At 45.9% G+C, this 56,544-nt stretch carries 61 protein-coding genes and 1 riboswitch (1 of these 62 only partly in view); of the genes, 40 read left to right on the top strand and 21 right to left on the bottom strand.

Going from position 1 to position 56,544, the window contains the following annotated elements; translation table 11 throughout:
• Positions 1–14, bottom strand: partial view of a winged helix-turn-helix transcriptional regulator gene (locus AS034_RS19635; protein WP_058299853.1) — the 5' portion only. It extends 301 nt beyond the left edge of the window; the window shows 14 of its 315 coding nt (coding positions 1–14); its start codon is at positions 12–14; the stop codon falls past the left edge of the window.
• 158 nt (positions 15–172) lie between these two features.
• On the opposite strand from AS034_RS19635, the gene AS034_RS19630 reads away from it, so the two are divergent.
• Entirely contained in the window at positions 173–583 is a 411-nt protein-coding gene (locus tag AS034_RS19630) for a DoxX family protein (protein ID WP_058299852.1), read from the top strand.
• 14 nt (positions 584–597) lie between these two features.
• Positions 598–1,449, top strand: a complete 852-nt coding sequence (locus AS034_RS19625) for a VOC family protein (protein ID WP_058299851.1) — start codon at positions 598–600, stop codon at positions 1,447–1,449.
• 107 nt (positions 1,450–1,556) lie between these two features.
• Here AS034_RS19625 and AS034_RS23035 read toward each other — a convergent pair whose 3' ends face one another.
• Positions 1,557–1,721: a hypothetical protein gene (locus AS034_RS23035; RefSeq protein ID WP_169792821.1), complete on the bottom strand. Its 165-nt coding sequence runs from the start codon at positions 1,719–1,721 to the stop codon at positions 1,557–1,559.
• A 136-nt stretch (positions 1,722–1,857) separates the two neighbouring features.
• Between AS034_RS23035 and AS034_RS19620 the strand changes: the two genes are divergently transcribed.
• Positions 1,858–2,835 (top strand): LLM class flavin-dependent oxidoreductase, encoded by a 978-nt coding sequence (locus AS034_RS19620; RefSeq protein ID WP_058299870.1) that lies wholly within the window; start codon positions 1,858–1,860, stop codon positions 2,833–2,835.
• On the opposite strand, the gene AS034_RS19615 is transcribed toward AS034_RS19620, so the two are convergent.
• The 6 genes from AS034_RS19615 to AS034_RS19590 all read right to left on the bottom strand — a co-directional run bounded on the left by AS034_RS19615 (position 2,799) and on the right by AS034_RS19590 (position 6,838).
• The gene (locus AS034_RS19615; RefSeq protein WP_052011409.1) at positions 2,799–3,368 is read right to left on the bottom strand and encodes a DUF6944 family repetitive protein; all 570 of its coding nucleotides are present in this window, start codon (positions 3,366–3,368) and stop codon (positions 2,799–2,801) included. The genes AS034_RS19620 and AS034_RS19615 overlap by 37 nt on opposite strands.
• 108 nt (positions 3,369–3,476) lie before the next feature.
• Positions 3,477–4,664, bottom strand: a complete 1,188-nt coding sequence (locus AS034_RS19610) for an NAD(P)/FAD-dependent oxidoreductase (RefSeq protein WP_058299850.1) — start codon at positions 4,662–4,664, stop codon at positions 3,477–3,479.
• A 122-nt stretch (positions 4,665–4,786) separates the two neighbouring features.
• Positions 4,787–5,209 (bottom strand): organic hydroperoxide resistance protein, encoded by a 423-nt coding sequence (locus AS034_RS19605; protein ID WP_058299849.1) that lies wholly within the window; start codon positions 5,207–5,209, stop codon positions 4,787–4,789.
• Positions 5,210–5,286: 77 nt separating this feature from the next.
• Positions 5,287–5,574 carry a hypothetical protein gene (locus AS034_RS19600; protein ID WP_032086547.1) on the bottom strand — a complete coding sequence of 96 codons (288 nt, stop codon included), beginning with the start codon at positions 5,572–5,574 and terminating at the stop codon, positions 5,287–5,289.
• A gap of 138 nt (positions 5,575–5,712) precedes the next feature.
• Positions 5,713–6,249, bottom strand: a complete 537-nt coding sequence (locus AS034_RS19595) for a flavodoxin family protein (RefSeq protein ID WP_058299848.1) — start codon at positions 6,247–6,249, stop codon at positions 5,713–5,715.
• Between the two features lie 133 nt (positions 6,250–6,382).
• The gene (locus tag AS034_RS19590; protein ID WP_032086545.1) at positions 6,383–6,838 is read right to left on the bottom strand and encodes a hypothetical protein; all 456 of its coding nucleotides are present in this window, start codon (positions 6,836–6,838) and stop codon (positions 6,383–6,385) included.
• A gap of 91 nt (positions 6,839–6,929) precedes the next feature.
• Between AS034_RS19590 and AS034_RS19585 the strand changes: the two genes are divergently transcribed.
• The 4 genes from AS034_RS19585 (at position 6,930) to AS034_RS19570 (ending at position 11,712) form a co-directional block, all read left to right on the top strand.
• A complete protein-coding gene (locus AS034_RS19585) occupies positions 6,930–8,603 on the top strand; it encodes a DEAD/DEAH box helicase (protein WP_244888206.1) in 1,674 nt (557 codons plus the stop codon).
• Positions 8,604–9,101: 498 nt separating this feature from the next.
• Complete coding sequence (locus AS034_RS19580) at positions 9,102–10,682, top strand: long-chain-fatty-acid--CoA ligase (protein WP_058299846.1); 1,581 nt, start codon at positions 9,102–9,104, stop codon at positions 10,680–10,682.
• A 377-nt stretch (positions 10,683–11,059) separates the two neighbouring features.
• Positions 11,060–11,359, top strand: coding sequence for a KGG domain-containing protein (locus AS034_RS19575; protein ID WP_058299845.1), 300 nt, complete (start codon positions 11,060–11,062; stop codon positions 11,357–11,359).
• 86 nt (positions 11,360–11,445) lie between these two features.
• Positions 11,446–11,712, top strand: coding sequence for a KGG domain-containing protein (locus AS034_RS19570; RefSeq protein ID WP_058299844.1), 267 nt, complete (start codon positions 11,446–11,448; stop codon positions 11,710–11,712).
• 67 nt (positions 11,713–11,779) lie between these two features.
• On the opposite strand, the gene AS034_RS19565 is transcribed toward AS034_RS19570, so the two are convergent.
• Complete coding sequence (locus AS034_RS19565) at positions 11,780–12,544, bottom strand: hypothetical protein (protein ID WP_074440091.1); 765 nt, start codon at positions 12,542–12,544, stop codon at positions 11,780–11,782.
• A gap of 532 nt (positions 12,545–13,076) precedes the next feature.
• Between AS034_RS19565 and AS034_RS19560 the strand changes: the two genes are divergently transcribed.
• A complete protein-coding gene (locus AS034_RS19560) occupies positions 13,077–13,937 on the top strand; it encodes a dimethylarginine dimethylaminohydrolase family protein (protein ID WP_058299843.1) in 861 nt (286 codons plus the stop codon).
• A gap of 151 nt (positions 13,938–14,088) precedes the next feature.
• Complete coding sequence (locus tag AS034_RS19555; RefSeq protein ID WP_058299842.1) at positions 14,089–15,468, top strand: alkaline phosphatase; 1,380 nt, start codon at positions 14,089–14,091, stop codon at positions 15,466–15,468.
• 49 nt (positions 15,469–15,517) lie between these two features.
• Here the strand turns inward: AS034_RS19555 and AS034_RS19550 are convergent, their stop codons facing one another.
• Positions 15,518–15,697, bottom strand: a complete 180-nt coding sequence (locus AS034_RS19550) for an H-type small acid-soluble spore protein (RefSeq protein WP_032086532.1) — start codon at positions 15,695–15,697, stop codon at positions 15,518–15,520.
• 37 nt (positions 15,698–15,734) lie between these two features.
• Positions 15,735–15,875, bottom strand: coding sequence for a hypothetical protein (locus AS034_RS23030; RefSeq protein ID WP_169792820.1), 141 nt, complete (start codon positions 15,873–15,875; stop codon positions 15,735–15,737).
• A 158-nt stretch (positions 15,876–16,033) separates the two neighbouring features.
• Here AS034_RS23030 and AS034_RS19545 point away from each other — a divergent pair, with 158 nt between their 5' ends.
• The gene (locus tag AS034_RS19545; RefSeq protein WP_058299841.1) at positions 16,034–17,473 is read left to right on the top strand and encodes a PGAP1-like alpha/beta domain-containing protein; all 1,440 of its coding nucleotides are present in this window, start codon (positions 16,034–16,036) and stop codon (positions 17,471–17,473) included.
• Positions 17,474–17,538: 65 nt separating this feature from the next.
• Here AS034_RS19545 and AS034_RS19540 read toward each other — a convergent pair whose 3' ends face one another.
• Complete coding sequence (locus AS034_RS19540; protein WP_058299840.1) at positions 17,539–17,853, bottom strand: thioredoxin family protein; 315 nt, start codon at positions 17,851–17,853, stop codon at positions 17,539–17,541.
• A gap of 149 nt (positions 17,854–18,002) precedes the next feature.
• On the opposite strand from AS034_RS19540, the gene AS034_RS19535 reads away from it, so the two are divergent.
• Positions 18,003–19,040 carry an oxidoreductase gene (locus AS034_RS19535; RefSeq protein ID WP_058299839.1) on the top strand — a complete coding sequence of 346 codons (1,038 nt, stop codon included), beginning with the start codon at positions 18,003–18,005 and terminating at the stop codon, positions 19,038–19,040.
• Positions 19,041–19,104: 64 nt separating this feature from the next.
• Here AS034_RS19535 and AS034_RS19530 read toward each other — a convergent pair whose 3' ends face one another.
• The 4 genes from AS034_RS19530 to AS034_RS19515 form a co-directional block, all read right to left on the bottom strand.
• Positions 19,105–20,199, bottom strand: coding sequence for a Ger(x)C family spore germination protein (locus AS034_RS19530; protein ID WP_058299838.1), 1,095 nt, complete (start codon positions 20,197–20,199; stop codon positions 19,105–19,107).
• Positions 20,196–21,284 carry a GerAB/ArcD/ProY family transporter gene (locus AS034_RS19525; protein WP_058299837.1) on the bottom strand — a complete coding sequence of 363 codons (1,089 nt, stop codon included), beginning with the start codon at positions 21,282–21,284 and terminating at the stop codon, positions 20,196–20,198. The genes AS034_RS19530 and AS034_RS19525 overlap by 4 nt, the downstream gene beginning before the upstream one ends.
• 14 nt (positions 21,285–21,298) lie before the next feature.
• A complete protein-coding gene (locus AS034_RS19520) occupies positions 21,299–22,801 on the bottom strand; it encodes a spore germination protein (protein ID WP_058299836.1) in 1,503 nt (500 codons plus the stop codon).
• An 874-nt stretch (positions 22,802–23,675) separates the two neighbouring features.
• Entirely contained in the window at positions 23,676–24,638 is a 963-nt protein-coding gene (locus AS034_RS19515) for an ABC transporter substrate-binding protein (RefSeq protein ID WP_058299835.1), read from the bottom strand.
• A gap of 207 nt (positions 24,639–24,845) precedes the next feature.
• Here AS034_RS19515 and AS034_RS19510 point away from each other — a divergent pair, with 207 nt between their 5' ends.
• Genes AS034_RS19510 through AS034_RS19490 form a run of 5 tightly spaced genes read left to right on the top strand, consistent with a single transcriptional unit; the run spans position 24,846 to position 28,779 of the window.
• A complete protein-coding gene (locus AS034_RS19510) occupies positions 24,846–25,835 on the top strand; it encodes a FecCD family ABC transporter permease (protein ID WP_058299834.1) in 990 nt (329 codons plus the stop codon).
• A gap of 1 nt (position 25,836) precedes the next feature.
• Entirely contained in the window at positions 25,837–26,892 is a 1,056-nt protein-coding gene (locus AS034_RS19505) for a FecCD family ABC transporter permease (protein ID WP_058299833.1), read from the top strand.
• Between the two features lie 15 nt (positions 26,893–26,907).
• On the top strand, positions 26,908–27,723 hold the full coding sequence (locus tag AS034_RS19500) for an ABC transporter ATP-binding protein (RefSeq protein WP_058299832.1): 816 nt from the start codon (positions 26,908–26,910) through the stop codon (positions 27,721–27,723).
• Complete coding sequence (locus AS034_RS19495; protein ID WP_058299831.1) at positions 27,720–28,496, top strand: IucA/IucC family C-terminal-domain containing protein; 777 nt, start codon at positions 27,720–27,722, stop codon at positions 28,494–28,496. The genes AS034_RS19500 and AS034_RS19495 overlap by 4 nt, the downstream gene beginning before the upstream one ends.
• Positions 28,497–28,515: 19 nt before the next feature.
• Positions 28,516–28,779: a DUF2573 family protein gene (locus AS034_RS19490; protein ID WP_032086521.1), complete on the top strand. Its 264-nt coding sequence runs from the start codon at positions 28,516–28,518 to the stop codon at positions 28,777–28,779.
• A gap of 540 nt (positions 28,780–29,319) precedes the next feature.
• Here AS034_RS19490 and AS034_RS19485 read toward each other — a convergent pair.
• Together AS034_RS19485 and AS034_RS19480 are read right to left on the bottom strand one after the other, a co-directional pair.
• Positions 29,320–29,679 carry a spore coat protein gene (locus AS034_RS19485; RefSeq protein ID WP_058299830.1) on the bottom strand — a complete coding sequence of 120 codons (360 nt, stop codon included), beginning with the start codon at positions 29,677–29,679 and terminating at the stop codon, positions 29,320–29,322.
• 18 nt (positions 29,680–29,697) lie between these two features.
• Positions 29,698–29,961, bottom strand: coding sequence for a hypothetical protein (locus tag AS034_RS19480; RefSeq protein WP_058299829.1), 264 nt, complete (start codon positions 29,959–29,961; stop codon positions 29,698–29,700).
• A 284-nt stretch (positions 29,962–30,245) separates the two neighbouring features.
• On the opposite strand from AS034_RS19480, the gene AS034_RS19475 reads away from it, so the two are divergent.
• A complete protein-coding gene (locus AS034_RS19475; protein WP_032086518.1) occupies positions 30,246–31,166 on the top strand; it encodes a proline dehydrogenase family protein in 921 nt (306 codons plus the stop codon).
• 317 nt (positions 31,167–31,483) lie between these two features.
• On the top strand, positions 31,484–33,193 hold the full coding sequence (locus AS034_RS19470; protein ID WP_074440090.1) for a potassium/proton antiporter: 1,710 nt from the start codon (positions 31,484–31,486) through the stop codon (positions 33,191–33,193).
• Positions 33,194–33,207: 14 nt separating this feature from the next.
• On the opposite strand, the gene AS034_RS19465 is transcribed toward AS034_RS19470, so the two are convergent.
• The 3 genes from AS034_RS19465 to AS034_RS22515 all read right to left on the bottom strand — a co-directional run bounded on the left by AS034_RS19465 (position 33,208) and on the right by AS034_RS22515 (position 35,526).
• Entirely contained in the window at positions 33,208–34,155 is a 948-nt protein-coding gene (locus AS034_RS19465; protein WP_032086517.1) for a bile acid:sodium symporter family protein, read from the bottom strand.
• A 131-nt stretch (positions 34,156–34,286) separates the two neighbouring features.
• On the bottom strand, positions 34,287–34,916 hold the full coding sequence (locus AS034_RS19460; RefSeq protein ID WP_232353722.1) for a YczE/YyaS/YitT family protein: 630 nt from the start codon (positions 34,914–34,916) through the stop codon (positions 34,287–34,289).
• Positions 34,917–35,391: 475 nt separating this feature from the next.
• Entirely contained in the window at positions 35,392–35,526 is a 135-nt protein-coding gene (locus AS034_RS22515; RefSeq protein WP_074440089.1) for a YuzL family protein, read from the bottom strand.
• 292 nt (positions 35,527–35,818) lie between these two features.
• On the opposite strand from AS034_RS22515, the gene AS034_RS19455 reads away from it, so the two are divergent.
• The 22 genes from AS034_RS19455 to AS034_RS19350 form a co-directional block, all read left to right on the top strand.
• On the top strand, positions 35,819–38,203 hold the full coding sequence (locus AS034_RS19455; protein WP_074440088.1) for a 3-hydroxyacyl-CoA dehydrogenase/enoyl-CoA hydratase family protein: 2,385 nt from the start codon (positions 35,819–35,821) through the stop codon (positions 38,201–38,203).
• Between the two features lie 35 nt (positions 38,204–38,238).
• Positions 38,239–39,417, top strand: a complete 1,179-nt coding sequence (locus tag AS034_RS19450) for an acetyl-CoA C-acetyltransferase (protein ID WP_032086515.1) — start codon at positions 38,239–38,241, stop codon at positions 39,415–39,417.
• A gap of 365 nt (positions 39,418–39,782) precedes the next feature.
• On the top strand, positions 39,783–41,567 hold the full coding sequence (locus AS034_RS19445; protein WP_058299828.1) for an acyl-CoA dehydrogenase family protein: 1,785 nt from the start codon (positions 39,783–39,785) through the stop codon (positions 41,565–41,567).
• Between the two features lie 186 nt (positions 41,568–41,753).
• Entirely contained in the window at positions 41,754–42,533 is a 780-nt protein-coding gene (locus tag AS034_RS19440; protein ID WP_058299827.1) for an SDR family NAD(P)-dependent oxidoreductase, read from the top strand.
• Between the two features lie 32 nt (positions 42,534–42,565).
• The gene (locus AS034_RS19435) at positions 42,566–42,868 is read left to right on the top strand and encodes an ArsR/SmtB family transcription factor (protein WP_058299826.1); all 303 of its coding nucleotides are present in this window, start codon (positions 42,566–42,568) and stop codon (positions 42,866–42,868) included.
• Positions 42,869–43,013: 145 nt separating this feature from the next.
• Positions 43,014–43,370: an arsenate reductase family protein gene (locus AS034_RS19430; RefSeq protein WP_058299825.1), complete on the top strand. Its 357-nt coding sequence runs from the start codon at positions 43,014–43,016 to the stop codon at positions 43,368–43,370.
• A 136-nt stretch (positions 43,371–43,506) separates the two neighbouring features.
• Positions 43,507–43,890 (top strand): glycine cleavage system protein GcvH, encoded by a 384-nt coding sequence (gene gcvH, locus AS034_RS19425; protein ID WP_032086510.1) that lies wholly within the window; start codon positions 43,507–43,509, stop codon positions 43,888–43,890.
• A 90-nt stretch (positions 43,891–43,980) separates the two neighbouring features.
• Positions 43,981–44,217 (top strand): YusG family protein, encoded by a 237-nt coding sequence (locus AS034_RS19420; protein ID WP_032086537.1) that lies wholly within the window; start codon positions 43,981–43,983, stop codon positions 44,215–44,217.
• Between the two features lie 527 nt (positions 44,218–44,744).
• Positions 44,745–45,107, top strand: coding sequence for a toprim domain-containing protein (locus AS034_RS19410; RefSeq protein ID WP_058299823.1), 363 nt, complete (start codon positions 44,745–44,747; stop codon positions 45,105–45,107).
• 1 nt (position 45,108) lies between these two features.
• Positions 45,109–45,432: a thioredoxin family protein gene (locus AS034_RS19405; protein ID WP_058299822.1), complete on the top strand. Its 324-nt coding sequence runs from the start codon at positions 45,109–45,111 to the stop codon at positions 45,430–45,432.
• 243 nt (positions 45,433–45,675) lie between these two features.
• The gene (locus AS034_RS19400) at positions 45,676–46,029 is read left to right on the top strand and encodes a hypothetical protein (RefSeq protein WP_058299821.1); all 354 of its coding nucleotides are present in this window, start codon (positions 45,676–45,678) and stop codon (positions 46,027–46,029) included.
• Positions 46,030–46,146: 117 nt separating this feature from the next.
• Positions 46,147–46,253: riboswitch (SAM riboswitch) on the top strand.
• 146 nt (positions 46,254–46,399) lie between these two features.
• The gene (locus AS034_RS19395; RefSeq protein ID WP_058299820.1) at positions 46,400–47,422 is read left to right on the top strand and encodes a methionine ABC transporter ATP-binding protein; all 1,023 of its coding nucleotides are present in this window, start codon (positions 46,400–46,402) and stop codon (positions 47,420–47,422) included.
• Entirely contained in the window at positions 47,419–48,087 is a 669-nt protein-coding gene (locus AS034_RS19390) for a methionine ABC transporter permease (RefSeq protein ID WP_058299819.1), read from the top strand. The genes AS034_RS19395 and AS034_RS19390 overlap by 4 nt, the downstream gene beginning before the upstream one ends.
• A 14-nt stretch (positions 48,088–48,101) precedes the next feature.
• Positions 48,102–48,926 (top strand): MetQ/NlpA family ABC transporter substrate-binding protein, encoded by an 825-nt coding sequence (locus AS034_RS19385; RefSeq protein ID WP_058299818.1) that lies wholly within the window; start codon positions 48,102–48,104, stop codon positions 48,924–48,926.
• Between the two features lie 123 nt (positions 48,927–49,049).
• Entirely contained in the window at positions 49,050–49,415 is a 366-nt protein-coding gene (locus AS034_RS19380) for a carboxymuconolactone decarboxylase family protein (protein ID WP_058299817.1), read from the top strand.
• A 589-nt stretch (positions 49,416–50,004) separates the two neighbouring features.
• Positions 50,005–50,163 carry a YuzK family famiily protein gene (locus AS034_RS23520; RefSeq protein ID WP_473243016.1) on the top strand — a complete coding sequence of 53 codons (159 nt, stop codon included), beginning with the start codon at positions 50,005–50,007 and terminating at the stop codon, positions 50,161–50,163.
• Between the two features lie 466 nt (positions 50,164–50,629).
• Positions 50,630–51,415, top strand: a complete 786-nt coding sequence (sufC, locus tag AS034_RS19375; protein WP_032086502.1) for a Fe-S cluster assembly ATPase SufC — start codon at positions 50,630–50,632, stop codon at positions 51,413–51,415.
• 17 nt (positions 51,416–51,432) lie between these two features.
• Entirely contained in the window at positions 51,433–52,743 is a 1,311-nt protein-coding gene (gene sufD, locus AS034_RS19370) for a Fe-S cluster assembly protein SufD (RefSeq protein ID WP_032086501.1), read from the top strand.
• Positions 52,743–53,972, top strand: a complete 1,230-nt coding sequence (locus tag AS034_RS19365; protein WP_058299816.1) for a cysteine desulfurase — start codon at positions 52,743–52,745, stop codon at positions 53,970–53,972. Before sufD ends, AS034_RS19365 begins: the two co-directional genes overlap by 1 nt.
• On the top strand, positions 53,962–54,402 hold the full coding sequence (gene sufU, locus AS034_RS19360) for a Fe-S cluster assembly sulfur transfer protein SufU (protein WP_032086499.1): 441 nt from the start codon (positions 53,962–53,964) through the stop codon (positions 54,400–54,402). The genes AS034_RS19365 and sufU overlap by 11 nt, the downstream gene beginning before the upstream one ends.
• A gap of 40 nt (positions 54,403–54,442) precedes the next feature.
• Positions 54,443–55,840: a Fe-S cluster assembly protein SufB gene (sufB, locus tag AS034_RS19355; protein WP_032086498.1), complete on the top strand. Its 1,398-nt coding sequence runs from the start codon at positions 54,443–54,445 to the stop codon at positions 55,838–55,840.
• Between the two features lie 478 nt (positions 55,841–56,318).
• On the top strand, positions 56,319–56,544 hold a 226-nt coding region (locus AS034_RS19350), incomplete at its 3' end, for a transposase (protein ID WP_058299815.1).

Raw genomic sequence — 56,544 nt, 5'->3', positions numbered from 1 at the left:
TCAGATGTATTCATCATTACCACTCCTTTGTTTGTACCTTTATTATACCACAATTACTAATAAACTATAAATTAGTTACTTGACAAAAACTTGTTACTAAATTAATATTAGTTACATAAAGTAACCAACTAACTTTATTACATTATATCCAAAAAGAAAGGAAGAAGCAAAGATGCATACTCATCAACTAGGGGCACTTATTTTAAGGATTGCATTAGGTTTGACGTTTTTCGTTCATGGTTTTGTGAAGTTTCAAGGAGGTATAGAAAATACAGCGGGGTTCTTTGAGAGTTTGGGACTTCCGGGATTTGCCGCATATGTGGTTGCGCTGATTGAGTTGATCGGCGGAGTCGCGATGATACTCGGTTTTGGTACAAGAGTGACGGCAGTTCTGTTTGCCTTCATTATGTTAGGAGCAATCGCTAAAGTGAAGCTTGCGGGAGGATTCCTGGGAAATGGTCAGGGGGCGGGCTATGAGCTCGACTTTGCACTTCTGGCAATGTCTGTATACTTCATCCTTGTTAAAACGGCGTCTTTTTCACTGGACTCCAAGCTGTTTCAAACAAATGCAAGTCAATCTTGAGAGGAGCTATTAAAATGAATTTTCACCAATACCCACATACACATGTTAGTGAAGTAACCATTAAAGTAGAAAACCTCCAACGTTCACTGGATTTTTATCAGGAGGTCATAGGCTTCAAAGTGATGGAGCAATCACAAAATAAAGTACAGTTGACTGCTGACGGTCAAACACCACTGCTTACGATCGTGCAACCGGAAAATGTCATCCCAAAGCAGCCAAGAACGACAGGCCTTTACCATTTTGCCATCTTATTGCCGGAAAGAGCGGATCTAGGAAGAATTTTACATCATTTCGCCCAATTGAATATTCCGTTGGGGTCATCGGATCATCTGGTGAGTGAAGCACTTTATTTGAATGATCCGGACGGAAATGGGATAGAGATTTATTGGGATAAGCCGCATTCCACTTGGACGTGGAAGGGAGGACAGGTGGAAATGGCAGTCGATCCGATTGATGCCAGGGCCATTTTAGCTGAAGGAGAAGGAGAGCAATGGACAGGGCTGCCTTCGAAAACGGTGATGGGTCATCTTCATATGCATGCTGCCGACCTCAATGAAACAGCCGATTTTTACACAAAAGGGCTTGGGTTTGAAGTCGTATCAGCCCTGGGGAATCAGGCGCTGTTCCTTTCCACCGGACACTATCACCATCATATCGGCTTGAATACATGGAACGGGACCGGTGCGCCGAAACCTGCGGAAAACAGCGTTGGTCTGCAGTCGTTCAATGTTCATTTTCCGAGTCAGGATGAGAGGGATGCAGCCGCATCCCGCTTGAAAACCCTCGGATATCAAGTGGAAACCGGCCAGGACGGCACAATCTCTACAGAAGACCCTTCAGGCAACAAGATGTATTTAACGATTTAAATTGAGAAGCTGCTGGATATACTGACGAGACAGTAACTAACGATAAAAACATCAAGTCAAATGATAAAAGCCGCTCCCATCAGCTGGGTGCGGCTTTTAACCATTCATCATCCTTCACTCGGATCTACCTCATCATATACAAGCCGGGTCACCATCGTGGCTTCCCCGTTCTTCACTTCCTCTTCCGTAGCGTCTTCGCCGAAGGATTGTTCTTCATCATAAGTGGGAGCGACATTGTTTTCTTTTGAAAGGTTCGGGGTTCTCTTTCTCATGTTCATTCCTCCTGTCTTCTGTTTATTGTTTAGTGTAAAGAGAATCATGGAAAGTATACTGCCAAGGCAGAAGTTTTTAAAAGAAGTGCAGTTGGTGGGATACTATTCATATGAATCATTTATTGGAGGGGACATCATGAAATTGAGTGTGCTGGATCAATCGGTCATTACGAAGGGACAGGATGCGGGAGCGGCATTCGAAGAGACTTTGAGGCTTGCAAAGTTCACTGAGGAACTGGGCTATACCAGGTTCTGGGTAGCGGAGCATCACAATACGAACGGCATGGCAGGTTCAGCTCCGCAAGTGCTGATTTCGCATCTTGCTTCTATGACAAACCGCATGAAAATCGGATCCGGCGGGGTGCTGCTCCCTCAGTACAGCCCCTATAAAATTGCAGAGGATTTCAAGGTGCTCCAGACCCTCTTCCCGGGAAGGATTGATCTTGGGATCGGGCGTTCACCCGGCGGTTCTTATGAGACACGCCTGGCACTGACGGATGGCTTGAAAAAAAGCATGAATGAGTTTCCCGGGCAGGTGGAAAGGCTTCAGCATTTCCTTCATGGGGAGCCGGGAGTCAAGGCTTATCCTTATGTAGACACACCGCCGGATATATGGATTCTCGGGATCACCCATCGGGGCGCAAGGGTTGCTGCCGAGAATGGTACGGCTTTTACTTATGGCCACTTTATCAATCCTTCGAACGGGAAGAAGGCGCTTGACTACTATCACGATCAATTCCGGCCTTCTGCAGGTCAAAAGAGCCCGCTCAGCAATGTATGCATTTTCGTCGTATGTGCACCGACCCAGGAGGAAGCGGAACGAATCGCCAAAAGTCAGGATATCTGGTTATTGGAAGTGGAAAGGGGAATCGATACCCGCATTCCGTCGAAGGAAGAAGCGGACAGCCGGATATTCACCTCCAGGGAAGTGGAGAGAGTAAGAGAGAACCGCAGGCGTGCGATTGTGGGGACTCCGGAAAAAGTGAAAGAGGAGCTGCTGCTGCTCAGTGAAATCTATGGGACCGATGAATTCATGATCATTACGAATGTATCTGATTTTGAGGACAAGATGAGATCTTACGAGCTGCTGGCAGGGGCATTGTTTGATAGATAATAGGATTTCGTCAGGGAGAGTGCGGCGAGGACAGCACCAGTTGCCTGGATCCAGCTGCCTGCAAGGTTCAGGTCATCGTTGTCTTCGCCATTCAATTCAAGAATGCCGGCGATGGCCTGAAGAGAATTACCGATTACCTGAAGGGCCTGGCCGTAAATGTCCATGAGTTGAATGAATGTCCTTTCGCCCTCTAAAGCTTCTGAGAGGGCTGCACTGCCGCCGAGTGCCTGAAGGAGATTTCCTTTGACGATGGCGACCAACTCATTTCTTTTATTCATATCAAAAAGTAAACCGGCCACGATCGTCAAGTTTCCTGAAGACTGAATCAGCAGCCCGGCTTTTTCAAGATTCCATTCATCAACCGAGTCTGCTTCCAGTGAGTTTCCGGTCGCCTGAAGTTCATTTCCGATGATATCGAGATCAATTTTAATACCATTCTGTACAGCTTCGGTAGGTGTATTTGAAACCGCGGATACGACGGTCCCGGTCGCTGTAGTCCAGGAACCAATAAGAGCTTTTATCTCACTTCCCATATTCATCGCCTGCTTTTGATTGCTACCTATAGTGTATACAAAAGTGGCATGGAAGGTTAATCGTTAAAAGAAAAGACAGAAGACTCAACTGGTCTCCTGCCTCATGATTTATCTGTCCAGCTTCACTAACTCTGCATCCCTGTTTGGGCGTCCGAGGATCAAATCCCTCAGAATCCTGCTGCCAAGCATGCTGTATACCGTTCCGTTACCGCCGTAGCCTAGTAAATAGTAGATTCTGTTTTTATCTGGATGTCTCCCGATGTAGGGCAGGTGATCGAGGGATTCACCGAAGCTTGCCCCCCATGCATATTCCATTTCAACGTTGAGGCCGGGGAACATCTTCTGGACCTCTTTTTCAATCCTTTTTCCCTGTTTTTCGATTTTTTCCATGTTTTGCGGAGCTTCCGCCGGGTCTTCATCGAGGCCGCCGGCTATGATCCGATTATCCACAGTGGTACGAAGATACAAATAAGGCCTGTCCGTTTCCCAGATGAGTGCGCGTTCATGCCACTGTGATAAATCATGGACAGGCTTAGTGGCGATGGCATAGGATCGATTGATTTCGGTCCCGATGTTTTCACCGAGCGGAGGGGTTTCATAACCGGTCGAGTGCACAACGTGAGAAGCGGTCAATGTCCCCTTGTTCGTTTCAATGATGGCTTTTTCGCCGTCTTCCTTTACTTCAATCGCCTCTGTTCCTTCGAAGGCTGTCGTGTTATGATTCTTCAAATATTCGAAGATCCCATTCACAAACCGGAACGGATTCACTTCCGCGTCACCATGGGTGATCAGCGCACCGGATTTGGAGAACGGAAGATGTTCCTTCATATCTTTTTTGGACCAGTATTCCACCGGGAAACCGTGCTCTTTCAAAGTTTTGTATTCTTTTTTCAGCTTTGGCAGATGCAGCGGCGAGCTCGCATAATAGATGCTCTTCCTGCGGGTGAATTCCGGTGAGACGGGCAGGGTCATCGCCACTTCTTCCAGGTGGCCGACCGCTTCCTGACATAATTTATAAAAACGGACCGCCTCCTCCTCACCGATCTCGTCGATCAATTCATGGAGCATGATGTCATTTGAAAATTGCAGAAGCCCGGTGTTTGCAGAAGAACTCCCGGAAGCAAGTTGTCTTTTTTCAATGATGGCCACTTTCAATCCTTCACGGGAAAGCACATAGGCACAGAGCGCACCGGACATACCCCCGCCGATGATTGCGACATCGTAATGAGTATTGAACTCTTTTTCTGTATCATTATAAGTGGTCGGCCAAAATAATTTTCCATTATGTAATTCCATTTTTCTTTATCCCCTAACTGTCAGCTTCTATTGTGTCTAATGATTTCCCTTTTGAAGAAGGATTGAAACGTTATGGATCAATAAAAAATAGGGAAGGCTTTGAATTGCCTTCCCGGATAGTCTTAATGTGTGGATGTATTCAGTTGGACTTCGATATTATCCCTTGTCGCTTTTGAATAAGGGCAGACATCATGCGCTTTTTCAACGAGCTGTTTCGCTTCATCCAATTCTACTCCGCCGACCGAAACCGAGAGAACGACTGAGAGTTTGAAACCGCCGTCTGTATCTTTTCCAATCGAAACTTCTGCAGTGACCTCGGAGTCGATTTTCTTTTTCTCCTGTCCTGCGACGAGGTTCAAGGCGCTGTCGAAACAGGCTGAATATCCTGCTGCAAAGAGCTGTTCAGGGTTTGTGGCCCCTTCAGCCCCGCTGCCCCCGAGGGATTTTGGCATGGCCAGGTCAAATTCCAATACCCCGTCGCTGCTTTTTACCTTTCCCTTCCGGCCGCCGTGAGCGGTTGCTTTTGCGGTATATAATGGTTCCATTCTGATCACTCCTATTGAAAATTTGAACACTCTTACTTTTTACTATTGGGGTTTGAGCTAAACCTGCCAATGTGCTCTTATTCCACGATTTCCCGCTGTCTCCGATAGGCGAGGACGGTGGTCTTTAACGAAGCATAATTTCCGATCGCTGCATATCCGTAAAAGAAGCCCATGAAGATCCCGACCACTAGATGTCCCCTATGGCTGATGAATATGGAAATGAGCAGTCCGAGAATGACCGCGATATTCGGGACCAGGAAGGCCGGGGGTTTCAGAGTCAGCTTGATGATCTGTGTGATGAGTATGATGATGGGGATGGCGATGATCGCATCCCAGATGTTTGTATGGATGATAGGTAAATTCATGATGTGCCTCCGGATGGTTGGTATAATCATAATGTTTCCAATTGAAGGCTGAATAAACAAAAAAGGATGACCCCATGGATCATCCTTCACTGCAACTGTGTTCAGCTTTATCAAATGTCAGCGCTGAACCGGGCTGTTTTATCTGAACAAAGCATTCCAGCGCTCGGCCTTTTCAAGCGCGGCAAGGTCGGTGGCCACTTCACCCGGACGTACGCCGGCCCCGATTATATAGTCTGCGAATTCCATATTCACGAATTCAAAGATGTAATTGAACTGCTGCACAAGCGGCAGCCCCTTGATGCGTGCGCTCGGTCCTCCGCTGATGACGACATAGGCTTTCTTCTTTGTCAGCTCTTCTTTCAAGTTGAACCGTTCATCACGCAAGTATTGACTCCAGCGGTCGAAGAAATTTTTCATCGGACCGCTCATGCCGTACCAGTAAAGCGGAGTGGCAAACAGAAGGATGTCATGGTCCTCGATGAGTTGAACAAGTTCTTCGTAATCATCTTCGACTGGCGAGAAGCCTTCTTCCGTATGTCTCATATCCACGATCGGCTTGATATCCAAATCCGCGAGCGTCACGATTGTGTGGTCGGTCCCCTCGACGATTTTTTTCGCAAGGTATTCGGAGTTTCCGTCTTTTCTCGTACTCCCAAGCAGCGCTAATACTTTCATCTGAAACTCTCCTTCTCTTTTAATTGGGCAGTTATCCCCAGTATATTCACACATGGGCAATCAGGGGAATGGACCCGGTTGCCCCGCAGGTTGTCCGTCATTGATGTGACGGGATATTTTTTCAAAAAATTATTTATCGGATCTTGAATCCTTCTTCCCTCAAATACAAAGCGGCTTCATCATAACCGCCGAAGCTGTCCTCAAGATTTTCACCGGCATAGATATTCCAGCGGTCGTCTTCTTCCACGAGCAGAAGGGTATGCCCCTCTGAATCTTTCCACGTTTGTTCGACAGCAGGCTCGATTTCTTCTTCCTGGGACAAATAGGTGACCGAGGCTGTGATAATGTTGCGGAGTTCTTCTTCAGTATAGTCGCGGATATTCACGAGACCCTTCGCGTTGGATTCATATTGGGGAAGGTCCCCCGTGTAAACAAATCCGTTTCCGTTCGGATGCAGGTGGTAAACCACGATCGTTTTATCATAAAGGCTGTCTTCAAAGTGATAATTCACCCGGTTGAGAGACACCTCTTTTTTGGTCAGTTCATCGAATGTTTCAATGATATCCAGTTTTTCCTGGAAGGTCAGCATGCTCATTCCTCATTTCTATTACAACGATTTTTTCATTATAGCACAGTGCCCTATTTTTATAGAAAGGATAGGGGTATAATGAGGGGAAGAGGTGACCATATTGAACGATTTCAAATCCTTGGGGATTCAGCCCAAGTACACAGAAGCTTTAAAAGAACAATCCATTTCAGAACCGACACCGATCCAGGTTGAAACAATACCTGTTTTATTAAATGGCGAAGATGTTATTGGACAGGCACAGACCGGCACGGGAAAAACAATGGCCTTCCTGCTGCCGATGCTTGCAAAGATCGATAAAGAAAAAGAAAGCATCCAATCCCTGATCGTAACTCCGACAAGGGAGCTGGCGATCCAGGTGACGGCTGAACTCAACCAGCTGCTGGCTGCATCAAAGGAAGACATCAATGTGCTGGCGGTCTACGGCGGCCAGGACGTCGAGAAACAGATCAAGCGTTTGACAAATAAGGCGGTCCACATCGTCATCGGGACCCCGGGACGGATCCTTGATCACGTCCGCCGCGGGACGGTCGATTTTTCGGAAGTATCGTTCCTTGTCTTGGATGAAGCGGATCAAATGCTCCACATCGGATTTTTCGATGAGGTCGAGGCAATCATCCGCGAGACCCCTTACACAAGGCAGACCGCCTTGTTCTCGGCGACGATGTCAAAGGACATCAGGAAAATCGGGAAGCGCTATATGAACAACCCTCATAACGTTCAGGTCCGTGAAAAGGAAAAGATCGTCGAGGAGATCCAGCAGGAAGTCATCGAAACGACCGACCGTCAGAAACTTGATGCCCTCAGTCAAACGATCCACGACGTCCAGCCGTTTCTCGGCATCATTTTCTGCCGGACGAAGAGGCGGGTAAGCAAACTGCACATGGATCTGAAGGCAAGGGGATTCCTTGTCGACGAGCTTCACGGCGACCTTTCCCAGGCGAAAAGAGAAGCCGTCATGAAAAAGTTCCGCGATGCCAAAATCCAACTATTGATCGCCACGGATGTTGCGGCCCGCGGACTTGACGTTGAAGGCGTCACGCACGTGTTCAACTACGATATCCCGGAGGATGTGGAAAGTTATATCCACCGGATTGGCCGGACGGGGCGTGCCGGAAATGACGGACTCGCCATCACGTTTGCGGCATTGAAGGATAAGCAGGCACTCGAAATGATCGAAAAGGGCATCGAGCGTTCGCTGCCGAGACGTGTGGTTGAAGTGGCACCTGCTGCTGAAGGGAACCCATCCCCGTCCCGCGGTAAAGGGAACAATGAAAGTGCCAAGGATAGAAGGGAACGTAAAATCCAGGAAAGCAGGGAACGGAGCAGGAAAGGCGGCCGAGGGTCAGGCGGCCGTGACAGTGGACGGACATCCACTGGAAGAGGCAGTGGAAGAGGTTCGAGCGGACGTTCAGCTGCCGGCTCTGACAGCAGACGCGGGCCGAGCGACCGTTCGGGTGGCAGGTCTGACGGCAGGAGTGGAACAGGTGGACGTTCGGGTGGCAGGTCTGACGGCAGAAGTGAAACAGGTGGGCGTTCGGGTGGCAGGTCTGACGGCAGAAGTGAAACAGGTGGGCGTTCAGCTTCAAGATCTGATGCCAGACACGGTTCAAGCAACCGTTCTACTGCGAAAGCTGATGGCAGGAATCCTTCTGGAAGAGGGTCGTCATCCACTGGCAGAGGCGGCGGACGAGGGATCGGTGGGAGATCCGGCGGGCGCAGCGGCAGCTCAAGCCAGGGAACAGGCGGAAGAAGAGGCCGGTCTTAATTATTGGAAAAAGGATGGTGGCGTGATAATGCGCTGCCATCCTTTTTAAGTTGGGTTTTATGGATTAATTTGGTAAGTGACGGAATTAATCGCAGAATCGAAAGAATAATGGGGAGAATTCGAAGATTAAGGGTGGAAACTAAAAGATTATTGCATGAAATTCGAAGATTTTGACACGAAATTAAAAGATTTACCATTTTTCCTCCAATTCTACCTGTTCCTAACCCCATTTACCACTCTATCAGGGTCTTATAATAAGCTCCCAACCCCTTTTCTGACTGGATTACTCCCTCTCCCCGCCTTCAAACCAGCAAAAATTGACTCTGCAATATAGCTCCAATCCCCAAATTTACCTAAAATCAGCTTCAATCCCAAACATTCTCATACTTCCCTTGAAACTTATCAGAAAATTGACACAACTAACTTGATATCTTTCACACATTCCCTTTAAAATAAAGTAAACGCTTTACTAATTTGGGAAGGGGATGGAATGACAGCATGCATGTACCTTTAGTGTTAACAGATTTTCTTGATCGGGCGGTGGAGCAATACGGGGATAAGACCGCGATCATCGATGATGAAAAAAGACTTACATATAAACAGCTGAATGCCCGTGTTAACCAGTTATCCCGGGGTCTGCAGGAACTTGGCATCAAAAAAGGGGATAAAGTCGCCTACCTCGCGCCGAACACGCCGGAGATGCTCGAAGGGTTTTACGGGGTATACGGAGTCGGCGGAGTGATGACCCCTCTGAATACACGTCTCAAGCCTGCGGACTATCAATTCATTTTGACCCACAGTGAAAGTAAGGCATTGTTTGTGGATGAAGAATTGTATCCGCTCGTTCAACCGATCCTGTCGAAAGTGTCAAACCTGAAACACGTGATCATCCACGGCGATTCTCAGGACGATTATCCTGGATATGACGAGTGGAGGAGGAAGTACAGCACCGAACCATTCGACCGGGTGCCGCTTGAAGAATCGGATATCGCTTCCCTGCTGTACACGAGCGGTACGACCGGTGATCCGAAGGGAGTCCTCCTCACGCACCGTTCAAATTATCTTCACGCACTGTCCAGCATGCACCACCTTAAGGTATCGGATCAGGACACTCTTCTTCATGTGCTGCCGATGTTCCACGTGAACGGCTGGGGCTCACCTTTTTATTACACGGCGAACGGTGCCACTCAAGTGATGCTGAGGAAGGTCGACCCCAAGCTTATTTTAGAAAAAGTGAAGAGACACGGCGTATCGGTCATGCATATGGCCCCGACTGTCCTCAATATGATCCTTGAACAATATGAATCTGAAAAGCCGGCCATCAATCAGCCGCTGAGGGTCGTCATCGCAGGTTCTGCACCTCCTCCTGCTTTTGTGAGAAAAGTTGAAGAGGACCTGAAGTGGGAATTCATCCAGGTGTACGGGATGACGGAGATTTCTCCCCTCATCACCACTTCAGCAATCCGTTCCATGGAACTGGAAAAAACCAATGAAGAGAAGTATCGGTTAAAGGCCAAAGCGGGATACAGCATGATCGGCGCCAAGGTCAAGGTCGTAGATGAGTTAGGGAACGAGGTCCCTCATGACGGGAAAGCGATTGGAGAAATCGTAACCAGGACGAACACGGTCATGGAGGGCTATTTTAAAAATCCGGAAGCGACGAATGCAGCGATCCGGGATGGGTGGCTTCATACGGGCGATATGGCGGTTGTCGACGGAGACGGTTATATCGAGATTGTCGATCGTATGAAAGACGTCATCATCAGCGGCGGGGAAAATATCTCCTCGATCGAAGTGGAGGGGGCGCTTTATGAACATCCGGGCGTCCTTGAAGCAGCGGTGGTTGCCGTTCCGGATGAAAGATGGGGGGAAGTCCCGCACGCGGTGGTCGTCCTCCGCGACGGACACAATCTTGCTGAAGAAGAGCTCATCTCTTTCTGCCGGGAGAAGCTGGCACATTTCAAAGCGCCAAAAGGCATTACTTTTGCGGAGGAACTACCGAAGACGGCCTCCGGAAAAATCCAAAAAGTCGTGATCAGGAAAGAATTTTGGAAGGACCGGGACCGGATGGTTCATTAGATAGAAATATAAAAATGACGTGTACACACACGTCATTTTTATATGGAAACGGGGGAGGGTGTATGTAAACAAATTATTCGAAAAATTTTTTCGGATGAGGAAGCCGCGTCCTATTGGGCATCGAGGAAATATACAAATATTTATTCCACATCGCCATGTTTATCTTTCCAAATAGATGGTAAACAAGCAAATGTAACATCAAAAATCAAAGGAGGATTCTTGCAATATGGCATACCGTTTTAAAAGAAAAGACAAGCCATAGTGAAGGTGACAGTTTATGAGAATTCTGCTTCGGTTTATGGAAAGTCATTGGAAACATCATTTTCTGAAGAGTCATTGGTTATCACACTAATCACACTTAAAGGAGAGGAAACGAAATGGCAAACAACAATAATCGAAACAACAATAATAACGGAAACATGAGCCGCGAGGAAAGAGGACGTAAAGGCGGAGAAGCAACTGCTCGCAATCACGATAAGGAATTCTATCAGGAAATCGGAGAAAAAGGCGGAGAGGCGACTTCCCAGAATCACGATAAAGAATTCTACCAGGAGATCGGTGAAAAAGGCGGCAGAAATTCCAGCAACTCAGGGAATTCCAATCAATCAAGAAGCAACAATTCAAACTCAGGGTCTAACAGCTCCAACTCAGGATCCAACAGCTCCAACAACAGCTAAACCATAACCATTCAAGAATTGTCATAGAAACATCATTTCCGGTAAACGTCATGGAGACTACTTACATTAAAAGGAGAGGAAACGAAATGGCAAACAACAATAATAGTAATAACAACAATAACAGTAAAAACAATAATAAAATGAGTTATGAAGAAGCGGGGCGCAAAGGCGGAGAAGCTACGTCACGCAATCACGATAAAGAGTTCTATCAGGAGATCGGAGAAAAAGGCGGAGAAGCCACCTCGAATAATCATGATAAAGAGTTCTACCAGGACATCGGTGAAAAAGGCGGCAGAAACTCAAATTCAGGCGGCTCCAACCGTTCAAACAACAATTCAAATAACAACAATTAATATAATCTTAACAAATAAAAGGGAACTTGTGCAAACTCAGTAATTGAGGGAAATAGGACCCCACAAATTAGAGAAATCTAAAATGTGTGGTCCTTTCTTTGTTTTTTCCCGGGTTAAATATCTCTTCCTGTGTCACTGGTCCATAAAAAGGATTTTTATCAATATCCGTTATAAATTCGATAGATTTCGCTTGATACAGTTTAGCAAGATATTCATAAGTGATGATAATATCCCCAATAAACATAGCTGGTGATATTTGTCCGGTTACTTTAACCATAAGATTATGGTTCATTACTTCATAATCAATAATGCTCCCAAAACTTATATCCTCAAACAAATTTTCAGGGTTGACTCCAAATAGAAGCAAATCAACTTTATACTTCCTTTTCTCTATTTGAATTTCTGCTTCTTGATTCGAAAGCTTTGTTTTAACACTCTTATTAATGATTGCTAAAGGATTATCTACAATCACTTCGCATAATCCGTTGTCAATTGTATGGAAAACATGAACATCTTCTATCAGGACCCCTGTCCCATGCCCCTTCGTCAAGGTAATGGCCAATTCTTCTTTTTCGTCAGTATTTATGTCTGAGTAGAATATTTGTGGAGGGAAGGAAGGGCTTATTTCGCTAATCCAAAAAGGCTTTGTATAAATTTCCCCTTTGAAATCAATCTTGAATCCCCTGTATAATCCATTCGTTTTCTTACCGTATAGGGTTATATTCTCATTTTTGTCCTGACTAACAATATCATATCCTCTAATCTTTTTCCCTGCTAAATCAGGATTTGAGAAAAGAAAGAGCCCTATTAAAAAATAGACAAAAATTCGCATCACCATCACCTCATTTTAGTGTTCCCATTTCCTGAATTAATTCAATTTAATATTGAAAAATGCTTTAAGTGTGCCGAATTGTTCAGCTTTAACTTGTTCCAGCGGTTGATTGGAGTGCAAGACGAAGACTCCTGCGGGAAGAGTAGCTTATGTGAGACTTGTCTAGCTGCGGGGCTTAGAGGCACATGTCATAAGTCAAACCGACCAAGAAGGCAAAGAACGCCTTCGTGGACGATTCGCCTTATGCCAACCGCCTCTGGGCAAAGCCCCTCCGCTTTTCTTCCCGCAGGCTTGCCGAGGAGGCTCACGGGCTACCCGCGGAAAGCGAAGTCTTGCACGGAAATCATTAGCGGCATTGTTAACCGATTTCTACAGGTATTGTTATCTTTGGATTTCTTGAATAGATTTAATTGCATTTGGTTTATTAGAAGGAAAAATGTGTAGGGGAATCTATATTATTTCCAAGGTTTCATCCCCTCCCAAACGGGGAATAGTCCTCCGTAATGAAAAATTTTGGGAGGTAAAAAACCCTATGAACCTGTCTAGAGAAACAGTCCAGGACAATGATCTGAATTGTCCTTCTGAATACGGTAAATTAAAAAAGGTATTGGTGGTTTCACCTCAAAACATGAGAATCACGGAAATCATCAATGAAACACAAAAACATTTTATGAAAGATAACATCGATATAGATAAAGCTGTGCACCAGCATGAGCAGTTTGTGAAAATCCTTGAAGAAAACGGTGCTGAGGTGCATCACCTCACACCTCGAAAGGAAATGAACGAGCAGGTATTCACAAGGGATATCGGATTCTGCATCGGGAATGAACTCATCGTTTCATCGATGAATACAGAGCTTAGAAAAGGAGAAGTGAAGGTTCTTCTCGGATGGCTCGAGGAACAAAAGATCCCGCATACCCATCTGGCTGCCCATTCAATCGAAGGAGGGGATGTACTGGTAGACGGTAAAAATGTCTGGGTCGGAATAAGCGGTCGCACGAACCGTCTGGCGGTCCAGGCCTTGAAGAAGCTGCTCCCCGACTATACCGTCCATGCACTTCCTTTGAGGAGTGATATCCTGCACCTTGATTGTGTGTTCACGATCATTTCGGAAGAAGCGGCACTCGTTTATCCGCCTGCTTTTTCGAAAAAAGATCTGGAAAAAATCAAAGAGCACTACAACATCATCGAAGTAAGCGAGAAGGAACAGTTCCGTATGGGACCCAATGTCCTTGCCATCGGTGACAAGACGATTGTCAGCCTCCCGCAGAATGGAGAGTTGAATGAAAGAATAAGAGAAAAGGGCTTCAAGGTCATTGAAACCGACTTCTCGGAAATCATCAAATCAGGCGGCTCCTTCAGGTGCTGCACCCTGCCTCTCGTAAGGGAATAGACAAAGGCCCGCCCCGCTCTCTGTAAAAGGGAAGCGGGGCGGGCCTTTTTGCATTTACAAACCTTTTACAAAATTGTCGTCTCTTTGAAAATAATTCTTCATAATTCTCTACTATCCTAGTAACTGTATTCATAATCTAGGAGGTCGGGAAATGAAAAAATCCATGAAGAAGATCCTTCCTTTGGCAGTTGTTTCATCATTGGCAATCGGAAGTGTGATCGGTATGAATCAGGACAACCCTGAGGCGCAAGCGAAAGAATCTAAAAACGGGAAAGCCAAAAATGTCATCTTCATGATTGGTGACGGCATGGGTGTCCCTTATACAACAGCCCTTCGTTATATGAATGACAATCCGGATACACCGGAATTCGAGAAAACGGCATTTGATCCGTATCTTGTGGGACTGCAGTCCACATATCCTGAAGATGAAAAAGAAAATGTGACGGATTCAGCAGCGGCAGCAACAGCGATGAGCGGCGGGGTGAAGACGTATAACAATGCGATTGCTGTTGATAATGATAAATCCGATGTTAAAACAGTCCTTGAGCAGGCAAAGGAAAACGGCATGTCTACAGGTCTTGTTTCAACTTCTGAAATCACGCATGCAACACCTGCTTCTTACGGTGCGCATGATGAAAGCCGTAAAAATGAAGATGAAATAGCCAATGATTATTTTGATGAAATGATCAAGGGTGAACATAAAATCGATGTTATGCTTGGCGGTGGAACGGACTTCTTCGAACGTGAAGACCGTAATCTGGCTGAAGAATTCAAGAAAGACGGATACAGCTATGTGAAGTCAACTGAAGAAATGAAGAATGATGAAAATGAACAGGTCCTTGGTCTTTTTGCCGAGTCAGGTATGGATAAGATGATCGACCGCGATGAAAAACAGCCAAGTCTTGCTGATATGACTACATCTGCACTTGACCGCCTGAAATCTGACAAAGACGGATTTTTCCTGATGGTGGAAGGAAGCCAGATCGACTGGGGCGGACATGATAATGATGTTGTCGCTTCTATGAGTGAAATGAGGGACTTTGAAAAAGCATTTGAAAAAGTACGTGATTTTGCCAAAGAAAATGGTGAGACCCTGGTCGTCGTGACGGCTGACCACTCAACTGGCGGATTCTCAATCGGTTCGGATGGTGACTATAACTGGGATCCAAACGTGATCGATGCTGCGAAACGCACGCCTGACTTCATGGCAGAAGAAATCGCGAACGGCGCATCTGTAGAAGAAACGCTTTCTCAATATGTCGACCTTGAATTAACAGACGAAGAAATTTCATCTGTAAAAGAAGCAGCGGCGACGAAGGATAAAGTGGAAATCGATAATGCAATCGAAAAAATCTTCGACACGCGTTCCGGTACTGGCTGGACGACCGATGGACATACAGGGGATGACGTACCTGTCTATGCATTCGGTCCCCAGAAAGAAAAGTTTGCAGGGATGATCGACAATACGGATCAGGCTCAGTTGATTTTCGAAATTTTAAAGAATAAAGGAAAAATCAAAGAGAATAAATAATGCTAAAAGCCACGCGGGTCCTTCCCGCGTGGCTTTTTCATTTGTACAATCAACCCTCTTGCAGATCCGCGATGCTTACCTGTGATCTCTCTTCAAGCGGACCGCGCAGATGTACGACTGCTGTCTGTCCGTCTTCCATCACTTCATCGATCCATACAGACGCATCTTGATATTTCACTTCTATGTCCGCTGACGAAGATAAAATTTGTTTCGCACGTTTAAGTTCCATGATTGGCATCCTCCTTATGTTTAACGGGATCAATTCTTCAGTCGGTCTTGTTCTTTTGGTCCTTGTTGTGTTTGTTGCCCTTGCTGTTATCCCCGCTTGTCAGTTCCGCAGCAAATTCAGTTGTCCCCCGTTTCGGGGAGTTCTGGTTGCTGCTTCCATTATTATCTTTTTTCGTCATTTGTCATTCCTCCTTCATCTAGTCACTTTAGTTTTGGAAAAAAGGGTGATGGATATGCATGGGGATGAAGTCCCTATTTTAAAAGATGGAAGCCATTTAAAGGTTTTCAGGTGTGGAATAAAGAAAAGAAACTATAAACAGAAGAAGGGGGCGGGTTTATGAAGGAGTCTCTAAATTCCAGTATGTCACCGGGCACAGCCGGTGAAACCATTCCGGGAAGCTGGTATCCGGGGGAAGAACCTGAGGATATTAAGCCCGGCAGCTATCCGATCCTTTTCATTCATGGTATAAACACGACATCTGCAACATGGAACGTTGATGGGAATGATATCCGTGAAACAGCACGTGCAAAAGGATACCGGACAGCGTTCATCAATCTTTCAGGAACGGCCGATATGTGGTCGAATGGACTGCTGCTGGCTGAAAAACTGAAGGAGATTTCTGTATCTTTTCAAAGTGAAGTGGTGATTGTGGCTCACAGCAAGGGAGGGATCGATGCCCAGACGGCAATGGTTTATCATGATGCCTCGCAGTTTGTGAAGCGGGTGATCACCTTATCCACCCCTCATCACGGATCCCAGCTTGCAGATTTGGCGTTCAGCAAATGGGCAGACTGGATCGCGGATACGCTCGGCAGCAGGAGTGAAGCGGTATTTTCCCTGCAGACGGGCTATATGAAAGCCTACCGGAAACGGACAGATGAAAACATGGAGCCGGGGCATTCATCTTTTTATACATTCGGCGGTACCGGCTGGGGCAGCATGGGATCAGAGTTGTTTTGGGGCGGTTTGTATTTGAGGCGGTTTGGTCCAAGTGACGGTGCGGTGACGGTGAAGAGCTCTCGGCTTCCTTACGGGGAGGAAGTGATGGTAGGTGACTGGACCCACAAGACGATCAAACTGGGAGATGAAATCTTTCCTTATATAGAAAAATTGGTTCTTGAGGAAGTGGAAGAACTTCCTGTTGCCATTGCCGCTGAATCGGTTGATGAGGAATTGCCCGTTTCCGTCCTCCACAAGGGAGGGGTGTATACGGGTGCCGCAGCAGAACGGTTCTATGTGGAAGAAGGGGTGGAGGAGCTGACGGTTGATTGGGTCAGTTCTTCAAGCGATGCCTCCTATGTATTGACGGACCCTGATGGCAGGCGGCATGTCCGTTTTGTCACAGCGGGTGATGAGACCGGTTTCTTTCCAAATGCACTTCACCATTCGATCATCATCCCGTCACCGGCTAAGGGCAGATGGGTGATGGAGGCAAGGAATGATTCACGGGAGTCCTATTTGTTGAATGTCATCTTTTCAGGCGGGGTGAATGTGGGGATGGATGAAATCATCAGCGTTAAAGTGGCTGAGTCCGATAGTAAGGAAGTGAAGATGACAGGGATAGTGGGTATTGAAAAACAAATTCATCTTTACCACTTCCCATCAGGGAAAAAGGATCAACCGGCGGATCTCAACCCGGAAACCCTTGCAGGATACGGTGAAGGCATCCATAACATCACGATTGACATAGAGGGAACGACAGCACAGGGGGAGCGGTTCCAACGGACGGTCATCAGAACCGTTACGGTCGATGAGCATGGAAACGTTCATGAGTAATTCATCCAATCCTGCTAAAATGCTTAAAGCCCGTCCGCCGGTAAAGCGGAGGACGGGCTTTGTCATTACAAGGATTCCAAGAAGTCTGTCACCTGATCCGGCGTTTTTGCATTCGCGCTGTGCAGGTGGGCGGTCTTTTCGCCGTTCTTCCATACGAGCAGGCTCGGGATCCCCATGACGTCATACTTTTCCGCTATCTCTGGAAGTTCGTCCTTGTTGATGTCATACCATTTATATTGATCATATTGTTCCATGATTTCATCAATGAACATGTCCATGCGGCGGCAGTCAGGACACCAGTCTGCATGGAATTTAATGATTACGGGCTGTTTTGAAGAAATGATTTCTTCGAACGTTTCTTTGTTTTTGATCGATTGCATTTGTAACCCCCCTTTCCCTCTTATTTTAACCTTACGAGCAACTTTACGTAAACTGCAAGATATCAGATCCCGGCCTGCAAAGAATTTCCCTGATCTGTACTGGACATGATACTATAATGGATACATTCTATAGAAATTCAGGTGATAAAATGAAACCGATCAACGTTGGACTTGCAGGCTACGGATTTTCAGGACAAAGCTTTCACCGTCCTCTTCTGCAGCATTCCAAGGACTATCATATACATACAGTCATGTCTTCAAATAAGGAGAAAGTCCAGAAAGACATAGAAGATGCCAGGGTGGTTCAAACATTGGATGAACTGCTTCAGGAAGACATCGATCTTGTCGTCATTACGACACCGAACCATCTGCATTACAGCATGATCAAGCATTCCCTGCATGCCGGGAAACATGTGGTGGTGGAAAAACCGTTCGTCACCTCAAGTTCCGAGGGAGAAGAGCTGATCTCACTGGCCGAAGAAAAAGGCCTCCTCTTGTCTGTTTTCCATAACCGGCGCTGGGATGCTGACTTCCTCACAATCAAAAAGCTTTTAGAAGAAAAGCGGCTGGGGAATATCGCGACATACGAAGCCCATTTCGACCGCTACCGCCCTCAGGTGAAGGACCGCTGGAAAGAGAATAAAATCGATGGCGGGGGAGTGTTGTATGACCTCGGTTCACACTTGATCGACCAGGCACTATATCTGTTCGGTACGCCTCAATGGGTATTTGCGGATGTGTTTTCACAGCGCGATCAGGATAAAGCGGAGGATTACTTCCATATCGTAATGGGATATGAAGGGATGAGGGTTTCCCTCAATTCCCGCTCAATGGTGCTTGACCCCGGACCCCGCTATCAGGTGCACGGCCGCAGCGGGAGCTATATGAAATACGGTATGGACCGACAGGAAGCAGACCTGAAAGAGGGTCTCGACCCATATTCGGAATCATGGGGACAAGAGAATGAAAGTGCTTGGGGGACGTTATCCGTTACGGACGGCGAAAAGGTGGACACCGTAAAACTTCCGTCTGAAAATGGAGATTACACTCTTTATTATCAAGGAATCCATGACGCCATCAGGAATAATGATGCCTCACCGGTAAAAGCAGCAGAAGCCCTTGAAGTGATCAGGATCATCGAAGCCTGCAAGGAAAGTTCATCTCATGGAAAGGCCGTCCATTTATAAAAAAGCAAAAAGAGGAGAGGTGCAATCATTTCGCACCCCTCCTCTTTTTACAGTCTCTACAATCCTATTCCACAGTCCCTGACTCAAGTATTTTCACATCAGGTTTAATATCGAACTGGACATTCGGATATAAGGACTTTTCCCATTCTTTTATATCAAACCCTCGCACACCGTGTTTTTGCAGCTGCCCGATACCAATGGGGTCGATGCCCAGCTCCTGGAACCTGGCGAGCAGTTTCTTTGAATGGTCCACAATATCAGATGACATCTTATCTTCTATTTCTTTAATTTTCTTCGTTGATAAGCTTTTTCCTGTGTATTCTTTTATAATTCCATTAATGGTGATTTTGATGGTCACTTTTACTGGATCCGAATTATTCACTACCTTGATATTATGTTTCGATTTAATGCTCGTTACCGCTGCTTCGACTCTTTGCTCCGTGCTTCCGTCTTTACCCCCAAGCTTTACAACATGACTCCCCTCTGAAAGCTTATCCACCAGAAGCTTAAAAAAGAACATGTCATCTGAAGCAACCCGGTCGATCATCTTGTCTGCATCCATCAGGGCTATCCCCGTGACCTCAAGGGTATCGTCGGAAACTTGTTTGATGATGGGAAGGTAGGGAGTCTGGCCGTCCTGATAATAATCAAAGAGGAACATATGTAAATTGGTTTCAGGCAGCTCCCTCCGCTTGATGTTCTGATTGAGGAGATTCGAGATGAACATCCCGTTCCCTCTTATCCCGTAATTCCCTTGCAGGATATCCCCTGCATTTCCCTCGGTAATGGTCAGCATCACACGAGCCCCGATACTAGCATCCCTCTGGAGGGAATCGGCGACATCCAGGATCCCTTTCTTCGCCAGTTCATCTCCAATAAGCACCACATCCAAGCTTCCCCTCACAAGCGGCTGCTGGGATTTCCGTGATAAGGTTTCCAATACCTCGCGGGTTGAAGGTGCCTCAGCGGACAATGTCCTGTTTTCAATGGTCCCGTCTTTTATATAAACAGGAAATAAGGCTGTCCCCTTGATGGTGTTCTTATCTACAAGGTCGTAACCTTTGGCTGTTTCAATATTCAGGTCATCAAGGATTTCCCTTTCGACGCAGCCTGTCAGCAGTAATAATAGTGTAATACAAAGTGTCAGTTGCTTTCTCATGCTTTCTTTTTCACCTTCTTCATAATAATCACCAATAAGAGGAGAAGGGGGATATACCCGTAATTGATATAGAAACCGACTTCCCCGGAAAAGGTATTCAAAAAGTTGACCTGCTGGCGTTTTCTCAAGAATGTCAGGGTGCCGATGACGATTGCCGATAGAATCCAGACCGAATGACGCTGTTTGAGGAAGGTGGTCCTCTTCATGATCCTGCTCCCGCACCACAAAGCGATACAGACGTTCGGCAGGATGATCAGGCACCAGTTGGCTATCCCGATATACTCAAATCGTTCAACAAAGGGCATCTCGACGATCTTCCACATCGATAAAGTGGCCCACACCGTCTTTGCCAGCTGCTTTTCACTGAAGAAGGCAAAGGAAATAAGGGCAATGAAAACGTAAACCATTGTAGTGGTGAACAGTCCCCAATGAGCATATTTCTGTGATTTCTTTGCGTTTTTAATGAATGGGTAGAGCATCAGGATCGACTCATATCCGAGAAACGTCAGCGACATATTTTTTGTGGCCAACATGATATCTTTAATCGAATGATCAAAGACGGGGAGGAGATTACGGAAATCACTGAACGGGAATGTGAATGCGAACGTCAACAACAGATAGCTTGGAAGGACGATCCCGAAAAATGCCACTCCTGCAATACTCCTTACTCCTCCAGAGACGATATAATATGCCAGGATCATAAAGGCAAGGGCAAAATAAAAGGTACTGAGCCTCGGATACATCCACACTTGGACAACCTCGATATAGGTTCTCAGAATGGTTATTACGAGTAATGTAAAGTAAAGGACGAAGATAAGATCCAATAACTTACCAAACCATTTTCCAAAAACAAGGGCGTGTGCTTCAACAAGGTCGCCTCCGCCTTTATCCAGTAAAAGATACATGATGAACATGATAATATGGGTAGTGATTCCGGCGAGAATCACTGAAATCCACCCATCATATCCTGCAACCTGCGAGATGATCCGCTGAAAGCCCAATACCCCGGCTCCGACCTGGATTGAATGTATAAGAAAGAATACGAGAAAAGGGGAGACCTTTCTGCTTTCAGGAATCGGCTGCATTACAGCACCTCCAATCATTCGTCGATATCAAGCTTTTTCTTCCCTTCAGAAGGATTGAATCGTGTGGATTTATTTGTCCTCAGAAATGAAGGGCGGTCTGGCTGCTTGAAAAATGGAAACCGTATGAGAGCGTCCTTCAGATCCGTTAAACGCGGCGGGTATAAAGGCTCCAGGAATGGCCGTCCGAGTGAGGTCAGATTCATCAGATGCCCCAGCAGGAAACAGAAACAGAAAACAATCCCAAGCAGCCCCCAAATCTGGGCAAATAGCAAAAACGGAAAGCGCAGAATCCGGATCGTATTACCCATCCGGTAAACAGGTGTCGTAAATGAAGCCAGTGCGGCAAGGGCAACAAGGATCAGCAGGACATTACTCGTAAGGCCTGCTTCAACCGATGCCGTCCCGATGACGATACCGCCAACGATACCGATTGTCTGGCCGACCTTCGTCGGAAGTCGGGCCCCTGCCTCCCGCAGCAGCTCTATGGTTAGTTCAAGGAACAGTGCCTCGAGTATCGGAGGCAGCGGGATTTCCTGCCTCGATGTGACGAGGGTCGCCATCAAGTCCTTCGGTATCAGCTCATAATGATATGTAAGGGCTGCTACATAGATCGGCGTGATCAGGATCGAGAAGGCAACCGAAAATACCCGTACAAGACGGAAGAAGGATGCGACTATAAAATTAAGAAAATAATCTTCATATGCGTTGAAAAATTCAACAAGCGTGGTCGGCCCGATCAGTGCATGAGGCGACCCATCCACCAGTATGGCAATTTTCCCTTCAATTAAAACGGATGCGACACGGTCCGGCCGCTCCGAATCAAGAAGCAGTGGAAATGGTGATAAGGTATTATCCGAGATCAGCTGTTCAATGAACGAACTGTCCATAATCTGATCGAAATCGATGGCATCCAACCGCTGCCGGACCGTGTTTACATTCGCTTCATCTGCGAGACCATCCAGGTAAAGGAGGGCGATTCTTGTATGAGTGATGGTGCCGACACTCATTTCTTCCACCGTTAACTCCTTTACAGGAACTCGTTTACGAAGGAGGTTCAGGTTGTCGCTGAGTGATTCGACGAAAGCCTCTTTGGGTCCTACGACACTGAATTCGACTTCCGGCTGTGACACTTTGCGGCCCATTTCATTTTTGGTCGCAATGAAGGCGAATTTTCGATGGGAATGATCCATGGTCACCATGGTATATCCATTCAGCAGTTTCTGTTCGATGACGGCTTCATCTTCTGAAATTTGGATATCAACTATCGGGACGATCTTTTTCAGATCGTCAAGGTCATTGAACCCCTTTGACAGTACATAAGGAAGAACATCTTCCTGCAGAATTTTCCCATCAATCAGTGTCGTGAAAAAATGGAGGCAGAACTTCACCCCTGTAAAGGGATTCAGATAAAAGGTATGTTGGTAATCAGCCGATTTTTCCAGAGATAAGTTGATGTTTTTAAAAGATGGCTTCTTTTTGCTTCCAGCATTATTGTTATTTTTAAAGAAAGAAAACATAGGGATCCCTCATGTTCGTCTTGGTGTATTCACTAGTGTTTCCGAAAAAGGGAGAATTATGAAAAGATGAAGGGTCGGAGGGAGGGATTTTTAAGAAGATACGTTTTTCTGTACCGCTATTGATTTCCGCGCAAGATTTCGCTTTCCGCGGGTGACCCGTGAGTGTCCTGATATGAATGAAACCGTTAAGAAATTGACCCACGCAGAATTGGGTTATGTTTTTAGGCAACCTTAATTAGAGAAGCTCTTTTTGACTTCTCAACTTATTTGATTCCATTCATCACCGCAATTGATTTCCGTGCAAAACTTCGCTTTCCGCAGGCGGTTGGTGAGCCTCCTCTTAATTTCCAGTGGGGAACTGTCCAGCTGCAGGGCTTATAGAGGCACTTGACATAAGTCAAACCTCCCAAGAAGGCAAAGAACGCCTTCGTGGCCGATTCGCCTTATGCAGCAAAGCCCTTCCGCATTTCTGTTAGGAGTCTACGTTTTGCTCTCCAATCAATAGCTGGAACCGGTTTTGAATTTGGATAAGTCTAGACATTTCCATCCTGAATAAATGGATTGAAACTTATTATAGTTCTTCTTGATCCTCCTTTTTCTTTGATGGAACAGAAGGTAAGAACACGGCACGAAGGCAGACTCTGATATTCGTGAGTTTTCACATTTTATCTTTCCGTATAAAGGTCCGATCCACTAACTCGGAACGCGAGTAAATTTATTTAGATATATCACACAGGAGGGACTTGGATTTTCCTTTCCGGTTTTACTCTTTGCCTTCGTACCTATTCTCAGGCTCCTAGGATACATAAGAAAATCACTTTCTTAAACACAAAAAAGACCAGGGAATGATCCCTGATCTCTTCATTACTCTTACTTATTGCTCCAGGAAGAACTTTTCGATGTCGTCGAGCATTTCATTTGCTGCGATTACGCCGCCTGCAGTGTTCCAGATTGCGTCGCTTACTTCGTATACTTTACCAGCTTTGGCTGCTTCAAGGTTTTTGAACAGTGGATCATTGATCCATTCTTCTGCCAGTTTGTTCGCTTCGCCGTCTCCTGTTTCATATGTGAAGTAGAAGAGGACATCCCCGTCCATTGCAGGGATCCGTTCTTTTGTTACGCCTTTTTCGGCAAAGTCATCTTTATCCTGTTCAGCAGGGCGGGCGAATCCTAATTGATCCAGGATGACACCTGAGAATGAATCTTTGTGGTAGATGCGGACGTCGCCTGCCAGGAATCGTACCATTGACACTTCCTGGTTCAGCTTATCGCCGAGTTTGCCTTTCAGGTCCTCGATGCGCTGATCGTATTCAGCCAAAACCTCTTTCCCTTTTTCTTCTTTGTTCAATGCTTTTGCATAAAGTTCGAAGTTTTCCTTCCAGTTGCCTTTAAGTGTTTCAGACATGACAGTCGGAGCGATTTCTTTCAATTGATTGTACTGCTCTTCCTGACGGAGTTTCGTACCGATGATCAGATCCGGCTGAAGCTTTGCGATTGCTTCGATGTTCAATTCACTTTCGGTCCCTACAACTTCAACGTCTTTCATATCGTCAGCGATGTGATCATACCAAGGGTCGCCAGTCCATGATTGGACGGCGCCGACAGGAGTGACACCCATTGCAAGAAGTGCTTCTGTACCTTCATTTGTCAGGATGACCACCTTTTCAGGAGTCCCTTTAATTTCAGTCTTACCCATAGCGTGTTCTACTGTGTATGTTTCTTCTTTTTTGTCATCTTTACTTGCTGATGACTCTTTTTCTTCCTCTTTGTTCCCGCAGGCTGCCAGGAAAAGAAGGGAAGCGATCAGCAGTAAAGTGAGTAAACTTCTTACTTTCATATGTATGAATCCTCCTAAAAATAGTTTGATTGATAACGATTATCATTTACAAACCTTATCATAATTGAGAAGGTTTTCATTGTCAACAACTAATTGATAATGATTTTCAAAGTCATTGACTGCGCTCCCAATCTTCTCTAAAATAGGAAGTGAATAAGAAGGAATCATTTTAACCATTACGTAAACTGTGACCTGAAAGGTAAACATATGATTAAAACGCAAAAACAGTTCATTATATTTCTAGGGACGCTTTTCATCCTTATTTTATGTATCGGGATGAGTATCGTCTATGGCTATACGGAAACATCCTGGAAGACGGCACTTGAGTCATTTGTGAATCCGGACCAATCCACGGAACATCTGGTCCTGCAGACAATCCGTCTTCCAAGGGCGCTCATCGCTGCCGTTGTAGGGGCTTCACTCGCCATTTCCGGGGTGCTCATGCAGACCTTGACGAAGAATCCACTTGCATCACCGGGCATTTTCGGAATCAACGCCGGTGGAGGTTTCATGGTGGTGGTCGCCGTGACCATGTTCGGTGTCACAGACCTCCAGACGTTCACTTGGCTTTCGTTCTTCGGGGCGGGGATTGCCGCTTTTGGCGTATATGCGATCAGTGCTGCGGGAAACAACGGCCTTACACCGATGAAGCTTACCCTTGCAGGGGCTGCGATTACAGCGATGTTCTCGTCCTTTACGCAAGGCCTGCTCGTACTTGATGAATCGGCTCTTGAACAGGTTCTGTTCTGGCTTGCCGGTTCGGTACAGGGCAGGAAGCTGGAAATCTTGACAGGGGTTTTCCCTTACATCCTGACAGGGTGGATCGGGGCGCTCATACTCGCAGGCAAAATGAATATATTAGCAATGGGTGAGGACGTAGCAAAGGGACTGGGGTTGAAAACCAACCTCATCAAGTTCCTGGCGCTATTGATCGTCGTCCTCTTAGCAGGCGGTTCCGTCGCGATTGCCGGACCGATCGGATTCATCGGCATTGTCATTCCTCATCTGGCCAGGAAGTTGATAGGAGTCGATCACAAATGGCTCATCCCTTACGCAGGTTTACTGGGCGCGGTCCTTCTTCTGACTGCAGATATAGCTGCACGCTACATCATCATGCCCCAGGAAGTTCCTGTCGGGGTGATGACCGCTGTCATCGGTGCCCCATTCTTTGTGTATGTGGCCAGGAAGGGGTTCTAAAATGAATAGATTCATAGGAAAACGCTGGTTTAAAGATAGAATATCTTTTTTGATCGATATGTCCGCATTAAAAAAAGTGACGGTACTTGGTGTGTTGACTGTCCTTGTATTGATAGTCAGTACCGGGATAGGGGATATGAAGATCGCCCCGTGGGATGTGGTCAGTGTGTTTTTTGGAGGCGGAACGGGCCTTGAGCAGCTCGTCGTGAAATCGTTCCGTCTGCCGCGGATCATCATCGCGCTCCTTGCGGGGATGGCGCTTGCAGTTGCCGGCGGCATTTTGCAGGGAATGATCAGAAATCCGCTTGCTTCTCCGGATATCATCGGGATCACCGGCGGAGCGGGAGCGGCGGTCGTCGCATTTTTGACGATTTTCAGTAATGAGGACGGCACACTGCCGGTCAGCATCCAGTGGATGCCGGTCGCTGCTTTCATAGGGGCAGCCGTTGTCGCTTTCCTCGTTTATTTTCTTGCCTGGAGAAAAGGAGTCTCGCCAGTCAGGCTCGTTTTGATCGGTATCGGGATTTCAGCCTTGACCCAGGCAATCACAACACTGTTGATGATCATGGGTCCCATCTACAGGGCCAGCCAGGCAAATATCTGGATCACCGGTACTGTAAACGGGTCGGACTGGCAGGATGTGTCGATCCTCCTTCCATGGAGCATCGTGTTCATCCTGATCAGCTTTTTTATCACACGTCAATTGAATATCCAGGAACTTGGTGAAGAACTGGCCAAGGGAGTAGGAGGTAATGTACAGAGACAGCGGTTCTTCCTGCTTCTGATGGCGACAGTTTTGGTAGGCGGAGCGGTTTCCTTTGCAGGGGGGATCGGCTTTGTCGGTTTGATGGCCCCTCATATGGCGAGGAGGATGGTAGGCTCGTCATACGGCGCATTGCTTCCGGCTTCTGCTCTCATTGGCGGGATCCTGGTGATGCTCGCTGACCTGATCGGCCGGACGCTTTTCCTGCCCCTCGAGGTTCCTGCCGGAGTGTTCACCGCCGCAATCGGTGCACCGTATTTTATCTATCTTCTATTTAAAACAAGAAATTCTTAAGGAGTTGGCTGCGTAATGAGCATGCTTGAAACGAAAGACTTAACCCTGGCTTATGGTGAAAGGATAATCATCGATGAACTGAATATTGACATTCCCAAAGGGGAAATCACCGTATTCATCGGAGGGAACGGATGCGGGAAGTCGACATTGCTCCGCTCCATCGCGCGTTTATTGAAGCCGAAGCAGGGGTCTGTCCTCTTAGAAGGCGATGCCATTGCCAAGCTGTCCACCAAAGAAGTTGCGCGTAAGATGGCGATCCTTCCGCAATCGCCGACGGCTCCTGAGGGACTCACGGTGCTCCAGCTGGTGAAACAGGGGAGATACCCGCATCAGACCTGGCTCAAACAATGGTCCCATAAAGATGAGGAAATCGTCCAGAATGCACTGAAGGCAACAAAAATGGAAGAACTGCAGCACCGCAAAGTCGATGAATTGTCGGGCGGCCAGCGCCAGCGAGCCTGGATCGCGCTCACACTTGCCCAGGATACAGACATCATCCTGCTGGATGAGCCGACCACGTATTTGGATATGACCCATCAGATTGAAATTCTCGATCTGCTGTTTGAATTAAATGAAACGGAAGAGCGCACGATCGTCATGGTCCTTCACGATTTGAATCTTGCCTGCCGCTACGCGCACAATATCGTGGCCATCCGGGACCAAAAGATTTATGCACAGGGGAAACCTGAATCAATCATCAGCTGCCAGTTGGTGAAGAATGTCTTTGATATGGACTGCCAGGTGACAAGCGATCCATTATTCGGAACGCCGCTCTGCATTCCGTTCGGAAAAGGCAGATGCATCCTCAATTCTATTGGTGAGCCGGTATGAGGCCTGCTTCACTGACTGAAGAACAGTGGGCATTGCTTGAGCAGTACCGCTTTTTGAAGGGGATCCCGTCTGGTTCGGGCGGCACTGAAGCATCGGGGCTTCTTTTTGATGAAGGGAAGATGGTCCGCTATCTTGAAGACAGGTTCGCCCTGATGGGATCCAGCGAGTTGAAGACAGCCGGATCCCTTTTCATGAAGCGGTATGCGTTTGTCGCAGCGCTCGGGATGCTCGCTGCAACCTGCTGGAACAGGAAATTGAATCTGTCACCAGGCAATCTTGTGCTTGTCGATTACGTAAATGACAATGGGTTGTGGCTCCCTCGAATTCATCTGAAAGATCCAAGTGTCTGGGAATTTACTTCCCCTGCTGAAAAAGATGAATTTATCCATTCCCTGTTCTCGGGGCATCTTGATAAAATGGTCGGCGTGTTGAAACGCTCGGTTAAGCTGCCGGATCTGATCCTGTGGGAAAATGTTGCGGTCTATCTTTTCTGGATTTATGAAAATGAAGCATTTACCTCAGAAAGGGATCAGAAGCAGCATGATTTTGCCCAATTACTAAGCGACGAGAACAGCAGGTGGTTCGGTGAATATAAGAAGAATCCTTTGAAGGAATATTATACTGAAAAAGTAAAAGTTGAAGGTGTGGACGATGAAATCCGGGTCCGGAAGACATGCTGTTATTCCTACCGACTGGAGAACGGCGAACAATTCCGCTGTAAGACCTGTCCGCAGACGTGCAAGGTGAAGCGGACGGTTTGCGAATCAAACTAAACTGGAGGTGCTGAATAGCATGAGCGAATTTCAGAAACAATTTGATGCACTCCTTGATAAATACACAGAGCTTCTCATCGGCGACACGTCCCCTGAGAAAAAAGAAATGGTGACCCAATATGCACTCTACTCTTTCGTCGCCAAACAAATGCCGGCACTCGTGAAGCACTGGAACTCACTGTATCCCGACGGCAAAGAAGAAATGAAGAAAATCATCGGTGAGATCAAAGAGCTGAACGAGGCTCATCGTGAGGAAATGAACCGGAAGAAGAAGGATGAATAGATGATTTTTAGCTGATAGGTGTTGAAAGTGCCCTGGGAGGGGTGCTTTTTTTGTGGGTTGGTATGTGGATGCGGCGGGGGAGGGTGTGTTGTTTTGGGTAAGCGGGTGCGGGAATGCGGATGCGTTGCCCATAAAGAAAATTCGACAAATTGCTTGAAAAACGGGGAAAGTGGCTCGTATTTCAGAAAAGTGGCTCGTAAATTTGAAAAGTGGACTGTATTTTTAAAAAGTGGCTTGTAAATCCGAAAAGTGGCACGTATTTTACACACCAGCCGAATACTTCGGGGAAAGACAGGGTGGTTTTTATAAAAATGAGTCAATTTCTCTTCAATTCAACGGGAATCCTGCCAAAATCTATAGTAAACCGGGCACGACGAGGTCCATTTCCCCCCTCCATGCAACAAGCTCTACCCTAAAATAAGCCCGGCTCCTATTCTTCCTTCAATGCTGCAAGAGTCCACCCAATCAGCCCGTCCCATTCATCCGGGCGCACCAACAAAAAAGCGGTCCCATAAAAGAGACCGCCGTATCTAAAAAAAACTATTGAAGCTGTCCGCCTGCACCTGTACCGTATGGGAACTGGGAAGAGTACTGCTGGTGCTGCTGATAGGACTGCTGGATTTTCTGGCTGTCGGCTGCTTCGAGCTTGTACCAGCCTTTGCGGAACATTTCATTGTACAGTTCGCGCTGGGCGTTCTGTGTTTCGTTGAAGATTGTAAGCAGATCCTGATACAATGCCTGGTGGCTTGCTTCATTAAGTGCCGTGCAGTATGAAGCGGTCATGTATTTTTCGTGAGACAGCACGTCTGTGATGAAATCACGGTCATTCATTTGCGGAGTGGATGGGACCTGCGTCTGCGGGTTTTGGATCTTCTGCTGATTTTGGTTTTGCTGATTCATGCGAGTTTAGTCTCCTTTCTACATCATGCCCTGATTAGTAGTTGTTGTGTTCAAGTGTGCCAGCAATTGCTCATAATGGCGCTGATGCATCTGTCCGCACTTATCCAGTTCTGCTCTGATTTCCTGGTCCTGGCACTGGGTAGCTGCAAAATGGCATTTCTTCATAGCCGTCAAATTCCATGCAAGCATATCATTCAAATAAAGTGAATCCTTCGTCGTTAACATCTGAGGGGGCTGCGCATATGCCTGCTGCTGGCTGCCCTGTTGAGGTTGCTGCTGCATAAATAATTCCTCCTTAAAAATAAGTATTTTGACCTAATATATGTTTTGGAAATAAAACCATGCTGAGCTCCAACAACCGTTATTGTGCCTTTTTTCATGCAGGTTATGCACCTTCAACAAATTTCGATAATATTCTACTAAGAAAGTAACAAAAGTATATTCAAAACGTTTAATAGGTGATAAAATGTTGGTAAACAGAATACTACAAGAAATCTTTTCTTTTTATCAAAAAAGAAAACGTTTTCATAGTATGACATATATGTTCTTTTCAGGGAGGTAGCAACATGGAGCAAGCAATGCGTAATTTCTTTTTATTCCTTTCTAAAAATAAACCGATCACTAAAATGGCCAAAAAGTACGGCCTGCGTTTCGGAGCGGCCAGATTTGTCGCAGGTTCTTCAATAGATCAAGCGGTAGAGGTCATTCGTGAATTGAATAAACAGAATCTTGTGGTAACAATTGACTATTTGGGTGAGTTTGTCGATAACGTCGAGGAAGCCAACCAAATGGCACTTGAATGTGTAGAAGCGGTCCGTGCGATCGGGAGGGAGAAGCTGCGTTCCCAGTTATCACTCAAACTGACATCAATGGGACTTGATCTCCAGGAGGATGTTGTAACGAAGAACATGAGGATGATCCTTGAAGAAGCGAAGAAACACGATGTATTCGTGACGATCGATATGGAGGATTACTCACGCTGCGAGAAGACGCTCGAGATCTTCAAGACATTGAAATCGGAATATGACAATATTGGTACAGTCATTCAGGCCTACCTTTACAGAACAGAGAAGGATATGGAAGAACTTAACGCCTACTCCCCAAATCTGCGTCTTGTAAAAGGTGCTTATAAAGAGTCGTCGAAAGTTGCATTTCCTGAGAAAAAAGATGTTGATGAAAACTTCAAGAAAATCATCAAGATGCATATGCTGAACGGTAATTATACGGCGATCGCGACACACGATGATAAAATCATCGATTATACTAAGAAGCTTGCTGAAGAACATAACATCCCGCGTGATCAGTTCGAATTCCAGATGCTCTTTGGAATCTGCGTGGAGCGTCAGCGTGAATTGGTGCAGGAAGGCTACAAAATGCGGGTGTATGTCCCTTATGGCACTGACTGGTATGGCTATTTCATGAGACGTCTCGCCGAGCGTCCGGCAAACGTGGCATTTGTTTTGAAAGGTGTCATGAAAAACAAATAAAGGCTGTTTTCTAAAAGATTGTCGCTTTTCGTTAATAGACTTATAACCTTATTGCAGCTTGTGGTCGTGCTCTTTTCGAATTCAATCTTCAACAAGAGACGGACGGACAACTCGAAAATACCCAAGTTCCGGTATTTTCTTGGTTGTGAAGCAACAAAGTATAAGAAGAGAGCCTTAATAATAATGGAAAACTCCACGGACCTATTTGTGGAGTTTTTATTTTTTTAATATTCATAAATATAAAGGTGCATTAATTGTGACTTAATTCACAATGTAGTATAATCAAACATAACTTACACTTTCTACGAGGCGATTAAATGGATTTTTCTATCGAAAATGTTTCATTCCTTCTTGCACTCCTGCTTCTGATCGGCGTCCTTTTTGCCAAGTTTTCCTCAAGTCTTGGCGTACCATCTCTTGTTCTCTTCATTGCTGTCGGAATGCTCCTGAATACATATTTTTTCTTTGATAATGCTCATATCACTCAATTCATCGGTACAATCGCACTTATCATCATCTTATTCGAAGGCGGACTCCAGACGAAATGGAGCAATATAAAGGGTGTGTATAAGCCTTCATTATCACTTGCCACGATCGGGGTGCTCGTGACGACCCTGTCCATTGGAGTGGCCGCAAAATATATCCTCGACCTGAGCTGGCTTGAGGGTATGCTGTTTGGTGCCATTGTCGGGTCCACTGATGCTGCAGCCGTTTTCTCGGTGTTGGGCAATAAAAACATCAAGCCGAAAATTTCCGCCACACTGGAGGCTGAGTCGGGCAGCAACGATCCAATGGCGATCTTCCTGACTGTGGCATTCCTCCAGCTCATCCAATTCCCGAATTCCAATCCGTTCAATCTAGTCCTGGATTTTTTCTGGCAGATGGGGATGGGGGCCTTGTTCGGAGTCTTGTTCGGACTCGCTTCCATTTGGATCATCAACCGGATCAACCTTGATTCTTCCGGTTTATATCCGGTGCTCTCTGTATCATTGGCCATTCTTACTTATTCACTGACCACCATTGCCGGTGCCAGCGGCCTGCTTGCCGTCTATGTGATGGCCATCCTTGTAGGGAACGGAGAACTGACCTACAGGCAGTCCATCATACGGTTCAATGAAGGTTTTGCATGGATGCTGCAGATCGTCATGTTCATCCTCCTGGGTCTGCTTGTTTTTCCACAGCACCTGCCGGGAATCGCGCTCCAGGGCATCATATTATCGGTTCTCCTCATCTTTGTAGCCCGTCCGCTTGGTGTCTATATAGCCCTTGCGTTCGGTAAAAGCTTCAATATGAAAGAAAAATTCTTCATATCCTGGGCCGGCCTGAAGGGGGCCGTTCCAATCGTACTTGCCACCTTCCCGATGGTGGCGGGGATTGAAAACAGTGAAATCATCTTCAATGTGGTGTTCTTCGTCGTCCTTTTATCCGCTTTGGTTCAAGGGGCAACGATCACCCCGCTTGCGAATTATCTCAAGCTTGCCGGAAAGGACCGTCCGCCGCTTGCTCACACGATTGAACTTGTTAGCATCGGTAAGACCAATAATGAAATGATCGAAGTCCACATCAATGACGAAGCATTCATCACCGGTAAAGCCATAAAGGAGATCGAACTCCCTAAAAAGACCCTGATTTCTGCAGTCATCCGGAAAAATGACCTCATCACCCCAACAGGGGATACCATCATCAAGGCAGACGATACGCTGTATGTGCTTGCAAGTAAAAGTCAACGGAAGCATATTCATCAGCTGTTGAATGCAAAGAAAGACTCTGACGGCGCGGCCGGCGGGCCCGTGAAAGATATTGAGGAACTGAACCAGGTTGAATCAGGTGACGTTCTTGAAGAAGAGAGTCAAGATGAAGTAAGCAGCTCAAGTCAAGAGGGGCTTCATATAGAGAATACTGAGAGTGGCAGATCAGCCGAAGCGTCTAAAGAAAACGATGAAAAAAATGCGTCGGATGTAAATGACGAAACTCCACCGGAATCCGAAACGGAATCGAAAAACAGCATAATAAAAAAGGACCTGTAGCAGGTCCTTTTTTGTTATGCCTTCATTTTCACCTCATGGCGGTGGAATAAGAATCCGAACAGGGAGGCAAGCACCTGCTGGAAGAGCATGCCGATCACAACCGGAACGGCAACGGCAGCAGGGAAGTACTGAACGGCGATGACCGCCCCGGCACTGATGTTTCTCATCCCTCCGGTGAATAACAGGCTTGCTTTCGTATCCCTCGTTTGCTTCAGCAAGGTACCGAGGAGCCATGCGAGGGCGAATCCTGAAAAGGCGATGAATAAAACCGTTAAAGCAATCAGTAATAATTTCAAGCTGATATGTCTTAAATAAGGTGCAACAGCAGATGAGTTGATTGCGACAACGACCCCGATCCCTATTTTGGAAAAAGGGGACAATTGTTTTCCCAATGTGTCCTTGATGCTTCCTTTCGTAAGGTGATTTAACAGCATCCCGATCAGCGACGGAATCACAACCATCCAGAGGAGGCCGGCCATAATGCTCCAGCTGTCCATCTCCACCTTTTGTCCGACAATTAGAGAAAGGCTGGCCGGGACGATGAATGGGGAAAGGATCGTATCCACGAGGATGATCGACAGTGCAAGACCGATATTCCCCTTATAAATGGTGACCCAGACAAAGCTCGTGATCCCGGTTGGAATGACCATAGCGAGCAGAAGCCCCGTCACTGTGAGCCCGTCTTCGGGAAACACGATGCTTCCCATCCCGAACGCCCACAGCGGCATCAATATATGAAGAATGAATAGGGAAGTCAGAAGCGGTAGCGGGAATGTAACGGCCCGTTTGACGGAATGAAAATTAGAGCTCAATGAGCCTGAAAAAGTCATAATTGCGAAAACCCACGGGACCATGAACGTCAAAGGAGATAAATAAGGAGAGAACAAGACACCGATCAATACGGCAGACGGCGTTATGAAAGGCATGAGCTTCTCCAATTTTTTATTTAATACCTGCAGCATCGTAACGCTCCCATACATATAATAGAATAATAGAATCATCATATCATTTTTCGGCTTGTCTTTTCCTGGAATTTGTTTGGTGAAAAGAAAAACGACCGCTCCGGGGAAGAAGGGTCGTTTTCGGGTACAGATTATTCGGTTGGGACAGCCACTTTAGCAACAGCTTTCCTTTCAAAAAGCTGTTCGAATATCGGATATAGATATTGGACGACGAATCCTAACAGGACCGTGACCAGGATAGTGCCGATTCCGATATCTCCCCTGAATAAGAAAGCAAGTGTCAACGCAAATCCTTCAGACAGGATCCGCGAGTTTCTAAGATTCAGGCCGAAACGGGTATGGATTGCCACCATCAGCGTGTCCATAGGACTTGCAGGGAATTTAGCCTGGAGATAGATAGCTACACCTAGCCCCACTGTCAGGATGCCGAATCCAAGCGCAATGAATTGATTGATCAGCATGGATGGAGCAAATTCAGCCAATACGATCAACAGCCAGAAATCAATCAATAGTCCGATCACAAAGATCGTTGCCGTTGCCAGGATATCCGGGCGTTTCTTCATGATGACGGCATTGAGGGCGATCAACACAATCCCATTGATGAATACCGCCGTACCGACCGTGATCCCGAACATCCTGGATTGACCGACGGCCAGCGCATCCCAGGCAGAAGCCCCGAGCCCCGATTTAATGATAAGGGAAACCCCCAGCGTCAAAATGAATAATCCTATAGTAAAAAATAACGATCTGCGCATCATCATCGTATGTCATTCTCCTTGTCTGTAAACGTTATCAAAAATAAGCAGGCTGCCAGCCTTACCGCCAAGAGAAAAGTAAGAGGTCTGACAACCTGATGCAATACTATTAGTTTACTTTATAATGTACGAGGAATCAAAGTTAATTTTTGCATTTGGATGTATGTAGGGACAGGTAGAAGAATTTATCGGGGGGATGGGGGTTGCAGCGTGAATTCCATTTATTTCAAAAAACATCGTATAATAGAATAAATTCAGCTTAAATGAAAATTTGTCAGCATATATCGGAAAAAGTCAGCATAAAATGAATTTTTTCAGCATAAATCTAAAAAAGTCAGCATAAAACGAAAACGTCCGTAAAAACCCGGTCAGCTAGGTCGAGGTCGCAAGTACGTTCCACCGGTCGAACTACAGCCATTCAGCTCATGAAAATCCATGCTGAATACTCACAGGCACCCCTAATGATGCCTGTGACCATCCATTATTGCTTCTTGAATTGATTGTTCTGACTGTTTACTTTTCCGCCGCCGTCAGCTTCAACTGTCGGGCCGGCATTTCCTTTTACACTGGCTGCGCTGACGCCTGCCCTTGAAGGATCCTTTTTGCGTTTTGCCATGAAAAACACCTCCATTCTTAAAATGTCCTGATGGCGGGGAGTTTATGACATGAACATATGGGAGGGGGCCAAGGAATTGGAGCCACTTCAGAAAAACTGAAAAAATTTCACAATTTTAAACGTTTAAATATTGCGATATTTTAGAATATCCGATATATTATAGATAACAGAAACTCATTCGGATCTTTTTTTTGAAGAAAAAATGAATGAGTATTCATTCAAAGTTGTCCGGACCTGACGAATCAGGCCGGTTATCCAATGAAACACAGTGCAAACAAAGGGGGAGAACACATTGACGCACAGAATTCAAAAAGCTGCAGTATTGGGATCGGGAGTAATGGGATCCGGGATTGCGGCACATTTAGCGAACATCGGTATTCCAACACTATTATTAGACATCGTCCCGCGTGAATTGACAGAAGAAGATAAAGCGAAGGGTTTGACAACAGAAAGCAATGCGTTTCGCAATCGCATGAGTGAAAACGCCTTAAAAAAGCTCCTTAAACAAAAACCTGCTCCACTCACTTCCAAACAAAACTTATCGCTGATCACAGCCGGTAACTTTGAAGACGACATGGAGAAAATCAGCGAGTGCGACTGGGTCATCGAGGTCGTCGTTGAAAATCTGGACATTAAAAAGAAAGTATTTGAACAGGTTGAACAACATCGTAAGCCTGGCAGCATCATCAGCTCCAATACATCAGGTATTTCAATCGAAGCGATGGCGGAAGGCCGTTCGGAGGATTTCCAGAAGAACTTCCTCGGAACCCACTTCTTCAACCCGCCTCGTTACCTGAAACTTCTTGAAGTCATCCCGACTAAGAAGACCGATCGTGACGTAGTGGACTTCATGAAAACATTCGGTGAAGATGCACTCGGGAAGGGCGTCGTCTTTGCAAAAGATACACCGAACTTCATTGCAAACCGAATCGGGACATACGGCCTTCTTGTGACCGTACAGGAAATGCTCAAAGGCGGATACAGCGTAGGTGAGGTAGATTCCATCACAGGCCCGTTAATCGGCAGACCGAAGAGTGCAACGTTCAGGACGCTTGACGTCGTTGGTCTGGATACGTTCGCTCACGTGGCGAAAAATGTCTATGACCAAGTGGACGGGGACGAGAAGAAGGTATTCGAAGTACCGGCATTCATGCAGAAGATGCTTGATAACGGCTGGCTTGGAAGCAAGAGCGGCCAGGGATTCTTCCTGAAGCAGGGGAAAGAAATCCTTGAACTGGACCCGGAAACTTTGGAATACGGGCCGCGTAAAAAGCTGAAGACCGCTTCTGTAGAAATGAGCAAGAATGAAAAGGGACTCCGGAATAAAATCAAGTCCCTCGCCTATGCGAAAGATAAAGCAGGTTCCCTTCTTTGGAACATCCTGTCCCCGGTGCTTACTTATTCCGCGCAGCTGCACGGTGAAATCGCTGATGATATCGTGGCGATCGACCGCGCCATGAAATGGGGATTCGGCTGGGAGCTTGGACCGTTTGAAACTTGGGATAGCATCGGGGTTGAAAGATCCGTTACACGAATGAAAGAAGAAGGCGTGACCGTACCTCAGTGGGTGGAAGACATGCTCGAGGCTGGCCATACGCATTTTTATAAAGAAGAAGAGGGAGAGCTGTATTTCTACCATAATGGTGAATACAAGCTTGTAGAGCGTAACCCGAAAGTGATCGACTTGAAGCTGTTGAAAAAGCAAGGCAAGCTTCTCAAGAAAAATTCAGGTGCAAGCCTGATCGATATCGGGGACGGTGTCGCACTCCTTGAATTCCATTCTCCTAACAACGCAATCGGATTGGATATCATCCAGATGATCAACTACGCGGTTGATGAAGTAGAGAAGAATTTCAAAGGTCTGGTCATCGGAAACCAGGCCAAGAACTTCTGTGTAGGTGCCAACCTCGCGATGATCCTGATGGAAGCGCAGGATGACAACGTATTTGAAATTGATATGGTCGTCCGTCACTTCCAGCAGGCGATGATGAAAGTCAAATATTCCACTAAACCGGTCGTTGCTGCACCATTCGGCATGACGCTCGGCGGCGGAAGTGAAGTCTGCCTGCCGGCTGCACATATTCAGTCAAGCATGGAAACTTATATGGGGCTTGTGGAAGTCGGAGTCGGCCTGATCCCGGGCGGAGGCGGAAACAAAGAACTTTATATGAAACATCTGGCGAACCTTCCGAATGGAGTGGAATTCGACCTTCAGAAAGTAGCGAATAAAGTATTCGAAACGATCGCCATGGCAAAAGTGTCGACCTCAGGCGATGAAGCAAGGGAAAACAACTTCCTCAGCAAGGCTGACGGTGTGAGTGTGAACGGCGATCATTTATTATATGATGCGAAACAGGCTGCGATCGCCCTCTATGAGAGCGGGTATAAAGCACCGATTCGCAAGAAAGTCCCGGTAACAGGCGAAACGGGATACGGTACGCTTTTACTGGGAGCACAATCCATGTATCAATCAGGATTCATCTCAGAACACGACCTTTTGATCGCCAAGAAGCTGGCGTACGTGATCGCCGGCGGAAAAGTGCCGTTCGGGACAGAAGTCGATGAACAGTATTTATTGGATCTTGAAAGGGAAGCATTCCTGAGCCTGATCGCTCAGCCGAAATCACAGCAAAGAATGCAGCACATGCTTGTCAAAGGGAAACCATTACGCAACTAATCATATAAAACCAATCCAGAAAGCGGGGGAACATCATGCGTGAAGCAGTCATAGTGGCTGGTGCCAGAACACCAGTCGGAAGATCAAGAAAAGGGTCACTTGCAGGTGTCAGACCGGATGACCTTGGTGCCCTGGTCGTTAAAGAAACATTGAAACGCGCGGGAAATTATGAAGGAAATATCGACGATCTGATCATCGGATGCGCGATGCCGGAAGCGGAACAGGGCCTCAACATGGCAAGGAATATCGGAGGCCTTGCAGGGCTTCCGAGCTCGGTTCCTGCCATTACGATCAACCGTTACTGCTCATCAGGCTTGCAGTCAATCGCCTATGCAGCCGAGAAAATCATGCTGGGCCATTCCGACACGGCGATTGCTGGCGGAGCGGAATCGATGAGTCTTGTCCCAATGATGGGGCACGTCGTACGCCCGAATGCTAAGCTTGCTGAAACGGCTCCACAGTACTACATGAGCATGGGCCATACGGCAGAAGAAGTGGCGCAGAAATTCGGCGTATCACGTGAAGACCAGGATGAATTTGCAGTGAGGAGCCACCAGAAAGCAGCAAAAGCGATAGCCGAAGGAAAATTCGACGATGAAATCGTGCCGGTAGATGTGGTCCAGCGTTCTGTGAATGCTGAGAACAAACTGGTAGAAAAGACGTTCCAATTTGCAAAAGATGAAGGAGTACGTGCTGGAACCAATTCACAGGTACTTGGCAAACTGCGCCCAGCCTTCAATGTAAAAGGGTCTGTCACTGCAGGGAACTCGTCTCAAACAAGTGACGGGGCTGCAGCAGTGATGGTCATGGACCGTGAAAAAGCAGACGGCCTCGGCTTGCAGCCGATGGCGAAGTTCAGAAGCTTTGCCGTAGCAGGGGTGCCGCCTGAAATCATGGGAATCGGTCCTGTCGAAGCGATTCCCCGTGCACTGAAGATGGCAGGTCTTGAGCTGTCTGATATCGGCCTGTTCGAACTGAACGAAGCATTCGCTTCACAGTCGATCCAGGTCATCCGCCAGCTTGGCCTTGATGAAGACAAAGTGAACGTAAACGGCGGTGCGATCGCACTCGGTCACCCGCTTGGATGCACAGGTGCAAAACTGACCCTGTCACTCGTCCACGAAATGAAACGCCGCAACCAGCAATTCGGCATCGTCACCATGTGCATCGGCGGCGGAATGGGAGCAGCCGGGGTGTTTGAACTAATTGGTTAAGAGAATGAAGATATCGAATTTTAAATCGTTTATTTTCATGGAGCTTAATTGGATTTAAATGGATCTAGCTGTTGATTGGAGTGGAAGACGAAGACTTTGCGGGAAGAGTAGCTTATGTGAGACTTGTCCAGCTCCGGCGGCTAGCCCCTCGAGGTCATAAGCTAAATAGGCAAAAAAGGCAAAAAGCGCCTTTTCAGCCTATTCATCTTATGCTTGTCGGAGCTGAATGAGCCGCCTCCGCTTTTCTAACCCGCAGGAGCGAAGTAACGAGGCTCACGGGCTACCCGCGGAAAGCGAAGTCTTCCACGGAAATCAACAGCGGTGTTTATTGAACCTTTCAAAAAAACGTTAAGGGGATGTCAATAATGGCAAATCAAACTGATAAATTGATTAAGGGTGGAAGTTTTTTAATCGAAGATGTGAGCTTTGATCAAGTATTCACACCTGAAGAATATTCAGACGAACAAAAAATGATCGCGAAAACCACTGAAGATTATGTCTTGAATGAAGTGGTACCGGTCATCGACAATCTTGAAAACCACGAATTCGATCATTCTGTACGCTTATTGAAAGAAGCAGGAGAACTTGGTCTCCTTGGAGCGGATGTACCTGAAGAGTACGGCGGACTAGGTCTAGATAAAGTAAGTTCTGCGTTAATCGCTGAAAAAATGTCCCGTGCAGGCGGTTTCTCCATCTCCCACGGTGCCCATGTCGGAATCGGTTCACTTCCGATCGTCCTTTTCGGTAACGAAGATCAAAAGCAAAAGTACCTTCCTGCGCTTGCAACAGGTGAAAAGCTTGCGGCGTATGCATTGACGGAGCCGGGGTCAGGTTCGGATGCACTTGGTGCAAAGACGACAGCGAAACTGAACGAAGCGGGCACGCACTATATTTTAAATGGTGAAAAGCAATGGATTACAAACTCTGCATTCGCTGATGTATTCGTTGTATATGCGAAAATCGACGGCGAGCATTTCTCGGCGTTCATCGTTGAAAAAGATTATCCAGGCGTATCGACAGGACCGGAAGAAAAGAAAATGGGAATCAAGAGTTCTTCCACACGTACATTGATCCTGGAAGATGCTGAAATTCCAGTAGAGAACCTTCTCGGCCAGGCAGGAAAAGGGCATATCATCGCCTTCAATATCCTGAATATCGGGCGTTACAAGCTTGGTGTAGGTGCAGTCGGTGCAAGTAAGCGTGCGTTTGAAGTGACGGTTCAATACACAAATCAGCGCCAGCAATTCAAGACACCGATTTCTTCTTTCAACCTGACAAAAGAAAAATTGGCGACAATGGCAGCGAAATTGTACGCAGCCGAAAGCTCCGTATACCGTACTGTAGGATTATTCGAAGACCGCATGAGCAAGCTTACGGATGAAGAAGTGAAAAATGGAACGGAAGTGGCGAAGTCGATCGCTGAATATGCCATCGAGTGTTCATTGAATAAATTCTTCGCGACGGAAGTGCTGGATTATGTTGTCGATGAAGGCGTCCAGCTTCACGGCGGATATGGCTTCATGCAGGAATATGAGATTGAAAGAATGTACCGCGATTCCCGAATCAACCGTATCTTCGAAGGAACGAATGAAATCAACCGCCTTCTTGTACCGGGCACATACCTTCGTAAAGCAATGAAAGGTGAACTGCCGCTGCTGCAGAAAGCTCAGGCTCTTCAGGAAGAACTGATGATGCTTATGCCTGAAGAAGTGGGCGACGAGCCGCTGGCACAAGAGAAGTATCTTGTGAAAAATGCGAAGAAGATCGGCTTGATGCTTGCTGGATTAGCAGCTCAGAAGTTCGGAAAGGCACTCGAAAAAGAGCAGGAAATCCTTGTGAACATCGCGGATATCGTATCAAACGCTTATGCAATGGAATCCGTTGTCCTTCGTACAGAAAAAGCGCTTGAGAAGGGCGGAGCTGAAAAAGCGAAGCAAAAACTTCTTTACACGCAAATCTTCTGTCAGGAAGCGTTCAATGAAATCGAAGCACATGCAAAAGAAACCCTTGTCGCAACCGAACAGGGTGACACTCTGCGCATGATGCTCTCAGCGCTCCGTAAATTCACGCGCCACACACCGATCAACGTGATCGCAGTGAAACGTGAAGCATCTGAAAAGCTGGTTGACGCTGAGAAGTACGTAGTTTGATAAGTGAATTTTTATAAGAGAAACGGACCTCCGATCGGCGGGGGTCCGTTTTTTGTATTGGATGGAAGTTAGTAGTTCTTCAAGAGTACAGGCCACTTACCTATTTTCTTGACTTAACGCTTGATCGTAATTATTATATGTTTAAACGTTTAAACATAACAACATAAAATAAAGGTGGCTGCCAAAATGAATAACAAAACAGTTCTGATCACTGGGGCATCAAGCGGAATCGGCCTTAGCTTCAGTCATAAATTTGCACAAGACGGACATGATGTAGTCCTTGTCGCCCGCAGTAAGGATAAGCTTCTATCACTTGCTGAGGAATTAGAGGGGAAATACAGTGTCAAGGCACATGTAATCGATGGAGACTTAGCCAAAACAGGAGCTTCCAATTCTATATACGAACAGGTTACTGCGAAAGGCATTGAAGTTGATACGCTGATCAACAATGCCGGTTTCGGCTTGTTCGGAGAATTCGAACAGACAGAAATAAGTAAAGAAGTCGATATGATACAAGTAAATATAACCGCTCTGACCGAGCTCAGTAAGTATTTTGGCAAAGAGATGGTAAAGCGGAAACAAGGACAGATCCTGAACGTCGCTTCTACCGCAGCTTTCCAGCCTGGTCCGTTAATGGCCGTCTATTATGCAACCAAGGCTTACGTCCTTTCATTCTCAGAGGCCCTTGCGAATGAATGGGAATCTCATGGAGTAGAAGTTATGGCTCTTTGCCCGGGTGCAACCTCTACAGGGTTTAAAGATGCAGCAGACCTTCAACAGTCAAAACTTTTTCAGTCAGGGGTCATGACTGTTGAGGAAGTAGTCGATGAAGCTTACAAAAAAATGACCCAAAAGAAGGTTGTCATCATACCGGGAGCGAAGAATAGATTGCTTGCAGGATCTATCCGATTCCTCCCGCGCAGGATGGTCACAAAGTTTGTGCGCAAAGTCCAGGAACGGATATAATAATAGCGGAAAGAAAGAGAAGGGTGAACATTATGGGGCAAAAAGCCATTGTATTATTCCGTGCTTGCACACCTTTATTTCAAGCATTAAGCGACTCTTACAGGCAGGATATCATTGTCCTCCTCGCCGATAAAGAACCTCTGACTGTCAACGAAATCACTGAGCATCTCACACTTTCAAGGCCTGCTGTTTCGCATCACTTAAAGATACTTAGGGATCAGAAGCTTGTGTCCATGGAGCAGAAAGGGACTCAGCGCTTTTATTCGCTTGAGCTTGATCATGCGGCTGCACTGCTTAAAGAGCTTGTAGGGACAATTGAAAATCATTGCGAATAAACCTTCTGTAAAAGAAGGAAAATAACGAAGTCTGTCGAATGTAGTCTAGTGGAAGAGATGAAGCCTTCCTTCGTGAAAAGACGGAAGGCAATCTATATGGTTTAAGCAGAAGAAAACCGGACAGGAATCGAAAGGTGGTGGTAATATGTCATTGTCATTTTACTCATATCCGAAATGCGGTACATGCCGCAAAGCCAAGAAATGGCTTGAAGACAATAACGCTGACTTTAATGAAATACATATCGTTGAAAATCCCCCGTCTAAGGAAGAACTGAAAAGCCTTTACGAAAAAAGCGGCATGCCGTTGAAAAAGTTCTTTAATACAAGCGGGAAAAAGTATCGAGAGCTTGGATTGAAGGATAAAGTGAATACTGCTTCCGACGAAGAACTGCTTGAGATCCTTTCTTCAGACGGGATGCTCATCAAACGTCCAATCACGACTGACGGCTCAAAAGTGACTGTTGGATACAAGGAAGAAACGTTTGAAGAAACATGGAAATAGATCCCTGTCAGGACGGAGTTGGAAGGTTCTGTAACAGTGAATAAAAAGTTTTATGGGAAACTTTTTGTTTTCTTGCTTTTTCATTTAAAAGTGTGTCAATATTAGGTTGTATAACAAGGATTTGGAGGGATTTGAAATGAGTACACCGAAAGATCTTCGATATTCAGAAGAACATGAATGGGTCAAAACAGAAGGGGAAAAAGTACGAATTGGAATCACAGCATTTGCACAATCCGAACTTGGCGACATCGTATTCGTTGAACTGCCGGAAGTTGGCGACGAAGTAACCGCTTCAGAACCTTTCGGAAGCGTTGAGTCTGTTAAGACTGTTTCTGAACTGTATGCTCCGGTTTCAGGTAAAGTCGTGGAAGTGAACGATGAACTTGCTGACAGCCCTGAATTCGTGAACGAGTCCCCTTACGAAAAAGCTTGGATGATCGTCATTGAACCTGCTGATGCCGGTGAAGTGGACAAGCTTATGAGTGCAGAACAATATGATGAAATGATTAACGAAGGTTAATGGCTGACACCTTGAGTGAATTCTCAAGGTGTTTTGTTTTTTATTTGGGGCATTCTAACGATAGAAACCATTATAGAAAGGATGACCCCTATGACACTCGAACCGAAAAAACTCGATGTCACCGACCGTGTGACAGGAAAATTAAAAAATGGAGAGCTGGAATTGTATCTCGATAATCAGCCGGTCGGCAGAATGGCTGTTCCGCTTGACGGGATTTCCATGGAACCTAATTTTGAAACAAAAGAAAACAAAATTTTTCAAAGCTACACCGCGACAGAAGGGTCTGATACACGATATACAGACTGCGATGAAGGCGGCTGGTGTTAAGCTCCCAAATAGGGTGCCGGACTTCTCCTGATGGACAGCCGGCACCCTTTTGCCTATCATAAAGCTGATTCAAGGTTATTGATTATGTATATATACTTCATAGATGCTGTCTCAACTGCTTAGTTAGTAAAAGAATTATGTATAAGCCTGTTCCAGGTGATGATTGGGGTGCAAGAGGAAGACTTCTTTGGGAAATGTGAGACTTGTCCAGCTACGGGTCTTAAAGACACATGTCATAAGTCAAATCATCCAAAAGAGCGCCTTCGTGGCCGCTTCGCCTTATGCCACCCGTCTCTGAGCGAAGCCCCTCCACTTTTCTACTCGCAGGATGGTACGACCGAGGAGGCTCACTGGCTGCCTGCCGAAAGCGAAGTCTTGGTGCGGAAATCAACAGCGGGTTTAAACACAGCCTTTTTCCTTTCTATTTCCTCAAAAAAATGAGAAGATATGAGTAAGTAGTGGACATCATCTCTAAATAATTGAATATACTATCCTAATCTTATTTTCTGAAAGATAAGGTGATGACAATGTTTGAAATTGGTGATGAAAAAGTAATTATCGTTGAAGGTACGACAGATAAACGAAAGGTTAAAGGAATCATAAAGGAACCGATTGAAATTATCTGTACGAACGGAACCATCAGCATCACAAAAATGGACGAACTGATCGATTCGCTGGAACAGAGAGATGTTTATATACTTGTGGATGCCGATCATGCAGGCGAAAAGCTGAGGAAGCAATTCAAGCGTGAATTCCCGGAAGCAGAACACTTATATATCGACCGGATGTATAAAGAAGTGGCATCTGCACCCGAGTATCATCTTGCTTCAGTACTGGTTGGCGCAAATATCGATGTACACACGGAATATTTGGAAAAAAGGATGAGTTAAGTTGAACGAGGTAAGTAATGAAAGAGCACTGTATGATGCAATCAATACACATGAGCTGGCCGCCGTGTATCTCTACACCCCGATGTGCGGGACATGCCAGGTAGCCGGGAGGATGCTTGACATCGTGGAAAAGCTTCCCCATTCCTTTCATTTCGAGAAAGTCAATTTGAATTACTTGCCACAGTTTGCAGAAGAGCAATCAATTGAAAGTGTGCCTTGTCTGCTCCTATATAAGAATTCGAAGGAAATTGAAAGGATCTATGCCTTTCAATCGGTTCCCTATCTATACGACATGATGAAGAAAACGGAGACCTTTACGAGCTAAGGGTCTTTTTTATGTCATTTATATAAATTTTCTTCGATGAGTAAAGAAAACCTTTCTACAAACAAGGACATATTTCTCGGGAAATTTTTAGAGAAATTGCTCGGAATTCATATTCTGAATATTCAAAACTATCATTTTCGACAAGAATATGACATTTCTTCTGAATCATGTCGAGCGACCCGGGGAGGATAAAATACCCAGAAGTAGAATGTATTAGGTAAGAAGATTCGCGGGAGGGTATGTATGAGAAAACACTTAGAAACTCTAATTGAACAATGCCGTTCGAAGTACCATCTGCAGCTATTATTTCCATCAAATCCATTCATCCTGGATATTCAATGTAAAGATCAGCGTTACACCATTTCCCTTTCAAGCAAGGCATGTATGATCGTGGAAGACAGTAACGGACTTGAATCTCAGTTCTTGATTAAAGGAACTGAAGATATGATTGCCTGCCTGATTAAAGGAAATGAGCTATTATCGCACATGGTTGATCAGGATCAGCTTGAAATAAAGGGAGGATACCGGCCGCTGCTATTCGTCGAATCGGTTTTATGGCTGACCAGGCCTGTGGTAAAGGAAACTGTGGAAATATAATGAAAACTGTAATCTTCTGAAAAAAACATTTGACATGTCTTTGAACGTGATGATAGAATCACCTTTGTAGAAAATTTTCTGAGACTTTTAACTCTTTAACTTAATATATTAGACTTACTCTTATTAAGAGTGGTGGAGGGACGTGCCCTATGAAGCCCGGCAACCGTCAATGCAAATTGAAATGGTGCCAATTCACTCAAAGCAGACGCTTTGAAAGATAAGAGAAAGGATAGTCATATGATTATGCCTTTCTGCTTATCAGCAGGAAGGTTTTTTTATTGCCCTTTTTTGAAGGGGCGCACGTTTAATAGGAGTATTAATTCTTATTAGAACGATCGTTTTACTCAAAAGAAAGAAGGTGACCGACATCATGATTACCATCTCAGACGTGAAGAAAATATATCAATCGAAAGCAGGGCCGATTTCTGCAGTGGACGGAGTGAACCTTTCCGTTAAGGAAGGTGAAATATTCGGGGTGATCGGCTACAGCGGTGCCGGTAAAAGTACGCTGATCCGTATGCTGAATGGCCTCGAGGTACCGACAGAAGGGACTATCAACGTAGGCGGCCAAGCAGTATCTACAATAAAAGGTAAAAAGCTCAGGGAAGCAAGGCAGTCAATCGGAATGATATTTCAGCATTTCAATCTGCTGTGGTCACGGACTGTCATTGATAATATTCAATTTCCCTTGGAGATAGCAGGGGTTCCTAAAAAGGAAAGAGTTAATAGGGCAAACGAACTGCTGACGCTTGTCGGGCTTGAAGGAAGAGGGGATGCATACCCTGCGCAGCTGAGCGGTGGCCAGAAACAGCGTGTAGGCATCGCAAGGGCACTTGCGAACAACCCGAGAGTACTTCTGTGTGATGAAGCGACATCTGCACTTGATCCCCAGACAACCGATTCCATCCTTGATCTGCTTGTGGATATCAATAAACGCCTGGGATTGACCATCGTCCTGATCACGCATGAAATGCACGTCATCAAAAAAATCTGTCATCGTGTAGCCGTGATGGAAAATGGGAAGGTTGCCGAACTCGGGGATGTTCTCGAAGTATTCCGTAATCCGCAGCAGCAGGTGACTAAACGGTTTGTGAAGGAAGTATCACAGGATCAGGATTCGGATGAAGTGATCGAACAGCTGATCAAAGAGTACCCGACAGGGAAGGTCTTGAAATTCACGTTCGTGGGAGACTCCACCGGGCAGCCGCTGATCACCTCGCTGATCAGAAAATTCGACCTTGAAGTGAATATCCTCCAGGGGCAGATATCACAGACCCAAAAAGGGGCTTACGGCACATTATTTGTCCATCTGGACGGAGAGGAATCTCAACTTAAGGAAGCTCTCACGTTTGCCGAAAGCCAGCTGGTGAAAGTGGAGGTGATGGCAGGATGATCGAAACGATCTTTCCGAATGTCGATTGGGAAAAACTCTGGGAAGCAACACTTGAAACCCTTTATATGACAGGAATGTCCGTCCTTATCACGTTTGTATTGGGTATCATTCTCGGGATACTTCTATTTTTGACATCCAAAGAAAATCTATGGGAAAACAAGCTTACTTACACTATAACAAGCGCTGTCGTAAATGTATTCAGGTCGATCCCGTTCATCATCTTGATCGTGTTGTTGATCCCGTTCACGAAGTTCTTGCTTGATACGATCCGCGGTGCGAATGCAGCCCTGCCGGCGCTCATCATTGGGGCAGCCCCGTTTTACGCGAGAATGGTTGAAATCGCCCTGAGGGAAGTAAACAAAGGTGTAATTGAAGCAGCAAAGGCCATGGGCGCAAAGACAAGTACAATCATAATAAAAGTGCTCATCCCTGAATCGATGCCCGCACTCGTTTCGGGTATAACGGTGACTGCCATCGCCCTTGTCGGATATACAGCTATGGCAGGGGTCATAGGGGCAGGCGGACTTGGGAACCTTGCCTATCTTGATGGTTTCCAGCGAAGCAGGGATGATGTCACATTGGCATCGACGATCATGATCCTGATCATCGTGTTCGGAATTCAATTCATTGGTGATTTCTTTACAAAAAAATTAGACAAACGTTAAAAGGAGAGAACAACATGAAAAAATGGTTAGCAGGAGCAGTAGCAGCAGCAAGTATTTTTGGATTGGCCGCTTGCGGAAATGATTCAGGAGCGGGGAGCGATGAAAAGGAATTGGTTGTGGGTGCTTCGAATGTACCGCACGCTGAAATCCTTGAACAGGTAAAGCCGATCCTTGAAGAGAAGGGAATCGATCTTCAAATCGAGACGTATCAGGATTATATCCTTCCTAACAAAGATCTTGATAACGGCGATATCGACGCCAACTATTTCCAGACAATCCCTTACATGGAACTTCAAATGAAGGATAATGAGGGTTATGATTTCGTCAATGCGGGCGGAATCCATATCGAGCCGATCGGAGTATACTCCAAGAAGTATAAATCTCTGGAAGACCTTCCGGACGGTGCAACAATTTTGATGAGTAACTCTGTTTCCGATCACGGACGCATCCTAAGCTTATTGGAGAAGAAAGGACTCATCACGCTGAAGGATGGCGTCGAAAATACAAAGGCTCAGCTTGAAGACATTAAGGATAACCCGAGAAACCTGAAATTCGATTACGAGTATGAAGCGGGTATGCTTCCTCAAATGTACGAAAATGAAGAAGGCGATGCCGTGGTCATCAACTCCAACTATGCCATCGATGCCGGCCTGAAGCCTCTGAAAGATTCAATCGCAATCGAAGATACTGATTCTCCATACGTAAATGTAATCACTGTCAACAAAGGCGACGAAGATAAGGAAGAAGTGAAAGAACTGGTTAAAGCTCTGCGCTCAAAAGAAATCCAGGATTTCATCAATGAAGAATGGGACGGAGCGGTTGTCCCAGTTTCAGAATAATACGTTTTGAGAAACCCGATGCTTCCATCGGGTTTCTCTTATGGATAAATTTCAGTCATAAACCATTCCTGATTGGCTCATACTATCTTCGATGAATCTAAAACGAAAATGGAGTTGAACAGGATGCAAATGGAACCAAGAAATACAACCGAAGCGGCACTTCATGACTATAAAATGGGACTCGGGATCTTCACGGAGAAAATGCCTGAGCTTGCAGAGCATTATAATACGTTCACAGAACACTGTTTCAGGGAGGGTGTCCTTTCTAAAAAAGAAAAGCAGCTGATTGCCCTTGGGATCAGTCTTTATTCACAGGATGAATACTGCATCATCTACCACACAAAGGGGTGCCTCGATGAAGGATGCTCTGAACAGGAAATTCTTGAAGCTGTCGGTGTCACTGCGGCATTCGGCGGAGGGGCAGCAATGAGCCAGGCCGTCACCCTCGTACAGCAGTCCGTGCAGGAACTGAACCAGCTTAAACAATAACTCAGAAAGCGGAAGGGCTCGGATCGGAGCCCTTCCGCTTTTTAGTTTCTTCTATTATATATAGGACTTTCGTTCAGGAGACGGGAAAGTTTTATTGGCGTGGAGCGTGGAGGGTCATTGGTTTATTTAGCTCCGACTGCATAAAGATAATCCGACAAGTTGCACGTAATTGTGAAAAGTGGAATGTATTTTCGAAAAGTGGAATGAAAATCAGATATTTGGATCGTATTATTCAGAATTAGAACGGAAAAGCAGGAAACTGGAACATAAATAAAAATGGACATGGACTCACATCCGAAAATCCAGGCTGCCTGTCCATTTCTCCCCATCTCTTCAATGTAAGCGCTTCATCTTTATACAACCATCTGGATATTTACTAACTTACCTATCATTTGCCAGTATAGTGGCGGAATTTTGTGAAAACTTAATGATACCCTCCTGTAAAAATCTTCTGAATATGATTTTTAAGAAAAAATGAAGAAATTCGGGTTTTGTGTTCAGAAGGAGGGGGTAGTATAGTTATGAATATAAAATTTGAAAGGAATGATTCATTATCGACTCTCTTGAGGGTTTGTCGTACACAAGTGAAATGGAAAAGGCGATGCATAGTGCCCATGGAATTGGATACGAGGTGTACAAACGAAAGCATGCAGTGAGGATGCAAGTAGAGAAGCAAAGAGAGCAGGATTACAAGGAAAGCCGAAGAATGATTGCCGCACTTGATAGAAAAGTGCATGCTAATATATAATAGATGCAAAGGAAAACCAGTGTTGTTTCAGACACTGGTTTTTTTCATTAATGCGGTATAAAGTACTGCGGATAATACATGATTATGCTTTATTTCATTGCAATCATTAATAAAAACATATAAATGGTCAGGCATGTAACCAGCCGAGGAGACACGTGCTGCCCTCGGAAAGCGAACTCTTGCAAGGAAATCGAATGAGGGGAATGAAATACAACAGCATCATGTAATTTCTTCCTTTTTATATAAGAAGAAACCCGGACAGGCTCCTTCACGGCAGGGCCTACATTTTTCTGATTGTTTAAGCACACAATAGAGAAGGATTTTCGGGCAGGATAACCTGGTCGGCAGGCTCTGAAAAAGTTGATTATACCTTTTATTTGTTATAAGATTGTAATGATAATAAATTGAGAATGAGTAAGGGAGTAACCCTTACATTCATTTTATAAAGTCACGGAGGTATTTACACATGGCAGGTTCTACTTTAACAATTAAAGATCTTCATGTTGAGATTGAAGGAAAGGAAATCCTGAAAGGGGTTAACCTTGAAATTAAGGGTGGAGAAATCCACGCAGTAATGGGACCGAATGGTACAGGTAAATCTACTTTATCTTCTGCTATCATGGGTCACCCTAAGTATGAAGTAACAAAAGGAAGCATCACGTTTGACGGCGAAGATGTCCTTGAAATGGAAGTAGACGAGCGTGCGCGTGTAGGTCTATTCCTTGCTATGCAATACCCAAGTGAGATCAGCGGTGTTACAAACGCGGACTTCCTTCGCTCTGCAATCAACAGCCGACGCGAAGAAGGCGATGAGATTTCACTAATGAAGTTCATTCGTAAAATGGACTCTGAAATGGAATACCTTGAAATGGATCCTGATATGGCACAGCGTTACTTGAATGAAGGTTTCTCCGGCGGTGAGAAGAAGCGTAATGAAATCCTTCAGTTGATGATGCTTCAGCCTAAGATCGCAATCCTTGACGAAATCGATTCAGGACTTGATATCGATGCTCTGAAAGTTGTATCTAAAGGAATCAACAAAATGCGTGGAGAAGATTTCGGCTGCTTGATCATCACTCACTATCAGCGTCTTCTTAACTACATTACACCAGATCACGTTCACGTTATGATGCAGGGCCGCGTCGTGAAATCAGGCGGTGCAGAACTTGCTCAGCGCCTTGAAGCGGAAGGTTATGACTGGATTAAGGAAGAACTCGGAATCAAAGACGAAACTGTCGGCCAAGAAGCGTAAGTGTTAGGGGGATAATAATGACTGTAGAAACGAAACTATCAGTAGATCAGGACTATGTCAGCTCCTACTCGAAGCAGCTTGGGGAGCCGGAATGGCTGACGAACCTTCGTACAGATGCGTTCAACAAGATGAAAGACCTCAGCCTGCCGGTTGCAGATAAGACGAAAATCACGAACTGGAATTTCACTTCATTCAAGAAGCATGCAGTTGACAGTGAATCGTTCTCATCATTGAATGAGCTGCCTGAAGAAGCAAAGGCACTAGTTGACTTAGAAAGCAAAGATCAAAGTTTATATATTCAAAGAAATAATACGCCTGCTTTCCTTTCATTATCCAGTGAATTGAAAGACAAAGGTGTCATTTTCACCGATATCTTCACTGCGGTGAAAGAGCACAGCGACCTTGTTCAAAAGTATTTCATGACAGAAGGCGTGAAAACAGATGAGCACAAGCTTACGGCTCTTCATGCTGCATTGATGAACGGTGGAGCGTTCCTTTACATTCCTAAGAATGTGGAACTGGTTGATCCGATTCAAGCGGTTTATGTTCACGATGATGCTGAAGTTGCGATGTTCAACCACGTATTGGTTGTGGCGGAAGACAACAGTTCAGTGACATATGTAGAGAACTATATTTCTACTGCTGACGTTGAAGACGGTGTCTACAATATCGTGACGGAAGTTGTAGCTAAAAACAACGCCAAGGTGGCATACGGTGCAGTGGACAATCTTGCAAGCGGACTGACGACTTATGTGAACCGCCGCGGTGTTGCAGCAAGGGACGCCCGCATTGAATGGGCCCTCGGCCTGATGAACGACGGTGACACCGTTTCTGAAAACGTAACGAACCTGATCGGAGACGGTTCTTATGCTGATACGAAAACGGTTGTTGTCGGAAGAGGAAAACAGAAGCAAAACTTCACGACGAAGGTTGTTCACTTCGGTAAAAACTCTGAAGGTTACATCCTTAAGCATGGTGTCATGAAAGATGAAGCTTCTTCAATCTTTAACGGTATCGGTAAAATCGAACACGGTGCATCCAAGTCGAATGCAGAGCAGGAATCACGCGTATTGATGCTGAGCGAAAAAGCTCGCGGAGATGCCAACCCGATTCTTCTGATCGATGAAGATGATGTAACAGCAGGACACGCAGCTTCGGTTGGCCGCGTCGATCCGCTGCAGCTATACTATCTGATGAGCCGCGGTATTCCTCAGAAGGAAGCGGAGCGTCTGGTCATTCACGGATTCCTGGCTCCTGTAGTGAATCAATTGCCGATTGAAGGAGTCAAGAAGCAGCTTGTTGAGGTAATTGAAAGGAAAGTAAACTAATGGATGTAAAAGAGATTCGTAAGCATTTTCCGATTCTCGACCAGGAAGTCAATGGACAACCGCTAGTTTACTTGGACAGCGCTGCGACTTCACAAAAACCGATTTCCGTCATTGAAGCAGTCAATGATTATTATAGAGGCTATAATTCGAATGTTCACCGCGGTGTTCACACGCTTGGTACAAGAGCGACGGATGGCTACGAAGGAGCCCGTGAAAAGGTTCGCAAGTTCATCAACGCCCCGTCAACCCAGGAAGTGATATTCACGCGCGGGACGACAACGTCGATCAATACAATTGCATCGAGCTACGGACGTGCCAATCTAAGTGAAGGCGATGAAATCGTCATCACCCATATGGAACACCACAGCAATATCATCCCGTGGCAGCAGCTTGCCAAGGAAACCGGTGCAGTATTGAAATATGTCCCTCTTCAAGAGGATGGGACGATCACCCTTGAGGATGTGAAAGAAACGGTTACTTCTCAAACGAAGATCGTTTCGATCATGATGGTATCGAACGTACTCGGTACGATGAATCCAATCAAGGAAATCACGAAAATCGCACATGAAAACGGTGCGGTCATGGTCGTTGACGGGGCACAGGCTGCTCCTCATATGAAGATCGATGTGCAGGATCTGGATTGTGATTTCTTCGCCTTCTCCGCTCATAAAATGGTCGGTCCAACCGGAATTGGTGTCCTTTATGGGAAGAAGAAACATCTGAACAAGATGGAACCGGTCGAGTTCGGCGGAGAAATGATCGATTTCGTGGGCCTGCAGGAATCCACGTGGAAAGAACTTCCGTGGAAGTTCGAAGGCGGTACGCCGATCATTGCAGGCGCAATCGGCCTTGGTGCTGCGATTGATTTCCTGGAGGATATCGGACTCGACAATATCGAGGCATACGAGCACAAACTTGCCGCATATGCCCTCGATAAGATGAATAGTGTTGAAGGAATGACCATTTACGGTCCGAAAGATCCCGGTCAGCGTGCCGGACTTGTGACATTCAACATTGATGATGTCCATCCGCATGATTTGGCGACTGTATTGGATGCAGACGGAATCGCTGTCCGTGCAGGCCACCATTGTGCACAGCCGCTGATGAAGTGGCTGAATGTGTCGGCAACTGCCCGTGCCAGCTTCTACCTGTACAACACAGAAGAAGATATTGATAAACTTGTAGCAGGCCTAGTGAAGACAAAGGAGTTTTTCAGCGATGTCTTTTAATAACTTAGATCAGCTGTACAGACAGGTCATCATGGACCATTATAAAAACCCCCGCAATAAAGGGGCGCTTGAAGATGGAAGCTTTACGATCGATATGAATAATCCGACCTGCGGCGACCGCATCCACTTGACATTGAAGGTGGAGGATGGAATCGTCCAGGATGCGAAATTCGACGGTGAAGGATGCTCCATTTCAATGGCTTCGGCCTCCATGATGACGCAAATCGTAAAAGGTAAAGAAATCGAAGAGGCCCTTAAGCTTTCAAAGATTTTTTCTGATATGATGCAAGGGAACGAATATGATGAAGATGTGGATTTAGGAGATATTGAAGCACTTCAGGGAGTCGCTAAATTCCCGGCCCGCATTAAATGTGCAACACTGGCGTGGAAAGCGATGGAAAAAGGAGTGAAAGAAGAAGAGCAGGAGTAAGCTCTTCTTCGGTACTCTATCAAAGAATGGAGGAATCAACATGGCTAAGAAAATGCCTGAGATCGGGGATTATAAATACGGATTCAGCGATAAAGACGTATCAATTTTCCGTTCAAAACGTGGTTTGACGCGTGAGATTGTAGAAGAAATCTCCCGCATGAAGGAAGAGCCTCAATGGATGCTTGATTTCCGTTTGAAGTCACTTGACCATTTTTATAATATGTCAATGCCGCAATGGGGCGGCAACTTACAAGAACTGAACTTTGATGACATTACGTACTACGTTAAGCCTTCTGAGAAGTCAGAGCGCAGCTGGGATGAAGTACCTGAGGAAATCAAGCAGACGTTTGATAAATTGGGTATTCCAGAAGCTGAGCAAAAGTATCTTGCAGGGGTATCTGCCCAGTACGAATCTGAGGTTGTTTACCACAACATGCAGGAAGATCTTGAAAATATGGGAATCGTCTTCAAGGATACAGATTCCGCACTGAAAGAAAACGAAGACATTTTCCGTGAGCACTGGGCAAAAGTCATCCCTCCGACGGATAACAAATTTGCTGCACTGAACTCAGCGGTATGGTCAGGCGGATCGTTCATCTATGTTCCTAAAGGTGTGAAGGTAGATACACCGCTTCAAGCGTACTTCCGCATCAACTCCGAGAACATGGGTCAGTTCGAACGTACACTGATCATCGTTGATGAAGGCGCAAGCGTACACTATGTAGAGGGTTGTACGGCTCCGGTTTATACAACGAATTCCCTTCACTCGGCAGTTGTTGAAATCATCATCAAAAAAGATGCGTACTGCCGTTACACAACGATTCAAAACTGGGCGAACAACGTATTCAACCTGGTAACGAAGCGTGCCGTGTGCGAAGCGAACGCCACTATGGAGTGGGTAGACGGAAACATCGGATCTAAACTGACGATGAAATATCCGGCTGTCATCCTTAAAGGAGAAGGCGCCCGCGGTATGACACTTTCCATCGCGCTTGCAGGTAAAGGTCAGCACCAGGATGCAGGGGCTAAGATGATTCACTTGGCACCGAACACTTCTTCAACAATTGTATCGAAGTCGATTTCCAAGCACGGCGGTAAAGTAACATACCGCGGAATCGTCCACTTCGGACGCAAAGCGGAAGGTGCACGCTCGAACATCGAGTGTGACACGCTGATCATGGATAATCAGTCCACTTCCGATACGATCCCTTACAACGAAATCCTGAACGATAACATTTCGCTTGAGCACGAAGCGAAAGTATCGAAGGTATCAGAAGAACAATTATTCTATCTGATGAGCCGCGGAGTTTCAGAGGAAGAAGCAACAGAAATGATCGTAATGGGCTTCATCGAGCCATTCACGAAAGAACTTCCAATGGAATACGCAGTTGAAATGAACCGCCTGATCAAGTTCGAGATGGAAGGTTCAATCGGATAAACTATATATGTAACGATACCACCCCCTTGCTGCTGTTTATGCGGCCAGGGGGTTTTTCTTTTTCAGAAGGCAGTTTTCGGTTGTTGCTTTTTTGTTACAAGGCTTGCAGACTGAATATTGGTTGGGGAGGTGCTCTTTTCGAACTCAAGTGCTGACACTAGAGGACGGATAAGCCAAAAATACACAGATGCCTGTATTTTCTTGTGTGCAGAGTAAACCTATGGTCTGACTAATGCATTTTTGGTGTTGAATCCAGTCACATTTGGGTGAAGGACATCGTTAGAGGGCAATAAATAGAGTCATTATGTGGAGGACGGCAGCTGTAAATGGGAATGAATTGGATATTTTTTCGATATCTTGTAATAATCTTTGAAAATGGGTCGATAATCTTTTAAATTCTAAAGTTAGTCTAAAAAGTGGACACACAAAGATGATAATAGGGCATAACTATAACTATTATTAATAAGGACGTGTATCCATGGGAAAGTACTATACAAACGAATATAAAGAATACGTAGCTAAAATGGTTGCTGAAGAAGGTAGAAAAGGGACTGAAGTGGCTTATGAGTTAGAGATTCCTTATGCTACCATGATGCGCTGGGTCAAACTTTACAATGAGAAAAAGGCTGCTGAACAATCCGGTGAGCACATCACTCCTTCCGAATTGGAAAAGTTGAAAAAAGCACACGACAAGGAACTCAAGG

The sequence above is a fragment of the [Bacillus] enclensis genome (genome assembly GCF_001456935.1).
GTDB lineage: Bacteria > Bacillota > Bacilli > Bacillales > Bacillaceae_B > Rossellomorea > Rossellomorea enclensis.
This window is presented reverse-complemented; position numbering and strand designations above follow the sequence as displayed.

Excerpts from the sequence above, each read along its gene's own strand:
- AS034_RS19630 (WP_058299852.1), top strand. The coding sequence starts at position 173 with ATGCATACTCATCAACTAGGGGCACTTATTTTAAGGATTGCATTAGGT.
- AS034_RS19625 (WP_058299851.1), top strand. The coding sequence starts at position 598 with ATGAATTTTCACCAATACCCACATACACATGTTAGTGAAGTAACCATT.
- AS034_RS23035 (WP_169792821.1), bottom strand. The coding sequence starts at position 1,721 with ATGAGAAAGAGAACCCCGAACCTTTCAAAAGAAAACAATGTCGCTCCC.
- AS034_RS19620 (WP_058299870.1), top strand. The coding sequence starts at position 1,858 with ATGAAATTGAGTGTGCTGGATCAATCGGTCATTACGAAGGGACAGGAT.
- AS034_RS19615 (WP_052011409.1), bottom strand. The coding sequence starts at position 3,368 with ATGGGAAGTGAGATAAAAGCTCTTATTGGTTCCTGGACTACAGCGACC.
- AS034_RS19610 (WP_058299850.1), bottom strand. The coding sequence starts at position 4,664 with ATGGAATTACATAATGGAAAATTATTTTGGCCGACCACTTATAATGAT.
- AS034_RS19605 (WP_058299849.1), bottom strand. The coding sequence starts at position 5,209 with ATGGAACCATTATATACCGCAAAAGCAACCGCTCACGGCGGCCGGAAG.
- AS034_RS19600 (WP_032086547.1), bottom strand. The coding sequence starts at position 5,574 with ATGAATTTACCTATCATCCATACAAACATCTGGGATGCGATCATCGCC.
- AS034_RS19595 (WP_058299848.1), bottom strand. The coding sequence starts at position 6,249 with ATGAAAGTATTAGCGCTGCTTGGGAGTACGAGAAAAGACGGAAACTCC.
- AS034_RS19590 (WP_032086545.1), bottom strand. The coding sequence starts at position 6,838 with ATGCTGACCTTCCAGGAAAAACTGGATATCATTGAAACATTCGATGAA.
- AS034_RS19580 (WP_058299846.1), top strand. The coding sequence starts at position 9,102 with ATGCATGTACCTTTAGTGTTAACAGATTTTCTTGATCGGGCGGTGGAG.
- AS034_RS19575 (WP_058299845.1), top strand. The coding sequence starts at position 11,060 with ATGGCAAACAACAATAATCGAAACAACAATAATAACGGAAACATGAGC.
- AS034_RS19570 (WP_058299844.1), top strand. The coding sequence starts at position 11,446 with ATGGCAAACAACAATAATAGTAATAACAACAATAACAGTAAAAACAAT.
- AS034_RS19565 (WP_074440091.1), bottom strand. The coding sequence starts at position 12,544 with ATGCGAATTTTTGTCTATTTTTTAATAGGGCTCTTTCTTTTCTCAAAT.
- AS034_RS19560 (WP_058299843.1), top strand. The coding sequence starts at position 13,077 with ATGAACCTGTCTAGAGAAACAGTCCAGGACAATGATCTGAATTGTCCT.
- AS034_RS19555 (WP_058299842.1), top strand. The coding sequence starts at position 14,089 with ATGAAAAAATCCATGAAGAAGATCCTTCCTTTGGCAGTTGTTTCATCA.
- AS034_RS19550 (WP_032086532.1), bottom strand. The coding sequence starts at position 15,697 with ATGGAACTTAAACGTGCGAAACAAATTTTATCTTCGTCAGCGGACATA.
- AS034_RS23030 (WP_169792820.1), bottom strand. The coding sequence starts at position 15,875 with ATGACGAAAAAAGATAATAATGGAAGCAGCAACCAGAACTCCCCGAAA.
- AS034_RS19545 (WP_058299841.1), top strand. The coding sequence starts at position 16,034 with ATGAAGGAGTCTCTAAATTCCAGTATGTCACCGGGCACAGCCGGTGAA.
- AS034_RS19540 (WP_058299840.1), bottom strand. The coding sequence starts at position 17,853 with ATGCAATCGATCAAAAACAAAGAAACGTTCGAAGAAATCATTTCTTCA.
- AS034_RS19535 (WP_058299839.1), top strand. The coding sequence starts at position 18,003 with ATGAAACCGATCAACGTTGGACTTGCAGGCTACGGATTTTCAGGACAA.
- AS034_RS19530 (WP_058299838.1), bottom strand. The coding sequence starts at position 20,199 with ATGAGAAAGCAACTGACACTTTGTATTACACTATTATTACTGCTGACA.
- AS034_RS19525 (WP_058299837.1), bottom strand. The coding sequence starts at position 21,284 with ATGCAGCCGATTCCTGAAAGCAGAAAGGTCTCCCCTTTTCTCGTATTC.
- AS034_RS19520 (WP_058299836.1), bottom strand. The coding sequence starts at position 22,801 with ATGTTTTCTTTCTTTAAAAATAACAATAATGCTGGAAGCAAAAAGAAG.
- AS034_RS19515 (WP_058299835.1), bottom strand. The coding sequence starts at position 24,638 with ATGAAAGTAAGAAGTTTACTCACTTTACTGCTGATCGCTTCCCTTCTT.
- AS034_RS19510 (WP_058299834.1), top strand. The coding sequence starts at position 24,846 with ATGATTAAAACGCAAAAACAGTTCATTATATTTCTAGGGACGCTTTTC.
- AS034_RS19505 (WP_058299833.1), top strand. The coding sequence starts at position 25,837 with ATGAATAGATTCATAGGAAAACGCTGGTTTAAAGATAGAATATCTTTT.
- AS034_RS19500 (WP_058299832.1), top strand. The coding sequence starts at position 26,908 with ATGAGCATGCTTGAAACGAAAGACTTAACCCTGGCTTATGGTGAAAGG.
- AS034_RS19495 (WP_058299831.1), top strand. The coding sequence starts at position 27,720 with ATGAGGCCTGCTTCACTGACTGAAGAACAGTGGGCATTGCTTGAGCAG.
- AS034_RS19490 (WP_032086521.1), top strand. The coding sequence starts at position 28,516 with ATGAGCGAATTTCAGAAACAATTTGATGCACTCCTTGATAAATACACA.
- AS034_RS19485 (WP_058299830.1), bottom strand. The coding sequence starts at position 29,679 with ATGAATCAGCAAAACCAAAATCAGCAGAAGATCCAAAACCCGCAGACG.
- AS034_RS19480 (WP_058299829.1), bottom strand. The coding sequence starts at position 29,961 with ATGCAGCAGCAACCTCAACAGGGCAGCCAGCAGCAGGCATATGCGCAG.
- AS034_RS19475 (WP_032086518.1), top strand. The coding sequence starts at position 30,246 with ATGGAGCAAGCAATGCGTAATTTCTTTTTATTCCTTTCTAAAAATAAA.
- AS034_RS19470 (WP_074440090.1), top strand. The coding sequence starts at position 31,484 with ATGGATTTTTCTATCGAAAATGTTTCATTCCTTCTTGCACTCCTGCTT.
- AS034_RS19465 (WP_032086517.1), bottom strand. The coding sequence starts at position 34,155 with ATGCTGCAGGTATTAAATAAAAAATTGGAGAAGCTCATGCCTTTCATA.
- AS034_RS19460 (WP_232353722.1), bottom strand. The coding sequence starts at position 34,916 with ATGATGATGCGCAGATCGTTATTTTTTACTATAGGATTATTCATTTTG.
- AS034_RS22515 (WP_074440089.1), bottom strand. The coding sequence starts at position 35,526 with ATGGCAAAACGCAAAAAGGATCCTTCAAGGGCAGGCGTCAGCGCAGCC.
- AS034_RS19450 (WP_032086515.1), top strand. The coding sequence starts at position 38,239 with ATGCGTGAAGCAGTCATAGTGGCTGGTGCCAGAACACCAGTCGGAAGA.
- AS034_RS19445 (WP_058299828.1), top strand. The coding sequence starts at position 39,783 with ATGGCAAATCAAACTGATAAATTGATTAAGGGTGGAAGTTTTTTAATC.
- AS034_RS19440 (WP_058299827.1), top strand. The coding sequence starts at position 41,754 with ATGAATAACAAAACAGTTCTGATCACTGGGGCATCAAGCGGAATCGGC.
- AS034_RS19435 (WP_058299826.1), top strand. The coding sequence starts at position 42,566 with ATGGGGCAAAAAGCCATTGTATTATTCCGTGCTTGCACACCTTTATTT.
- AS034_RS19430 (WP_058299825.1), top strand. The coding sequence starts at position 43,014 with ATGTCATTGTCATTTTACTCATATCCGAAATGCGGTACATGCCGCAAA.
- gcvH (WP_032086510.1), top strand. The coding sequence starts at position 43,507 with ATGAGTACACCGAAAGATCTTCGATATTCAGAAGAACATGAATGGGTC.
- AS034_RS19420 (WP_032086537.1), top strand. The coding sequence starts at position 43,981 with ATGACACTCGAACCGAAAAAACTCGATGTCACCGACCGTGTGACAGGA.
- AS034_RS19410 (WP_058299823.1), top strand. The coding sequence starts at position 44,745 with ATGTTTGAAATTGGTGATGAAAAAGTAATTATCGTTGAAGGTACGACA.
- AS034_RS19400 (WP_058299821.1), top strand. The coding sequence starts at position 45,676 with ATGAGAAAACACTTAGAAACTCTAATTGAACAATGCCGTTCGAAGTAC.
- AS034_RS19395 (WP_058299820.1), top strand. The coding sequence starts at position 46,400 with ATGATTACCATCTCAGACGTGAAGAAAATATATCAATCGAAAGCAGGG.
- AS034_RS19390 (WP_058299819.1), top strand. The coding sequence starts at position 47,419 with ATGATCGAAACGATCTTTCCGAATGTCGATTGGGAAAAACTCTGGGAA.
- AS034_RS19385 (WP_058299818.1), top strand. The coding sequence starts at position 48,102 with ATGAAAAAATGGTTAGCAGGAGCAGTAGCAGCAGCAAGTATTTTTGGA.
- AS034_RS19380 (WP_058299817.1), top strand. The coding sequence starts at position 49,050 with ATGCAAATGGAACCAAGAAATACAACCGAAGCGGCACTTCATGACTAT.
- AS034_RS23520 (WP_473243016.1), top strand. The coding sequence starts at position 50,005 with ATGGAAAAGGCGATGCATAGTGCCCATGGAATTGGATACGAGGTGTAC.
- sufC (WP_032086502.1), top strand. The coding sequence starts at position 50,630 with ATGGCAGGTTCTACTTTAACAATTAAAGATCTTCATGTTGAGATTGAA.
- sufD (WP_032086501.1), top strand. The coding sequence starts at position 51,433 with ATGACTGTAGAAACGAAACTATCAGTAGATCAGGACTATGTCAGCTCC.
- AS034_RS19365 (WP_058299816.1), top strand. The coding sequence starts at position 52,743 with ATGGATGTAAAAGAGATTCGTAAGCATTTTCCGATTCTCGACCAGGAA.
- sufU (WP_032086499.1), top strand. The coding sequence starts at position 53,962 with ATGTCTTTTAATAACTTAGATCAGCTGTACAGACAGGTCATCATGGAC.
- sufB (WP_032086498.1), top strand. The coding sequence starts at position 54,443 with ATGGCTAAGAAAATGCCTGAGATCGGGGATTATAAATACGGATTCAGC.